The 57,671-nt window shown below is 50.2% G+C and carries 48 protein-coding genes and 3 pseudogenes (2 of these 51 running past the window's edge); 31 read left to right on the plus strand and 20 right to left on the minus strand.

What is annotated here, in order from left to right:
* Positions 1–424, plus strand: the 3' portion of a protein-coding gene (locus tag ACM1PF_RS06670; protein ID WP_416673391.1) for a peptidoglycan-binding protein. 422 nt of this gene lie to the left of the window's left edge; the window shows 424 of its 846 coding nt (coding positions 423–846); its start codon lies off the left edge, out of view; its stop codon occupies positions 422–424.
* A gap of 772 nt (positions 425–1,196) precedes the next feature.
* Here the strand turns inward: ACM1PF_RS06670 and ACM1PF_RS06675 are convergent.
* The 4 genes from ACM1PF_RS06675 to sufU all read right to left on the minus strand — a co-directional run bounded on the left by ACM1PF_RS06675 (position 1,197) and on the right by sufU (position 4,833).
* On the minus strand, positions 1,197–2,399 hold the full coding sequence (locus ACM1PF_RS06675) for an aspartate aminotransferase (RefSeq protein ID WP_416673394.1): 1,203 nt from the start codon (positions 2,397–2,399) through the stop codon (positions 1,197–1,199).
* 110 nt (positions 2,400–2,509) lie between these two features.
* On the minus strand, positions 2,510–3,703 hold the full coding sequence (locus tag ACM1PF_RS06680; protein ID WP_416673396.1) for an iron-containing alcohol dehydrogenase family protein: 1,194 nt from the start codon (positions 3,701–3,703) through the stop codon (positions 2,510–2,512).
* A gap of 127 nt (positions 3,704–3,830) precedes the next feature.
* On the minus strand, positions 3,831–4,355 hold the full coding sequence (locus ACM1PF_RS06685; RefSeq protein ID WP_416673398.1) for a Ycf51 family protein: 525 nt from the start codon (positions 4,353–4,355) through the stop codon (positions 3,831–3,833).
* 10 nt (positions 4,356–4,365) lie between these two features.
* Complete coding sequence (gene sufU / locus ACM1PF_RS06690) at positions 4,366–4,833, minus strand: Fe-S cluster assembly sulfur transfer protein SufU (RefSeq protein WP_416673401.1); 468 nt, start codon at positions 4,831–4,833, stop codon at positions 4,366–4,368.
* A 453-nt stretch (positions 4,834–5,286) separates the two neighbouring features.
* On the opposite strand from sufU, the gene ACM1PF_RS06695 reads away from it, so the two are divergent.
* Positions 5,287–7,917, plus strand: coding sequence for a GAF domain-containing protein (locus ACM1PF_RS06695; RefSeq protein WP_416676586.1), 2,631 nt, complete (start codon positions 5,287–5,289; stop codon positions 7,915–7,917).
* Between the two features lie 13 nt (positions 7,918–7,930).
* Here ACM1PF_RS06695 and ACM1PF_RS06700 read toward each other — a convergent pair whose 3' ends face one another.
* Positions 7,931–8,374 (minus strand): hypothetical protein, encoded by a 444-nt coding sequence (locus ACM1PF_RS06700; protein WP_416673403.1) that lies wholly within the window; start codon positions 8,372–8,374, stop codon positions 7,931–7,933.
* A gap of 533 nt (positions 8,375–8,907) precedes the next feature.
* On the opposite strand from ACM1PF_RS06700, the gene ACM1PF_RS06705 reads away from it, so the two are divergent.
* From ACM1PF_RS06705 to hsdR, 8 genes are all read left to right on the plus strand, one after another.
* Positions 8,908–10,365, plus strand: a complete 1,458-nt coding sequence (locus tag ACM1PF_RS06705; RefSeq protein ID WP_416673405.1) for a class I SAM-dependent DNA methyltransferase — start codon at positions 8,908–8,910, stop codon at positions 10,363–10,365.
* Between the two features lie 52 nt (positions 10,366–10,417).
* Entirely contained in the window at positions 10,418–10,636 is a 219-nt protein-coding gene (locus tag ACM1PF_RS06710) for a type II toxin-antitoxin system HicB family antitoxin (RefSeq protein ID WP_416673407.1), read from the plus strand.
* Positions 10,636–10,875, plus strand: a complete 240-nt coding sequence (locus tag ACM1PF_RS06715; RefSeq protein WP_416673410.1) for a type II toxin-antitoxin system HicA family toxin — start codon at positions 10,636–10,638, stop codon at positions 10,873–10,875. The genes ACM1PF_RS06710 and ACM1PF_RS06715 overlap by 1 nt, the downstream gene beginning before the upstream one ends.
* Positions 10,876–10,947: 72 nt before the next feature.
* Complete coding sequence (locus ACM1PF_RS06720; protein ID WP_416673413.1) at positions 10,948–12,210, plus strand: restriction endonuclease subunit S; 1,263 nt, start codon at positions 10,948–10,950, stop codon at positions 12,208–12,210.
* Complete coding sequence (locus ACM1PF_RS06725; RefSeq protein ID WP_416673415.1) at positions 12,207–13,016, plus strand: PDDEXK nuclease domain-containing protein; 810 nt, start codon at positions 12,207–12,209, stop codon at positions 13,014–13,016. Before ACM1PF_RS06720 ends, ACM1PF_RS06725 begins: the two co-directional genes overlap by 4 nt.
* Before the next feature lie 145 nt (positions 13,017–13,161).
* On the plus strand, positions 13,162–13,425 hold the full coding sequence (locus ACM1PF_RS06730; protein WP_416673418.1) for a BrnT family toxin: 264 nt from the start codon (positions 13,162–13,164) through the stop codon (positions 13,423–13,425).
* The gene (gene brnA, locus ACM1PF_RS06735) at positions 13,415–13,645 is read left to right on the plus strand and encodes a type II toxin-antitoxin system BrnA family antitoxin (RefSeq protein ID WP_416673420.1); all 231 of its coding nucleotides are present in this window, start codon (positions 13,415–13,417) and stop codon (positions 13,643–13,645) included. Before ACM1PF_RS06730 ends, brnA begins: the two co-directional genes overlap by 11 nt.
* Positions 13,642–15,978, plus strand: a complete 2,337-nt coding sequence (hsdR, locus tag ACM1PF_RS06740) for an EcoAI/FtnUII family type I restriction enzme subunit R (protein WP_416673422.1) — start codon at positions 13,642–13,644, stop codon at positions 15,976–15,978. The genes brnA and hsdR overlap by 4 nt, the downstream gene beginning before the upstream one ends.
* 52 nt (positions 15,979–16,030) lie before the next feature.
* Here the strand turns inward: hsdR and ACM1PF_RS06745 are convergent, their stop codons facing one another.
* The 3 genes from ACM1PF_RS06745 to ACM1PF_RS06755 form a co-directional block, all read right to left on the minus strand.
* Positions 16,031–16,660, minus strand: a complete 630-nt coding sequence (locus ACM1PF_RS06745) for a cytochrome C (RefSeq protein ID WP_416673425.1) — start codon at positions 16,658–16,660, stop codon at positions 16,031–16,033.
* A gap of 101 nt (positions 16,661–16,761) precedes the next feature.
* A complete protein-coding gene (locus tag ACM1PF_RS06750) occupies positions 16,762–17,940 on the minus strand; it encodes a response regulator (RefSeq protein ID WP_416673427.1) in 1,179 nt (392 codons plus the stop codon).
* Between the two features lie 95 nt (positions 17,941–18,035).
* Positions 18,036–19,196 (minus strand): ISH3 family transposase, encoded by a 1,161-nt coding sequence (locus tag ACM1PF_RS06755; protein WP_416666610.1) that lies wholly within the window; start codon positions 19,194–19,196, stop codon positions 18,036–18,038.
* Positions 19,197–19,418: 222 nt separating this feature from the next.
* On the opposite strand from ACM1PF_RS06755, the gene ACM1PF_RS06760 reads away from it, so the two are divergent.
* From ACM1PF_RS06760 to ACM1PF_RS06775, 4 genes are all read left to right on the plus strand, one after another.
* Positions 19,419–21,938, plus strand: a complete 2,520-nt coding sequence (locus tag ACM1PF_RS06760) for a dynamin family protein (RefSeq protein ID WP_416673429.1) — start codon at positions 19,419–19,421, stop codon at positions 21,936–21,938.
* A 69-nt stretch (positions 21,939–22,007) separates the two neighbouring features.
* Positions 22,008–22,388, plus strand: coding sequence for a KGK domain-containing protein (locus ACM1PF_RS06765; protein WP_416673431.1), 381 nt, complete (start codon positions 22,008–22,010; stop codon positions 22,386–22,388).
* A 507-nt stretch (positions 22,389–22,895) separates the two neighbouring features.
* Positions 22,896–23,144 carry a hypothetical protein gene (locus ACM1PF_RS06770; protein WP_416673434.1) on the plus strand — a complete coding sequence of 83 codons (249 nt, stop codon included), beginning with the start codon at positions 22,896–22,898 and terminating at the stop codon, positions 23,142–23,144.
* 604 nt (positions 23,145–23,748) lie between these two features.
* Positions 23,749–24,588 carry a hypothetical protein gene (locus ACM1PF_RS06775; RefSeq protein ID WP_416673437.1) on the plus strand — a complete coding sequence of 280 codons (840 nt, stop codon included), beginning with the start codon at positions 23,749–23,751 and terminating at the stop codon, positions 24,586–24,588.
* Positions 24,589–24,807: 219 nt separating this feature from the next.
* Here the strand turns inward: ACM1PF_RS06775 and dnaA are convergent, their stop codons facing one another.
* Together dnaA and rnhA are read right to left on the minus strand one after the other, a co-directional pair.
* Complete coding sequence (gene dnaA / locus ACM1PF_RS06780) at positions 24,808–26,199, minus strand: chromosomal replication initiator protein DnaA (protein WP_416673440.1); 1,392 nt, start codon at positions 26,197–26,199, stop codon at positions 24,808–24,810.
* A 175-nt stretch (positions 26,200–26,374) separates the two neighbouring features.
* Positions 26,375–27,280, minus strand: a complete 906-nt coding sequence (rnhA, locus tag ACM1PF_RS06785; RefSeq protein WP_416673443.1) for a ribonuclease HI — start codon at positions 27,278–27,280, stop codon at positions 26,375–26,377.
* Between the two features lie 492 nt (positions 27,281–27,772).
* Here rnhA and ACM1PF_RS06790 point away from each other — a divergent pair, with 492 nt between their 5' ends.
* Positions 27,773–28,045 (plus strand): hypothetical protein, encoded by a 273-nt coding sequence (locus ACM1PF_RS06790; protein ID WP_416673446.1) that lies wholly within the window; start codon positions 27,773–27,775, stop codon positions 28,043–28,045.
* 115 nt (positions 28,046–28,160) lie between these two features.
* On the opposite strand, the gene ACM1PF_RS06795 is transcribed toward ACM1PF_RS06790, so the two are convergent.
* Together ACM1PF_RS06795 and ACM1PF_RS06800 are read right to left on the minus strand one after the other, a co-directional pair.
* Positions 28,161–29,735 (minus strand): metallophosphoesterase family protein, encoded by a 1,575-nt coding sequence (locus ACM1PF_RS06795; protein WP_416673449.1) that lies wholly within the window; start codon positions 29,733–29,735, stop codon positions 28,161–28,163.
* Between the two features lie 40 nt (positions 29,736–29,775).
* Positions 29,776–30,993 (minus strand): acetate kinase, encoded by a 1,218-nt coding sequence (locus tag ACM1PF_RS06800; protein WP_416673451.1) that lies wholly within the window; start codon positions 30,991–30,993, stop codon positions 29,776–29,778.
* 206 nt (positions 30,994–31,199) lie between these two features.
* Here ACM1PF_RS06800 and ACM1PF_RS06805 point away from each other — a divergent pair.
* Positions 31,200–32,056: pseudogene (locus ACM1PF_RS06805) on the plus strand (Rpn family recombination-promoting nuclease/putative transposase).
* Positions 32,057–32,121: 65 nt separating this feature from the next.
* Here ACM1PF_RS06805 and ACM1PF_RS06810 read toward each other — a convergent pair.
* Positions 32,122–33,060 (minus strand): alpha/beta fold hydrolase, encoded by a 939-nt coding sequence (locus tag ACM1PF_RS06810; protein ID WP_416673454.1) that lies wholly within the window; start codon positions 33,058–33,060, stop codon positions 32,122–32,124.
* Between the two features lie 438 nt (positions 33,061–33,498).
* Here ACM1PF_RS06810 and ACM1PF_RS06815 point away from each other — a divergent pair, with 438 nt between their 5' ends.
* The 3 genes from ACM1PF_RS06815 to ACM1PF_RS06825 are packed head-to-tail and all read left to right on the plus strand — an operon-like array spanning position 33,499 to position 37,895.
* Positions 33,499–35,289 (plus strand): sedoheptulose 7-phosphate cyclase, encoded by a 1,791-nt coding sequence (locus tag ACM1PF_RS06815; RefSeq protein WP_416673457.1) that lies wholly within the window; start codon positions 33,499–33,501, stop codon positions 35,287–35,289.
* Positions 35,290–35,306: 17 nt separating this feature from the next.
* A complete protein-coding gene (locus tag ACM1PF_RS06820) occupies positions 35,307–36,314 on the plus strand; it encodes a DUF6492 family protein (RefSeq protein ID WP_416673459.1) in 1,008 nt (335 codons plus the stop codon).
* Between the two features lie 60 nt (positions 36,315–36,374).
* A complete protein-coding gene (locus ACM1PF_RS06825) occupies positions 36,375–37,895 on the plus strand; it encodes a thioredoxin-like domain-containing protein (RefSeq protein WP_416673462.1) in 1,521 nt (506 codons plus the stop codon).
* Between the two features lie 63 nt (positions 37,896–37,958).
* Here the strand turns inward: ACM1PF_RS06825 and ACM1PF_RS06830 are convergent, their stop codons facing one another.
* The 3 genes and pseudogenes from ACM1PF_RS06830 to ACM1PF_RS06840 all read right to left on the minus strand — a co-directional run bounded on the left by ACM1PF_RS06830 (position 37,959) and on the right by ACM1PF_RS06840 (position 39,856).
* On the minus strand, positions 37,959–38,666 hold the full coding sequence (locus ACM1PF_RS06830; protein ID WP_416673465.1) for a rhomboid family intramembrane serine protease: 708 nt from the start codon (positions 38,664–38,666) through the stop codon (positions 37,959–37,961).
* 61 nt (positions 38,667–38,727) lie between these two features.
* Positions 38,728–38,925, minus strand: a complete 198-nt coding sequence (locus tag ACM1PF_RS06835) for a hypothetical protein (protein ID WP_416673467.1) — start codon at positions 38,923–38,925, stop codon at positions 38,728–38,730.
* Positions 38,926–38,948: 23 nt separating this feature from the next.
* Positions 38,949–39,856, minus strand: a pseudogene (locus ACM1PF_RS06840) (alpha/beta fold hydrolase).
* A gap of 383 nt (positions 39,857–40,239) precedes the next feature.
* Between ACM1PF_RS06840 and rimP the strand changes: the two are divergent.
* The 10 genes and pseudogenes from rimP (at position 40,240) to ACM1PF_RS06890 (ending at position 52,936) form a co-directional block, all read left to right on the plus strand.
* The gene (gene rimP, locus ACM1PF_RS06845; RefSeq protein WP_416673469.1) at positions 40,240–40,704 is read left to right on the plus strand and encodes a ribosome maturation factor RimP; all 465 of its coding nucleotides are present in this window, start codon (positions 40,240–40,242) and stop codon (positions 40,702–40,704) included.
* A gap of 204 nt (positions 40,705–40,908) precedes the next feature.
* Positions 40,909–42,267 (plus strand): transcription termination factor NusA, encoded by a 1,359-nt coding sequence (gene nusA, locus ACM1PF_RS06850; RefSeq protein ID WP_416673471.1) that lies wholly within the window; start codon positions 40,909–40,911, stop codon positions 42,265–42,267.
* 296 nt (positions 42,268–42,563) lie between these two features.
* Positions 42,564–42,820, plus strand: a pseudogene (locus ACM1PF_RS06855) (YlxR family protein).
* A 468-nt stretch (positions 42,821–43,288) separates the two neighbouring features.
* Complete coding sequence (infB, locus tag ACM1PF_RS06860) at positions 43,289–46,495, plus strand: translation initiation factor IF-2 (RefSeq protein ID WP_416673474.1); 3,207 nt, start codon at positions 43,289–43,291, stop codon at positions 46,493–46,495.
* A gap of 279 nt (positions 46,496–46,774) precedes the next feature.
* Positions 46,775–47,449: a response regulator transcription factor gene (locus ACM1PF_RS06865; RefSeq protein ID WP_416673477.1), complete on the plus strand. Its 675-nt coding sequence runs from the start codon at positions 46,775–46,777 to the stop codon at positions 47,447–47,449.
* A gap of 514 nt (positions 47,450–47,963) precedes the next feature.
* Positions 47,964–49,088: a phosphate ABC transporter substrate-binding protein PstS gene (gene pstS / locus ACM1PF_RS06870; RefSeq protein WP_416673480.1), complete on the plus strand. Its 1,125-nt coding sequence runs from the start codon at positions 47,964–47,966 to the stop codon at positions 49,086–49,088.
* A gap of 110 nt (positions 49,089–49,198) precedes the next feature.
* Positions 49,199–50,164, plus strand: a complete 966-nt coding sequence (pstC, locus tag ACM1PF_RS06875) for a phosphate ABC transporter permease subunit PstC (RefSeq protein WP_416673483.1) — start codon at positions 49,199–49,201, stop codon at positions 50,162–50,164.
* Between the two features lie 73 nt (positions 50,165–50,237).
* Positions 50,238–51,128 (plus strand): phosphate ABC transporter permease PstA, encoded by an 891-nt coding sequence (gene pstA / locus ACM1PF_RS06880; protein WP_416673486.1) that lies wholly within the window; start codon positions 50,238–50,240, stop codon positions 51,126–51,128.
* A 57-nt stretch (positions 51,129–51,185) separates the two neighbouring features.
* Positions 51,186–51,995: a phosphate ABC transporter ATP-binding protein PstB gene (gene pstB, locus ACM1PF_RS06885; RefSeq protein WP_416673489.1), complete on the plus strand. Its 810-nt coding sequence runs from the start codon at positions 51,186–51,188 to the stop codon at positions 51,993–51,995.
* 203 nt (positions 51,996–52,198) lie between these two features.
* Positions 52,199–52,936 carry a response regulator transcription factor gene (locus ACM1PF_RS06890; RefSeq protein WP_416673491.1) on the plus strand — a complete coding sequence of 246 codons (738 nt, stop codon included), beginning with the start codon at positions 52,199–52,201 and terminating at the stop codon, positions 52,934–52,936.
* 468 nt (positions 52,937–53,404) lie between these two features.
* On the opposite strand, the gene ACM1PF_RS06895 is transcribed toward ACM1PF_RS06890, so the two are convergent.
* From ACM1PF_RS06895 to trmD, 4 genes are all read right to left on the minus strand, one after another.
* Positions 53,405–53,947 (minus strand): NAD(P)H-quinone oxidoreductase subunit J, encoded by a 543-nt coding sequence (locus tag ACM1PF_RS06895; RefSeq protein ID WP_416673494.1) that lies wholly within the window; start codon positions 53,945–53,947, stop codon positions 53,405–53,407.
* Positions 53,940–54,671: an NADH dehydrogenase subunit K gene (locus ACM1PF_RS06900; protein ID WP_416673496.1), complete on the minus strand. Its 732-nt coding sequence runs from the start codon at positions 54,669–54,671 to the stop codon at positions 53,940–53,942. The genes ACM1PF_RS06895 and ACM1PF_RS06900 overlap by 8 nt, the downstream gene beginning before the upstream one ends.
* A complete protein-coding gene (gene ndhC / locus ACM1PF_RS06905; RefSeq protein ID WP_416673498.1) occupies positions 54,668–55,030 on the minus strand; it encodes an NADH-quinone oxidoreductase subunit A in 363 nt (120 codons plus the stop codon). Before ndhC ends, ACM1PF_RS06900 begins: the two co-directional genes overlap by 4 nt.
* 186 nt (positions 55,031–55,216) lie before the next feature.
* Entirely contained in the window at positions 55,217–55,912 is a 696-nt protein-coding gene (gene trmD, locus ACM1PF_RS06910; protein WP_416676587.1) for a tRNA (guanosine(37)-N1)-methyltransferase TrmD, read from the minus strand.
* Positions 55,913–56,112: 200 nt separating this feature from the next.
* Here trmD and ACM1PF_RS06915 point away from each other — a divergent pair, with 200 nt between their 5' ends.
* Positions 56,113–57,501, plus strand: coding sequence for a GspE/PulE/PilB domain-containing protein (locus ACM1PF_RS06915; RefSeq protein ID WP_416673501.1), 1,389 nt, complete (start codon positions 56,113–56,115; stop codon positions 57,499–57,501).
* Positions 57,502–57,612: 111 nt separating this feature from the next.
* On the plus strand, positions 57,613–57,671 hold the start of the coding sequence (locus ACM1PF_RS06920) for a dienelactone hydrolase family protein (RefSeq protein WP_416673503.1). The gene runs 856 nt beyond the window's last position; 59 of the gene's 915 nt are visible here — the first part of the coding sequence; the start codon lies at positions 57,613–57,615; its stop codon lies beyond the right edge, outside the window.

Below are 57,671 nucleotides of genomic sequence, written 5' to 3' on the forward strand. Positions count from 1 at the left end.
GACCTTTCCTTCACCCACGATCGCACCTGGATCCGTCCCTACGAGTTCTACCCCCAGTCCCAGTCCGGTTCCGCCTGCGAGCCCTACTCCACTTCCTGCCGCGAGCCCCACTCCTGTTGCTCCGGCACCTACCGAACCGTCTCCTCCCGCCACCCCAGATAGCCCAGCTCAACCAGAACAAAGGGCGGACGAACAAGCTGCTCTCGTGGACATTGATTTACCCATTTTGCGGGTTGGGATGCAGGGGCCAGCAGTGGCTCGCTTACAGGATCGGCTGACGGCATTGGGCTTTTTTAACGGCATCATTGACGGCATTTTTGGATCAGAAACCCTGGCGGCGGTTCAGTTGGCGCAACGGAATTATGATCTGGAACCAGATGGAGTCGTTGGCCCAGCCACCTGGACTGTTCTACTACAGCAATAATCCAGCCACCACAGTTCTAATGCGGCAAACCTATCAGCGACACAGAGACAGCGATCGCACCTGGTTGCGGCAACCTTTGGTACGGAAAATTCCCTGACTGTGATGATTGCGGTTTTTTACTCAAAGATAAACTTCAGTTAATGATGAGCAAGTTTTGTTAATAGGGCTTTAACCGGTTGGGGGAGGGTGTTATCTTAAATTCATGGCACAGAAATCAATACATCAACAACCCAAAACCAGCTAGATTAAAGCCCTGTGTCTCCCGCTCTTAGTCTAGGCGTAGCACTCCTCGCTACAGCGAAATGCACCCTTAATGAACGTGAGATTGCGTCTAGCCAAATGCAAAAGTTACCTCCTGAGGCATGCAAGGCACGCACCACTGTAGCTCTATAGTCTCCTAAGAGACGGGGCATTCTGAGCTGTAGGCAATTGAAGCTACGATTTTTGTTCACCAACTAGTAACTATTTTGCTCACGTCCACTCGTAACCTTAAGTTTAGTAGATTCGATCGTTTCAATCGTTTCAATCAACATCTACAATGGGGCTGACACTGGGTTAGCCTCATTTGACGTTTTTAGGAGTCAATTTTTAGGAGTAAATTCTTCCCAAACTTCAGGAAGGGGATATCGCTTCATTTCCTGCTCCCTTCCCTGATTGCAAAATTTTCAGGCGCGATGCCTGCGCTACGGATTCTCTTTCCCGTTTCCTGGCAGACAAGATGCCCGGGCTACGGATTCTCTTTCCACTCCCTACTCCCTACTCCCCACTCCTCCTACTGCGAAACCAATTCCGTCTGATAGCGAATTCCTGCCTGCCGGAACCGATCGAGTGCCTGTTGCAGGCGATCGCACTCCGCAATCAAGCTGATCCGCACATACCCTTCTCCTCCCGTTCCGAACGCATTACCCGGAGTCACAACAACCCCCGTTTGCTGGAGGACAGAAAGCGCGAAATCCGTTGAGCTAGTATTGGGTGGGCAGGGAACCCAGAGATACATGGTGGCTTTAGTCTTGGGAACCGTCCATCCCAGTTCGGCCAGTCCTTGAATCAGAAAGTCGCGGCGGCTGCGGTAGCGGGCCTGAACTTCGTGGAGGTAAACATCGGGCAGTTGCAGGGCCGTTTCAGCGGCAGCCTGGAGAGCCGTAAAAATGCCGTAGTCCAGATTGGTTTTGAGGGTACGTAACCCCTGGATGATATGGCGATTACCGACGACAAAGCCAACCCGCCATCCGGCCATATTGTAGGTTTTGGATAGGGTGTGGAACTCTACGCCGATTTCCTTCGCCCCAGGAATCTCTAGCAGGCTGGTGGGCTGATAGTGATCGAAGGCTAATTCTGCATAGCACAGGTCGTGAACCAGCAAGATTTCGTGCTTCCGAGCAAAGGCCACAATGTCCTCGAAAAATTCACGGGGAGCAGTGGCGGCCGTTGGGTTGTTGGGATAGTTGAAGTAGAGCACCTTCGCCTGTTGGGCAACGGAATCGGGAATGGCTGCCAGATCAATCAACCAGTCATTTTCTGGCTTGAGGATCAGAGGATGAATCTGTCCGCCTGCAATCAATGGCCCACGAAAATGCGCTGGATAGGCCGGGCTGGGCACCAAAACCAAATCCCCAGGGTTAATATAGGCGATCGCCAGATGGGTTAACCCCTCCTTTGATCCCAGCAGGGGCAGCGCCTCACCATCCGGATCCAGCTTCACCCCATACCGCCGAAAGTACCAGTCGGTAATTGCCCCCCGAAAGTTAGCCGTTCCCTCAAACGGAGGATACCCGTGGTTGGCTGGATTCTGTAACGCAGCGATCGCAGCTTCCACTACGGGTTGAGGCGTGGCCCCATCCGGATTGCCCATTCCCAGGTCAATCAGATCTAAGCCTTGCTCTCTGGCTCTGGCCTTTAACTCATCCAGGCGAGCAAATACGTAGGGCGGCAGGGTATTCAGGCGATCGGCAGGTGTAATCCAGTCGAGAGTCATAGTTTGGTTAGGGAGTAGGGAGTAGGGAGTGGGAATAGGGAGTAGGGTAGAGGCAAGGCACGTTCGTTGAACAACTCCGAGGAACCGATCGCCCATACAGGGAGTAGGGTTTAATCCAAAGGAGCGGGTTGAGGCTGGGATCTGAAACTGGATTCCTGGGAACGGATATCTGTGGTGGGGGCTGTAGTGGAAACCATTGCGGCCATGAGTTGGGTGGGGGTGACTTCAAAGGGCAGATGGTGGAGATCGGAACCGGGACGGCAGGCCACTTCGGCCGATCGTTGCAAATCGGCCAGGGTGACATCCAGCAAACCCAAGTCCGCCAAACTCTGGGGCAGACCAATCTCCTCATAGAACTTGAGCAGTTGTTGCCGGGCGGTAGTAGCCAATAGATTACCCTGAATCATTTCCTCTAGCCGTAACTGCACCAAGATCCCGTAGGCCACCTTTTCGCCGTGCAGGGTGTGGTGGCTCTGGAGCAGGTGGGTGAGTCCATTGTGAACCGCATGGGCCGCCACGGTACGGCATTGCGCGCCGCCCAATCCACCAATCACTCCCGCCATTAACACAGAGGCATCTACTACATCTCGCCAAACCTGGCTACCGGGAGACTGGAGGGCAGCCGTAGACTTCTGGAACAGTAAATCTCGCAGGACTCTGGCTTGCTGAACGGCCGCAACGATCAGGCTTTGCTCAGAATGCCCACTGCTGATAGAGGCTTCATACCACTTGGCCAGGGCATCCCCAATTCCTGATACCAGGGTGCGTCGGGGAGCTGTCTGAATCAGGTCGTAGTCCAGGATCAACAAATCGGGGCACTTCGCCAATCCCACATCATATAAAAATGAACCCTGTTCAGAATAGACATTAGAAAGGGCTGTCCATGCAGCACAGGTGGCAGCCGAAGTGGGGATAGTCACGATGGGTAAGTGACCCTGGTGAGCTACCAGTTTCGCTGCATCTAGTGCTTTGCCTCCTCCCACACCAATCAATAGATCGGCTTGATGGTGAGAAACCGCTTGACGCAACTGATTAAGGCTGGTTTCACTACAGTCTTCGCCGTAGGAAGCTTGAGCCACCTGAAGGGACTGTTGGGCTAACGCAGGTTCCAGAAACGGTTGCACAACGGACAGGGTTCGATCGCCCCCCACTACAAGAGGACGCTGACCCAGCCGCGCGATCGCTTCTCCCATTTGAGACAGAATACCAGCCCCCCGAACCACCTGAGCTGGAGCGATGCTCAGGGTCAGGAAAGCAGGCGAAGGGGCAGTTGAAGGTGGAACGGAAAGAGAAATGTCTGTCATGGCGAAAACATAAATCCCCACCTAAAGGGATTAAGGCAGGGTAAAGATTACTTTACTACACTCATCTGGATCGATCCTAATTTGTTCCACCCCAAATCGTCTTTTCGACATGAGCCGTCCCAGGAAGCTAGGATTCGGCAGATTTGGGTAATTTGGCTAAATTATTCTGAAAAATCTCAATGTCCATCTGCTCATCCTCTCGATTCACCAGCGATCGCTTGACCTGGCCCAGGTAGAGCGGTTGAGATAGACCGGGTTCTGGATGAATAATTGTTCTGGCGCGAATTGTCAGCATTTCATTACTTTGCCCCCCCAAACGGCCGTAGGAGTACAGATCGCTGGCCGCTTGCTTCAGGGTGGCGGTTAGCTCAGATTCAGTAATGGCAGGAGGAACCACAATCACTGCCTGGGTTGCGCCCGAATCAAACACCGTTGTAAACCGTACGGCTCCGGGAATGACGGTTCGGGTAAACGGAACAATCCCCAGGGCAAACAATCCTGCCGTGAGGACGAGCAAAAATCCGGTTGCGCCCACTAAACGAAAACGTATTCCCCACTTGAAGAGAAACCCCAGGACAGCAATCAGTCCAAAGGCGATCGTGGTGATCCCTGCCCACTGGGCATAGGTTAGAAAAGCATCAGTCGTTAGCATAGGTTCCTTTTCACTCGTTGCTGACAAATCCGGCGGGTTCGGCTCCTTGGCGTTCCAGGGCCGCCTTCAGGGTATGCCAGGACAGATTGGCGCATTTAATTCTAACGGGAAATTGGGCCACACCCTGCATCACGTTGAGTTTGCGTAGCTCCTGGGGAAATTCTGCTTCTCCCCGCATCATGGACTGAAACGTTTGCACCATTTCCAGGGCTTCGGTGACGCTCTTACCCTTGAGCGCGTCTGCCATCAGATCCACCGAGGCCATCGCAATGGCACAGCCTTCACCCTCAAACCTGACATCTTCAATGGAATCGCCCTCGGCGTTCAGCTTCAGTGTTAGCTCGATCGTGTCCCCACAGGAGGGATTGTGCCCTTTCTGCTGGCGATCGATGGGAGTTGTACGTCCCCGATTTCGGGGTTTCTTGTATCGTTCTAGAATGACCTGTTGGTAGAGGTCACGTAAGTTATTTAAGGACATGACCAAACGCTAAGATTCACCATTCCTCCTTGATCCTAGCAGCGAGCGGTCAGAGAAAGAATAAAGCTGCTACTCTTCTTTTGGTTTTGGGCACTATGGGTTTGGGTTTGTACTTGTGTTTTCCGTTCAGTGCCGCTCTTTGTGCTGCATTTTGTATGGACTGTTGCTCATGTAGTTTGGAATAACCAGATATAGTTATGGTCAGGTCGGTTAATTAACCTGCCTGAATTGACTGAACGGTTAGCGATGCTGGCTTCTGGTTATTGCTCTAAGAGCACATTCCTAAATGTGTCTACTCCTATCCTGGAAGCTCTTTGAGCTGAAGCAACTATGAAAGCCGCTCCCTTTCCGTCTCCCTTTCCCCAGGACTCTACTGGTAATCTAGCACCGAGCGATCGGGCATCTGTGACTGAAGTAGCCACTCAAAAACTGGCGTTGGGGGTTGCTGCGGCCATGGGACAGGTGATTGATGTAACTGTGCATTTAGATAACGTGACACACCCTACAGCATCTACATCGCAAGTACAATCGTCGGACGAAGCGGCTGTTTCGTCCCCTAATCAGAACCGTCAGACAGGTTCCAATTCAGGTGGGGCGTTAGCAACGGGCGGGGGATCGTTTTCGACCTTCCTGGCTCCGCTGACTCAGGAAACCTTTAAGCAGGTCGTCAGCGATGTGGAGCAGAAGCTGATCGTGATGAACCAAACCCTGTCGATGTTGGATAATGTCCTCAGTTCTAAAGGGTTTGATGCCATCCTGAATGAAATGCTGCGATCGATCACCCTGAAAATTGGTGAGCTGCTCAATGCCGATCGAACAACGATTTTTTTGCTGGATGAAGAGAAGGACGAGCTGTGGTCGATCGTTGCCAAGGATGAGAGCGGTCATAATTTGGAACTGCGTGTACCCAAAACCCTGGGCATTGCTGGAGAGGTTGCCACGACGAAATCGGTTGTTAATATTCCCTACGATTTTTACAACGATCCCCGCTCCAAAACGGCCCAGGTGATTGATAAGAAAAATCATTACCGCACCTACACGATGCTGGCGATGCCCCTGTTGGATGAGCAGGGAGATTTAGTGGCAGTGGTGCAGTTAATCAACAAGCTGAAGGGGACTCACGATCGCCAGGATCCCCTGGATGAAAAGATTGATTTAGCTGGGTTCACTGCAACTGATGAGCAAGTGTTCCGCGACTTTGCGCCGTCGATTCGGCTGATTCTGGAGTCCTCTCGATCGTTCTACAAGGCTTCCCAGCAGCAACGGGCCGCCTCGGCCCTGATGAAGGCCACCAAGGCCCTGAGCCAGAGCAGCCTGGATCTGGAGGAAACCCTGAAGAAGGTCATGGATGAGGCCAAAGAGCTACTCCAGGCCGATCGCAGTACGTTGTGGTTGTTAGATCGGCAGCAGCATCAGCTCTGGACGAAAATTCCAATTAACGATCATCTGGAAGAAATTCGGATTCCTATGGATGCGGGTTTTGCTGGGCAGGTGGCCATGTCGGGCGAACCCCTGCTGATTCCCTTTGATCTGTACGAGCATCCCAACTCTGATACGGCCAAGGAAACCGATCGCAAAACGGGATACCGGACGTGCAGTATGTTGTGTATGCCAGTGTTTAATGCCGACGGGGAACTGATTGGCGTGACTCAACTGGTCAATAAGCAAAAGCAGGGAGAATATCCCCCCTACAATCCTGAAAACTACCCGGAAGCGCCGGACTGTTGGAGAGCCAGCTTCAACCGCAATGATCAGGAGTTCATGAAGGCGTTCAATATTCAAGCCGGGGTAGCCCTACAAAACGCCAAACTGTTCGCCACGGTGAAGCAGCAGGAACAAATGCAGCGGGACATTTTGCGATCGCTCTCCAATGGCGTAATTTCAACGGATAAAGAGGGCAGAATCATTGCTGCCAACGAGAGTGCCAGGGAAATCCTGGGACTGGAACCCTTCGATCCCCTGGAGGGACAGAAAGTTTCTGAACTCATCCACATCGAAAAGGGCGATTTTGCTAAATGGTTTAACGTTGCCCTGGATGCGCCGGATGATAAGAGCCGCCAGCAATACTATCCGGATCAAACGCTGCAAACCGTCAAGGGAGAGGAACAGCACAGCGTCAACCTGTCGATTAACACGATCGCCGATGCCAATGACAGTACTCAGGTGTCGGGGGTGCTGGTGGTGATGGATGATATCAGTGATGAAAAGCGGCTGAAGAGTACGATGTATCGCTACATGACTCAGGAACTGGCGGAACAGCTGATTAGCAGTGGCGCGAATTTGGGTGGCGAACGCAAGGAAGTATCGGTGCTGTTCTCCGACATCCGTAGTTATACGACGCTGACGGAAAGCATGGAGGCGGAGGAAGTCGTCACGATGCTGAATGAATACTTTGAGACGATGGTGGATGCGGTGTTCCAGTATAAAGGCACGCTGGACAAATACATTGGCGATGCGATTATGGCGGTGTATGGTGCGCCGTTGAACATGGACACCCATGCCTGGATGGCAGTGCAGACTGCGATCGAAATGCGCCATCGTCTAGTCGATTTTAATTCCCGGCGGATAGAAACACAGAAAATTAAAATTGGCATTGGTATCAACTCGGATTATGTGATTAGCGGCAATATTGGCTCAAACCGCCGGATGGAGTTTACGGCGATCGGGGATGGGGTGAACCTTGGCTCTCGGCTGGAAGGGGCCACGAAGCAATACGGCACAGACATCGTGATTAGTGAAAGCACCTATGAACCCTGCCGCGATCGAATTTGGGCTAGGGAGCTGGATTTGATTCAGGTGAAGGGGAAAAATAAGCCAGTCCGAATTTATGAATTATTGGGTTTTCGCTCTGACCCACTACCGAATGAAAAGAAGCGGGTGATCGAACTCTATGATCAGGGACGGGAATTTTATCTGGAACGGAAATTCAGCAAAGCGATGATGGCTTTTGGCACCATTCTGGAAGAGATTGATCAGGAGGAGAAATCTGCAAAGCTTTACCTCAAGCGTTGCCAGCATTGGTTGGATCATCCCCCTACGGATGAGACATGGAAGGATGGAGTCTGGAAACTGGAGGAGAAATAGGGGCAGTTTTGCGTCAGTCAGTCGTTAAGGGTGGCAATATAGTGGGGCAAAAGCTCTTACAGAATTCATCAGGAATTTCTACCTGAGTAAAGTAGGTTACTCCTTTGTGAAAAAGCATCAGAGCAGCCCAATAACCTCCATGCTCAGACTGGAATACAGAAGCACTACTCATTTCTCTAATTCGCATCCTAGAAGGGATCGTTGCTGTTAGGTGCTCAATTCTCCCATCGGCAAACACAGTTAAAATTTCTTCCGCTTGATACTCATCTCCCTTCTGCAAAAAGTGCATTGTCATTGCAGGGTGCAAGGAGTAATTGTGGGGGTCTGAAAATATAGAGGTTGACTCAAGATTGGTAATCTCATCAGCATTATTTGCCAGCACCTCTTTGGCAAGAGCGATAATCTCGTTAGCTGGAACACTATTAACCTTGTTTGGCACGAAGTCAAATAACGGCATTGCGTGTACTTCAATCACTGTTTACAACTACTGATTATGGATAACCAATAAGAATTTGGTGAAGCAGTTTTCCACCTTACCATTTCTCCCAGACTACGACTTAGCTTTCACCAGATTTGTAAGCGATCGGGTCAGCACCATGATACCGAAGTGATGAGAATCGCCTCTGCCGAGGATCCAATCTCCCCACCAGTTCCATGCTCCCGCTGCCCAAACTCCTTATCAGTGCTGTCTTGGTGGTGATAGGTCGTAGAGTTGGCGAACTGGAAAAACTCACCGGCGTTGGCAGTTGCCGAGCGATCGCGGTTTTGAGGGCTTTGAACCTGACATAGGAACCGGCTAGACAGTTGATGATCACCCCATCCCCGGTGCTGGTCTTAGAGTTGGCATTGCGGGTTTCCTGGTTTCGCCCCTTAGACTTTTCATCCCAGAGCGGTGGATGCCAAAATAGTGGGAGCTTTCAAACTATGGGGGTGACGCTATAATTTAGCCGACTTTGACCCTCCTGACTGAACTTTTATTCACAGATCTAAATGTTCGAGCAAACCTTCAAAAATATTGATGATGTTCTCTGGAAGGAGGCAGGCTGCACGACGGAGTTGGACTATACGGAGCAAACTTCGTGGCTACTGTTTCTGAAGTATTTGGATGATCTGGAGCATGAGAAGGCTTTGGCAGCGGAGCTATTGGGCAAGCCGTATACGTTCATTTTGGATGAGGAGTATCGCTGGTCGTCTTGGGCTGCGCCGAAGAAGGCAGATGGCAGTCTGGATCATGACCATGCTTTGATTGGGGATGATTTGATTGATTATGTGAACCAAAAGCTGTTTCCCTACCTCCAGGGGTTCAAGCAGCGAGCCAGCAGCCCAAACACGATCGAGTACAAGATCGGGGAGATTTTTAGCGAGATTAAGAATCGGTTCCAGAGTGGCTATAGCCTGCGGGATGCGCTGGAATATATTGATGAGTTGCGGTTTCGATCGCAGCAGGAGAAGCACGAGCTATCGCACCTGTATGAAGCCAAGATTCGGAATATGGGCAATGCGGGGCGAAATGGGGGTGAGTATTACACGCCGCGTCCGTTGATTCGCGCCATGATTCGGGTGGTGAAGCCGCAGATTGGGGAACGCATTTACGATGGAGCCTGCGGGTCTGCCGGGTTCTTGTGCGAGAGCTATGACTATTTGCGCCAGGGGAAGCTGACGACGAAGCAGCTTGAGCAACTTCAGACGAATACGTTTGTGGGCAAGGAGAAGAAAAGCCTGGCTTATGTGATTGCCATCATGAATATGATTTTGCATGGGATTGATGCGCCGAATATTATCCACACCAACACGCTGACGGAAAACCTCAGCGACATCCAGGATAAAAACCGCTTCGATGTGATCCTGGCGAATCCACCCTTTGGCGGTAAGGAACGAAAGGAGATTCAGCAAAACTTTCCCATCAAAACCGGGGAAACGGCGTTTCTGTTTTTGCAGCACTTCATCAAAATGCTGAAGGTGGGCGGCAGAGCGGCAGTGGTGATCAAAAATACGTTCCTGTCGAACTCAGATAATGCCTCCCGTGCTTTACGTCAGGAACTTCTGAGCAGTTGTAATCTCCACACGATTTTGGATTGTCCTGGTGGTACGTTCATCGGAGCTGGAGTTAAAACTGTAGTGCTTTTCTTTGAGAAAGGCACACCCACTCAAAAAATCTGGTACTACCAACTCGACCCAGGGCGAAATATGGGCAAAACCAATGCCCTGAATGATGAGGATTTGCGCGAGTTTGTAGAGCTACAGGCGACGTTTGCCGAGGCTGAAAAATCCTGGCTGGTGGATATTGTCGATGTGGAGCAGCACTCCTTTGATCTGTCGGTAAAGAACCCCAATAAGGCAGAAGAATCGGCACTTCGAGAGCCGCAGGAAATTATGGACGAGATCACGGCTTTGGACTCAGAGAGTGCAGAGATTTTGGCTGGGATTGGAGGGATGTTGCGCGGTTGATAGACTGTATTAGCTCGCCCTGGGTTTTCAAAGCAATTTGGGAGAAACAACCATGAAAAACATCAAAATCATTGTCGAAAAGCATCCTGAGGGCTATGTTGCCTATCCATTAGGAATTCAGGGGATTGTCGTAGGGGAAGGGGATACCTATGAAGCAGCCTTAAATGATGTGCGATCGGCAATCTTATTTCACATTGAAACGTTTGGAGAGTCGGTTCTGGAGTCTGAATCTTCGATCCTCGAAGCCTTTGTGGCAGAGGCAAGCGTGTAATGGCAAAGTTTCCCGTCGATGCACCCAAAGCAAAGGTCATTAAAGTGCTTGAGGGGTTTGGTTTTGTGATTGTCAGAGAAAAGGAGCATATTTCTATGGTTCGACAAAACCCTGATGGCAGCAAAACTCCTTTAACACTGCCAAACCATAATCGCATCAAGGGTTCTACGCTCAGAAGTATCTGCACTCAATCTGGTATTTCACGAGATGATTTTATTGCCGCTTATGAGCAAGTGTAGAAATGTACTGACTCTGATTGCAGCACTGGATGTAAAGAGTGCAGAGATCTTAGCTGGAATTGGGAGAATGCTATGAAAGATAGATGGACAAGTAAAACTCTTGGCGAAGTGTGCATTGTTGAAAGGGGAAGTTCACCACGCCCGATTGAAAAATATTTAACTGATAGCTCTGATGGTGTTAATTGGGTAAAAATTGGTGATACTAAAAATGTCGATAAGTACATATATTCAACAAAGCAAAAAATAACAAGAGAGGGAGCAGAGAAATCAAGACGAGTTGAGCCAGGAGACTTCATCCTCTCGAATTCTATGTCTTTTGGTAAGCCTTACGTAATGGCAACTAGTGGATATGTACACGACGGCTGGTTTATTCTGCGGTTGTCAGACAATATTGATACAAATTTCTTCCATTACCTTCTATCTTCTGAGCTAGTTCAGACTCAGTTTATTTCCCTAGCCGCAGGGTCAGTCGTCAAAAACATAAGTAAGGATCTCGTAAAAAGAGCAATACTTCCGATTCCACCACTTCCTGAACAAAAGCAAATCGTAACGATTCTGGATGAGGCGTTGGAGGGGATCGATCGCGCGATCGCCAACACCGAAAAGAACCTCACCAACACCCGCGAACTATTTGAAAGCTATCTAAATGCCGTTTTGTCTGGAAAAGGCAGGCAATGGAAAGAAACAACGTTGGGTAAAGAAATTAATTTGTTGACCGGATTTGCATTTAAAAGTAGCGGTTACACCGATTCAGATAAAAGCATTCGACTGCTGAGAGGTGACAATATCATCCCAGGTTCACTGCGTTGGGATGGTGTCAAGAGATGGCCAGAATCTAAGGTCAATGAATATCTCCGCTATCAATTACAAGAAGGTGATGTAGTTCTTGCAATGGATCGTCCCTGGATAAAAACGGGTTTGAGACGTGCACAAATTTCTAAAGATGACCTCCCATGTTTGCTAGTTCAACGAACTGCATGTCTTCGTGGAGGTGACAATCTTGAGAACCGCTTTCTTTTGTACTTGATTAGTGGGCGTGCGTTTACACAACACGTATTAGGTAGTCAGACAGGGCTTAGTGTCCCCCATATCAGTGGGAAACAAATTCAAAGTTTTAAGTTTAGTAAGCCTTCTCTTAGGGAACAGTACAGCATTATTGATTCTCTTGATGAACTAAAGTCAGAGACCAAACGCCTCGAAGCCATTTACCAACAAAAACTTGCCGCTCTCAACGAACTCAAACAATCCATTCTGCAAAAAGCCTTCACAGGTGAACTCACCGCAGACACCACCAACCAGATAACAAAAGCCGCCAAAGAGGTTGTTGCCGCATGAGCAATGACCTGGCTCAACCGGGAGATCTGCTGTTTCAAGAGATTGGACAGCTCATTGATGCCGCCAAACAGCGAGCCGCTGCTGCCATCAATGCCGAGATCACCCTGTTGTACTGGCAGGTCGGCCACCGCATCCAAACCGAAGTGCTGCAAGGTCAGCGAGCCGAATACGGCAAACAGGTCATTGGCACCCTCTCTCGCCGCCTTACCCAGGCATACGGCAAAGGCTGGGGCGAACGACAACTCCACTACTGCGTCATGCTGGCAAGCGTTTTCCCCGATCGGGAGATTCTGCACACAGTGTGTTCAAAATTGAGCTGGTCGCATCTCCGGCTGCTCATCAGCATCGACGACCCCCTCAAACGCGACTTCCTGCGAGAAATCGAGCAATTCTTGCTGGAACTGGGGGCAGGTTTCACCTTTGTTGCTCGTCAAAAGCGGCTACAAATCGACAACGACGATTTTTACATCAATCTTCTCTTCTACAACCGCAAACTAAAACGCCTGGTCGCTATTGAGCTAAAACTGGGTGCTTTCCGTCCCGAACACAAAAGCCAGATGGAACTGTATCTCCGCTGGCTTGCTAAATATGAACAAGAGCGCGATGAACTCCCCCCGCTGGGAATAATTTTATGTGCAGGCAAAAAGCAAGAACAGATCGAACTCCTGGAACTCGATAAAAGCGGCATTCATGTCACCGAATACCTGACTGTGCTACCCCCCAAAGAAGTGCTGCAAAACAAACTGCATGAGGCGATCGTCTCAGCCCGCCGTCGTCTCCTACCCTCCCAGAATGAGCCATCATGAACAAAAGAGACAGCCCAGTCGCGTACCCCCGGACTCCTCGTAGGACAGCTTGGCGATGCCTTCTTTGAACCCCTGCCCGAAGAGGAACTCCAACAATGGGAATGAGCTGATAACCGTTGCTGAAATCAATTTGCAGTCCTAAACAATGCCCGTTTTTGAATACGACAACAACAAGAGCCAGACTAACCTCCTCAAACATGGGATTGATTTTGTAGAAGCACAGCAACTGTGGAACGACCCTAATCTGCTCGAAATTCCCGCTAGAACAAAAGATGAGGCAAGGTTTTTAGTCGTGGGTAAAATAGAAAACAAGCATTGGTCAGGAGTCATCACCTACCGGGGTCAAAACATTCGGATTATTTCCGTCCGTCGATCGCGCATAGAAGAGGTTGCCCTGTATGAAAGCTGAAGAATTTGACCGAAAATTTGACGCGGGTGAAGATATTACCTCAGCCCTTGACCTATCCCAAGCCAAGCGTTACCACTCCGAGCAAAAAACCATCAGCATCGACCTCCCCGTGTGGATGCTGGAATGGATTGAGCAAGAAGCCGATCGCTTGGGAATAACGCCCCAGTCCATCATTCAAACCTCCTTAGCCGAACATTTAGCCATCCACAAACCAACGTGAACGAAGCCGACACCCGCGCCGAACTGATCGATCCTGCCCTCCGAGAAGCCGGTTGGGGCGTTGTCGAAGGTAGCAGAATTCGGCGAGAAGTGATCGCCCCCGGTCGCTTGGTCGGTAACGGTAGGCGCGCTCAACCCGACATTGCAGATTATGTGCTGGTGTATCGCGGCGAAAAATTGGCTGTCATTGAAGCCAAAAAGCGCAGCGCACGCGACACAGAAGGCGTGGGCCAGGCCAAAAAGTATGCCGAAAAACTCGAAACCCGGTTTGCCTACTCCACCAATGGCGACGGCATCTACCAGATCGATATGCGGACTGGAACAGAAGGCTACATCAGCCACTATCCCAGTCCAGATGAGCTATGGAAAGCTACCTTCAGCACAGACAATGAATGGCGCGACCGCTTCGCCGATATTCCCTTTGAAACCCGCAGTGGCACCTGGGAAGCCCGCTACTATCAACACAACGCCATCAAGCATGTATTGGAAGCAATCGCAGAAGGGCGCGATCGAATTCTAATCACAATGGCAACCGGCACCGGCAAAACCCTCGTTGCTTTTCAGATTACCTGGAAACTGTTTCAAAGCCGCTGGAACCTCAGTCGCCAACCCACTCGCCGCCCCCGCATCCTGTTCCTCGCCGATCGCAATATTCTTGCCAACCAAGCCTACAACGCCTTCTCTGCCTTCCCCGATGATGCCCTGGTGCGAATTGATCCTGAAACCATTAAAAAACGAGGCAGAGTTCCTAAAAATGGCAGCGTCTTCTTCACCATTTTTCAAACCTTCATGGCTGGACGAGACGAGGCTGGCAACCCCACCCCCAACTTTGGCGACTATCCTCCCGACTTCTTCGACTTGATCATCATTGATGAATGCCACCGGGGCGGCTCCAACGACGAAAGCACCTGGCGCGGCATCCTGGAATACTTCTCACCTGCCGTACAGCTAGGGCTTACCGCCACTCCCAGACGAGAAAACAACGCCGACACCTACGCCTATTTTGGTGATCCAGTCTACACCTATGCCCTCAAAGACGGCATCAACGACGGGTTTCTGACCCCCTTCAAAGTTCGGCAGATTGATACCACCCTGGACGAATACATCTACAGTGCTGATGATGAACTGATTGAAGGAGCGATAGACGAGGACAGAACTTACACTGAAGCTGACTTTAACCGCATCATTGAGATTGCCGAACGGGAACGCTACCGAGTTCAACTGTTCATGGAAGCGATCGATCAGAACCAGAAAACTCTGGTGTTTTGCGCCACTCAGGATCATGCCCTGGCAGTGCGCGATCTGATCAATCAAATGAAAATCAGCACTGAGCCAAACTACTGCGTTCGGGTCACTGCCGACGATGGCAAATTAGGCGAACAGCACCTCAGCACCTTTCAAGACAACGAGAAAAATATCCCTACCATCCTCACCACCTCCCAAAAGCTCTCCACGGGAGTCGATGCCCGCAACGTTCGCAATATTGTGCTGATGCGCCCGATTAACTCAATGATCGAGTTCAAACAAATTATCGGTCGCGGCACCCGCCTCTTCGATGGCAAAGACTACTTCACCATCTATGATTTTGTCGAAGCCTACGAACACTTCAACGATCCAGAATGGGATGGTGAACCACAAGAGCCAGTGCGAGTCACATCCGATCGGGTACGCGAACCCCAAGGCGAATATACAGTATCCCCAGACACCAGCCATCAAAGCCGCGAAGGAACATCCCGCCGCCCTCAGACCATCAAAATTAAGCTGGCTGACGGCAAAGAACGCACTCTTCAACACCGAATGTCTACCAGCTTTTGGAGTCCCGACGGTAAGCCCATGACGGCTACTGAATTTGTGGAACGGTTATTTGGAGAAATTCCAGAGCTGTTCAAAAACGAAAGCGAACTCCGGGAACTCTGGAGCCACCCAGGCACCCGCAAAGCCCTCCTGGAAGGACTATCTGAAAAGGGCTATGGCAACGAACAACTGACCGAAATTAGCCGCCTAATTGACGCTGAGAAAAGCGATCTATATGACGTGCTGGCATACATTGCCTACGCATCTGAACCCATCAGCCGACGCGATCGAGTCATCGCCCGCAAATCGCTGATCTTCTCCCGTTACAGCGGCAAACAGCAAGAGTTTCTCGACTTTGTGCTTGAGCAGTACATTAAAGCCGGTGTTGGAGAACTTGATCAGGACAAACTCCCTCAATTGTTGGAACTGAAATATCACGACCTGAGAGATGCCCTTGCCGATTTAGGTAGCGTTTCCGAAATTCGAGGAGCGTTCATTGGATTTCAGGAGTATTTGTACTCCCAGGAAGGAGCCGCATAAATTACAGGCGTTGATTCAGCTTTGATCCAATTTTCATGCTCTGGGGTACTGCTCAGGGTGCATCTTCCCATTCCGGTGTCAGGCTGCGATAGTCGTACTGTTCGGCTCCGGGATGGCAGGCCACACAGCTTCGGACGGTTACTCGATCGCTCCCAAATTCGACATTGGGATGAAGAACGCGGAAATAGCGAGAGCTTCGCAGGCGGTAGGGCGTGGCTTCGTTGCTGCGGAGGGGACGCGAGTAAAAAGAAATATAGTTCCAGACGACGTAGATGCTGGGTTCTGAGATGGGCGTGATTTGTACCCCATAGTGGGTGGGATTGGTTAAGACCGTCCGCCAGGTTTCCGTAGGCATGGTCGCAGGCGGTAAACCGACATGGCAAGAGGCACAGTTTTCTAGATACAGTTCTTGGCCCAACTGAAATTCTGGCAGCACTGGATCCACGAGTCCCTCAGGGGCAGGAGAGATGACCTGAGCGATCGCGCCTGCCGTTGAATTGGAACGTTCGCCTGAATTAGCCCCGTTTCCCGATCGCGCCTGTGCCAGTCCCAGTCCGCCCAGCACACTCCACAGCAAAACCAGCCCAAACAGCAACAGGAGCCGTCCGCGCTTCCAGAGGGAGGAATGGGGCGATCGAGGGGGAGGGGGCGTTGGTGGGAAAAGGGGTTGAACGGGAGGCATACACAGTGGAGCAGTGAAACGTATGATGGGCTGAATTCAGGGGATGGGCATGGCCGATCCTATTGCCTGACTTGCAGGAATCCTTCATCAGTTTAATCAGCTTAAGCGACAACCGACAGGGTTGCAGCAGGAAAGTGTTTCTGAATCACCTGTTGGAGTTTCGCGGAGTCGAGGGGTTTACTCAGAAATTCAGATGCTCCAGCCATCTTAGCTCTGACGCGATCGACCACGGAATCATGTTTGGTCAGGATAATGATGGGAGTGGTTTGAAAGTCAGGGGTTTTACGGAGAAAGGCACATAAATCATAACCGTTGGCGTTGGAGGTGGCGGGATCCAGGAAAATCAGCCTGGGTTTGCGTTCTTGCAGTAAAGCCATACCTCGCAGCGGGTTGAGAATGATCAGCACCTCATACCCTAATGGTTTAAGGGCTTGGGCAATGGCATGACCGACACCAGGATTTTCATCAATGCAGGCCACCAGGATTTTAGGGGTGACAGGTGCAGAAACCAGAGTATGGGCTGGCTTGGAGGAGAGGGAAGGTAGATCAGGGATTTCTTTAAGTTGAATCATGCCCCGGCGGATCCAGGGGATCAGGGAGCGCACGACGATCGGCAGGGGTTGCTGCATTTCCAGGGCAATATCCCAGAGGGTGTGCTGTCCCCGCATCAGGCGCAGCATACTTTTATAGGATTGAGAGGTCTGCGATTCTAACAAAGCCCGATTTTGTAAGACTGGAGAGAGATCGGGGGAAAATTGCACCATCAATTCCTGCAAAAAGCCCAGCCCGCAGTCGCGCCATTGCTCTCGAAACGTTTGGGCATCTCGAATCAGTTGCTCCACGGATAGGAAAGTGAACTGTTGCGGAATTTGCTGACCGGGGAGCCACTGAGTCGTGAAAAACTTTTGCCCCAGCACTACAAATACGACCTCCTGCACCACATTTTGAATCACAGCTTTATACTGGCTGGGACTGATGCACCCCTGGCCGATCGCCTGATTCAGCAGATCAATTTCCCACAAATCTGCGTCAGACTGAGCCTGGATCAGCCAGTTGGTACCAAAGCACTCTGGACAACAGTGTTTGAACGATCGATACCAGCGGCGCACTGGATGGACACCCCCCGTGGCATAGACAATCCGACCCAGGTAGAAGTAAATATGCCATTGCAGTGAGGACTGCTTCCCGTGGGTGATGACGAGTTTTCCCGTTGCCACCTGTTGATGTAGCAAGAGTAGATTTTGGGCAATTTTCGTAATCCCTTCCAATTCCATCGCCATAGGTCTTTTTCCGCAATACTACGCTCCACCCTGAATCCCGCAGATCCTAATCCCATCATGCGGGTTAAGCAAAACAGACTCAGTAGATCGCAAATTCATTCTAGAGAGGGTAAATAGATGGCTGTGATGACTGGGAAATGTCGCTCGACAGCCTGAGAGAGAAACTCCAACATGGTCTTGAGACTAAAGAGTTCTCGGTAAACGACCCGTCCTCCTCGTTGAGTACGGCTCACAAAGAACCAGAGCAAATACACCCAGAGATTGACCAAAATAAACGCCAGAGCCACAAACAGCAAACGGGTGACTGGATTCTTGCTCGTGGTGCGGATACGGCACCCATTTTTCATCCTGTAGCTGGTCTCGATACCGAAACGGTCTTTGTAATGCTGATGCATCTGCTCCAAAGCAACCCTCACACGATGCACCACGTATAGGGTGTATTGGATACCATGTTTCCCTTTGAACCCTTTGTAATAGCTGCAAATCACCCGCATCTGACAGGTAACTGAACCATATTGAGGGCTGTTGAGGGTATAACGGGTGGCATAACTTTTGCGCCCAATCAACAACTGGCGAGTACCTCCACGTTTGCCTCGAATTACCGCAGGCATGAGAAACGGAATATTGAGAGCTTTGAGCCAACGAATGACTGGTACACTATAGAACCCACGGTCAAGATAAAGCCGTTTGACGCGGACTCGTAAGGGAGTCAGCATGGCTAATAAATAAGTGATGGTTGCAACCAATGTTTCATGCCGATGCACGGCATGAATACCCAAAGTAACCCGTTTGTTACGACAAATCACATAGACGGTGGCATAGGCAAAGAACGAAGTCGTGCCTGCCTTAGCTTGAGAGCGGTAGATGTAAGGCTCAGTGGCGACGTTCACACTGCCGTAATAGGGAATCAGATGGAGGTCAATGGCAATACGATGCTTGCCCTTACGAATTTTTGGGGGGATGCGGCTTTGCAGAGCGGCATTGAGTTGAGATTCCAGAGTTGTGATATCGTCTAACTTATCGAGATGATAGCGAATGCCATTGCCACTGGGTACGCCCTCCAATCGTTGTGTTGTGTGTTCAATGCTATCGCTGCGACTGGCGGCCCGTAGCAAAATCTCAAACAGATCTTGGAGTGTGTATCCACCTTGCATGTCCAGGGATAAGTGTTCCAATAGGCAGTCGAGGGCTACCTCCAACGTCGCTTCATCCGTCAAAGCTGGAGCAGGCGATAATGAACTTGGGTAGATCGTCATGGCTTTGTTTTAATGCGTTTAGCCTGACCCTACCCCTTTCCTAGAGAATTTGCGATCTACTGAGACTGTATCCCGATAAATACGGAATCTTATGTGAATTTAGGGAGGAGGAGTGAGGAGTGAGGAGTGAGGAGTGAGGAGTGGATCTGGGAAGTGGTGTGGGAACTCTAGGAAGGAGGTTATGTCTCGCTGCTCATAAGGTTGTTTCAAGGATTTTTTCTCATGTCCCATGCTTCACCCTGCCAGGAATTGCAAGATCAGGTCAATCGCTTACTGCAACTGCATCAACAGGAACCACTGCTACGCGCACAATTAGACACTACTGCAATTCAAAATTCCCTCCGAAAAGCCCTTTCACCGACCTTTGAAATTGTGTTTGCGGGGGCATTCAGTGCTGGAAAGTCGATGCTGATTAATGCCCTGCTGGAACGAGAGTTGCTGTACAGTGCGGAAGGTCATGCCACCGGCACGGAATGTCAGATTGCCTATGCCGAACCAGCCGAGGAGCGCGTGGTTCTCACCTTTATGAGTGAAATCGAGATTCGAGAACAGGCCAATGCCCTGTGCCAACGCCTGGGACTCTCGATCGCCATTAACATCAATCAGCCCGAAGTGGTGGATGTGTTGCAGCAGAAATGTCAGCAGGTGATTCAGGAGGAAGGGGGCGAAAGTAAGTCCGATCGCGCTAAACAGGCAAGCGCATTACACTTATTATTGGATGGATTTGTGGCGAATCGGGAACACATTCATACCACTCAAAACAACACCTTTTCGATGGAGCGGTTTCACTTCAGCAATTTGCAGGAAGCGGCAAACTATGCCCGTCGGGGAGCCAATAGTGCGGTGCTGAAGCGAGTCGAATATTACTGTCATCATGACTTGTTGCGAGATGGCAATATTCTGGTGGATACACCCGGAATTGACGCTCCAGTGAAAAAGGATGCGGAACTGACCTATCACAAAATTGAAGATCCAGATACATCCGCCGTTGTCTGCGTTTTAAAGCCTGCTTCCGCCGGAGATATGACCACGGAGGAGACAGAACTGTTAGAGAAAACCCGATCGAATCCTGGAATCCGCGATCGTGTGTTTTATGTCTTCAACCGAGTCGATGAAACCTGGTACAACACGCAGTTACGCCAGCGGTTGGAACGCCTGATTCAAGACCAGTTTCGGGAATCGCAGCGAGTCTATAAAACCAGTGGTTTGCTGGGGTTCTATGGCAGCCAGATCCGTCAGGCGGGACGGGACGATCGCTTTGGGTTGGATACGCTGTTTGCTGAAAGTGTGAAAGGGGTTGGTGGACAGGAAGAAACTCCACAGTTTGTCAATGAATTTAATCGCTACTGCATTTCTGGGAAACTACCGGGCGATCGATTTCGGATTGATGTGAGGGGTTATGAGTCGCCGAATGAGAACTATGTGCGGATTCTGAGTGAACAGGGCAATCCTCTGATTGAGCAATTAATTAAAGATAGCGGCATTGAAGCCTTTCGGGTTGCGGTGACGCGCTACCTGATGGAGGAAAAACGTCCGTTACTCCTGGCTAATTTAGCGGATGATTTGCAGCCCCTTTGCATTAGCCTGAAGAAGACTTATCTAGACCAATGGCAGGCGTTAGAAAGTCAGCCTCAGGACATTAACGCCATTAAGGAGCAAAAGCTGCGGCAACTGAATCGGGAACTGAAGCAACTTGGCGATGATTTCCGGCAGGACATTGAGCGGGAAGTGAATGAGGCAGTGGCGACAAATGGGAATGCCTCCTTTGAGGGCAGTTTCATGAAGCTGAAAGCCCGTATGGTTAGCCGACTGGATGAATTGCTCAACACTCTATCCATCAGCGAAATTCACAAACGGGCCCAGGCTAGCCACAAGCGGCATTCTGTCGTTCCCCTGCTCTCGATTCTGGGGGAAGCCTTTTACTATCTGGCGGACGGTCTGGAAGCGGTGCTGGTGGATGCCTCCAGGGAAGTGGTTGCAACCTTCTTCCACACCCTGATCGATCGCGTCCGACAGCAGGATTATTACCGCGATCTCTATCGGTTACTGGGAAATGACGGTGGAATTGAACAGCGTTTACTACGACTGCAACATCAAGCCACAGAGGCTTTGGTGAATGAAGCCCGAACTGAATGCGATCGCTACGTGCGAGAACGTCCTGAATTCTATACGGAAGGAACCGTATCCCTCTGGCAACTGCGCCAAACCTTACAGCAAGCCTGCCGTGGTTATGACTATCAGAACATGATAGAGGCAGAACCCGCGATTCGGCAGTTACTCAAGCTCGACTTTGAGCAAAAGGTGAAGGAAACCGTGATGCGAACCTTCCGTCAGACCATTAACCAAACCTTGAATGTGCATTTATTGCAGAATGCTGCTGAACAAGCCGATGTGATTTTACAACAGTACGATCAGGCACGGACTTATCTGGCGCAAGTGTTGGATAAGGAAGCAGAAGAGAAAATTCGCACGAATCAGCGAGAACAGGCGGAGGTTGATCAAAAAATTGCCATCTACAATCAAGCGATTTCTGGGGTGAATGCCTGCCTGGAAACCCTACAACTCGATCGCAAAAAGTTACCCGCAATCAGCGAAGCAGACCTGGCGATCGTTCCAACGGTTTCAGAGGATTCAAATCTGGAATTGGCGGTGCAGAATCAACCTGAAAGTGTTGAAGAGGCAGCGATCGAAGGGGTGTTTGTGGAAGGGTTAGCGACAGAAGGATTAGCGACAGAAGGCTAGAACAAATTTCCCCATCCGATCGACAAACCGTAGGGCAGGCATCTTGCCTGCCTACCCAACTAAAACATTTTGCCTACCCAACCCAAATATTTAGGAGAAATTCAAATGAGCGATCGGTTTTATTCGTTGGAAAGTGATGCAGTGATTTCGGTAAATGATCTCAAATGGAATTTAATTTCCCACCCTACATTCACAATCAATGAGATGATGCAATCTATCAAAAAACAGATTGGAATTTGGAAAGGGGAAGAAGAAAAGTGGGCAACTGAAGGCGTGGAATGTAAAGTGCTTCGACCCAATGGTAAAGGATGGCAAACCGGAAAGGTTCGGATTCAGGTTGAGTTTCGTCCTGATGAAATCCCTGATGAGAATCATCAATCGAATGGTTCAACGAATGAGTTGGAATTTCCCCTTGATGAGGTAAGACAGACGCTAGTAGGAGAAGAATAAAAGAGGTTTGGGGAGCATCTTAGTTTTGCAGCCTCACCCTCCATTCCCTTCTCAGGTAGGGCGATCGGACATACAAAGGTCTGGTGGTATCAGACAGTGGAACCCACCCCTGCCCCTCCCAAGAGGGGATTTTATGGACATTCTCCTTTTGAGTAGGAATTCTCCAGAGTGCTACAAATTCGGATGCGGGTGAAGGCTCAAACGATGTAATCGAACTGTAACATTTCTGACTTGATTTGCCCGATCGATTGATGGTACGCTCATCAGCTATAGCTGCCTTTTGGGTTGCACAGACCTGGGGGCAGTTGGACGACCTGGAGGCGAATTCTCTAGCGGAGGTCAAGCGCGCGTGGCAAGCAAAACGCTTAACCTCCTGACCCAGACTACCAAGGCTAGTCCAGGCTAGGGTGTATGATAACATCCCGATGCCTGCGGTCTGCCCTGTCTGAACGAGGGCTAGTCTCTGGGGTTTCTTCAAACCCTGGAACACAAGGAGATTCATCAACTATGTCTGCTAAATTTTTCGGTCAGCCTCCTATGGGCGATCGTTCCTTTTCCGCTGCCCGTCGATCGGTGAAAATCCTGATGATTGGTCAGCCTGATGATGTGGAATTAACCATTGCTCGTCTGTATCAGTGCGATTTTTGCCGCGTCGAAGACTGGTCAAGACCCTTACCCTTCTCGCAGATTCAACAAGCAACGAGCAAAGAACCGGGTGAAATCATGCGAATTTACGTGCGATCGATGACGCTCTAATTCGTTAATTTTTTCGTCAACTTAATTCGACAACCCATTTCACCAATTGATTCCAAATCAGTTCTCGAATCCGATCGTTTCTGGAGATTTCAGGGGCGATCGGGTTTGCAGGGGAATGAGTCATTTGTGATTGAAAATTGAATCTGAATGGAAGTCAGAAGAAAAATCATCCTTCAGATAGTTAAACCGTGATTTAGCGTTTCTCCTCAATGTAGCGTAGCAAACGTCAGCAAAATAGGAAGCATGACAAAAGCTATCTACTGGTAGAGGTATTCCTGGGAAAAAACCGTTAGGCTGATCATCAGTTAGGGTTTAGCAGTAGTTGAGGTTTATAATTCGCTACTGATCATTTAGCCCAATATTTACGTGATGAGCTTACGGTTCTATTTTGTGATGATTAGGCCTTTCGAGTGCTTGAAATAACCATCACACATTTTTGTGAGTTTGTGAGTTACTTAGATAGGTATCGGGAATCGATCACGAAGTAAATCACCGCATAGGCGGCTGACTGCGATCGCCACAACGCAAAACAGGTTAGAGGTTGAGTCAGCTCTCTCAGAAGAATTTATGTTCTTCACGATAAATAGATGTTCTGAAGGAGAAAATGATGAGACATCAATCCAGTGAAAAAGCAAAGACGATTTTTGGACTATCTAGAAGAGCCGTATCTTCTCTAGGAGTCATTACTTTAGGGTTAAGTGTTTCTTTGTTAAGTGCTTGTCAACCGCCAACTCAGGAGGATCAAACCGTTGGCAATGGTACAGTCACCACAGAGGATGTGACTGACGCAACTCCTGGTGATCCGGCGATCGGAGAATTAGTCACAATCCGTAGTGGCGTTACCGATATCCTCAGCCAGAATGGATTCGTCGTTGAATCTGAAGGGGGGGATCCTGTGGTGATTGTGAGCGAAACACCCTTCCAGCTCCCTGATCAGGAAGTGCCGCTTCAGGTGACAGGAGAATTGCAAACCCTGGATACGACTCAGGCTCAACAGTATGGCATCGAACCTAACGTTGCCCAGCAGTACGATCAGCAGCCTGCTATTATTGCCCAAAGTGTTGCCCTTGCTCCCAGACCCCAGGATTTTTGGGATGCACCTGAAGGAACCTTCATCAATCAGCCCGTTGCGGTGGAAGGGGATCTCAGACGATTAGAAGAAACCAATAATGCCTTTGCTCTGTTCGAGGAAGGATGGGCTAACGATGTGGGTGTCCTGGTAATCGGCGTTGATCAATTTGTTGACACGGCTCAACTGGAAGACGGTGAAAATATTGTGGTAACGGGACAGGCACAGCCTATCAGTGAGCAACTGCTGCGGGATGCAAATCTGGATTGGACAGATGCTCAAATGCAAGAGTTCATTGCACGCTATACGAACCGACCCGTGATTGTTGCAGATCAGGTCTATCCTTCTGCCGTTCCTCCCCATCCAACGCTCTAGTAGAGGTGGGCGTGAATTTAGGCGTGCACATTCAATAACCTGAAACCTGAAATTCTTGTGGGGTGGGCATCCTGCCCGCCCAGTCAGCGAAGTAAAACGTTGCACAGGTTATTTAATCCCTGATCCTTAGCAATCGTAGAACGGGCATCCTGTCCGCCTAGGATGGAAGCCTGCACTACGAAAGGTGGGTGGATTGCTGCCGAGTATTAGCTGTACTCCTTACTTCCGAGCCGAATTTACCTGGCTCGATACACTAATTCGCTCACTCAATTGACGCAAATCCCGCGCTAAATCAGGATCATTGTCCTTCTGCTGCGTAATTTTGTCACAGCTATACAGTACCGTCGTGTGATCCTTGCCGCCAAACACCTCACCAATCTTGGGCAAGCTTAAATCTGTGTGTTGGCGCATTAAGTACATGCCGATTTGCCGCGCCACGCTAATTTCCCGTCGTCGTGAACTGCCCTTCAGATCTTCCACCGGGACTCCGTACATTTCCGCCACAATGTTAATCACCGTTTCGGGAGAAGCTTCCACCTGATCAATGGGAGGATTCAGCACTGGAGCGATGTTCTCCACGGTCATGGGTAAGCCCGAAATAGACACATACGCCACCGCCCGAATTAAGGCTCCTTCCAATTCCCGAATGTTGGAGGTGTAGCTGGAAGCAATATATTCGATCACCTCGCGGGGCAGCCGCATATTTTCGTATTCTGATTTTTTTTGCAGAATGGCCATCCGAGTTTCCAGGTCAGGAGCCTGAATGTCGGCAATCAGCCCCATCGAAAAGCGGGAGCAAAGACGCTCTTGAAGCCGAGGAATATGATTCGGTGGGCGATCGGAAGCCAGCACCACCTGCTTTCCCGCCTCGTGCAGGGTGTTGAAGGTATGGAAAAACTCTTCCTGGGTGTATTCCTTGCCCTCAATGAACTGAATATCATCCACCAGCAGCACATCCACCGCCCGATAATGCTCCCGAAAGCTCTGCATACTGTCTTTGCGGATAGCGGAGATCAGGTCATTGGTGAATTGCTCTGTGGAAACGTAGAAAATCTTAGCCGCTGGATTGATCTCTAGCCGATAATGCCCGATCGCCTGCATCAGATGGGTTTTGCCCAACCCGACTCCACCGCAGAGAAACAGAGGGTTAAACTCCCGTCCAGGAGATTCAGCCACCGCCAGGGAAGCAGCATGGGCCATGCGATTGTTTGCACCGACGACAAACCGGGAGAAGACATACTTCGGGTTAAGGTCAGTGTGGCGGAGGCGTTTGCTGGGGGCAGCCTGTTCCGGAGGTGGAGCCTCAGCGGGGAGCGGCCAGAGCATTTCGTTTGCTTCAGACCCATTCTCGGCTTCTGACCCTGGCTTGACAATAATTTGAATCTCGACCGATCGCCCAACAATTTCCTCAACCACAGCGGCGATCGTTTTGACATAGTACTTCTGGAGCCAATTTCGAGCAAACGGGTTAGGCGTACAAATGACCAGACAGTCTCCCTCCATCCGTTCAGCAGTGGCAGGTTTAATCCAGGTTTCAAATGTTGGACGGCTCAGTTGAAGCTGTAACCGCTCCAACACTTGATTCCACAGGTTTTCCAGGATAATTTCCACTGCTTACTCTTGTCCTTTGGGGTGATTACAGCATCCAATTGACTCTAGATGTTGCGTATAGAATGCCATAGATTTCTAGATATGGTTATTTTCTCTGAACAAAGTGATTAGAGAAATGTGAATCAGGCGGTTTCAGTACTGCTCCTGAACTTCTATAAGTTTTGTACAGCGATCACTAATCAACCCGCTCCAACTGCCAGAGAATCTGATTTCCTTCCCGCCGCACCCGCGACACTACCCAGTTACGCCAGACCCAGTTATCCCCCCGACTAGTGACAGCACTGGCATTGACATCCATCAGATCCGCCAGTTCAGAGCTGGTGATTAAATAACCCAATCGAGCAATTTCATCTGCCATGTGCAAGGTTTCCACCAAGTTTCGGAGTTGAGCAACCCTGACTTCACGCGGCAAATCGGAACCGTCGGTAATTGAAGATGTAGTGGAATCTACCATGACTAAATTAGAAGTTGGAAGAGAATTATCCTGCTGAGAATTGTCGTCAGAGGATTGTATCGTTTCTGACTGGGTCTCGTCGGTGGCGTGGGCTTCAAATTGGGGGAGTGGGGAGGGGGAAGTGGAAAGTGGAGGGTGGGAAAGGGTAGTGAGGCTGGGGGTTTGTCCGAGGGAGAAGGTGCGGGCGATCGTATCACAGCGATCGTTGCCCGTATTGCCAGAATGCCCCTTGACGTATTGCCATTGCAGGGCCGGGATCTGGCGCATTGCTTTTTGATTGAGCTGATCCAGGGTTTCCCAAAGATCCTGGTTAAGCACGGGTTTTCCGGCTGAGGTTTTCCAGCCCTTCGCTTTCCAGCCTTTCACCCATTTGGTGATGCCGTTTTTGACGTACTCGCTGTCTGTATAAAGGGTAATGGGTTCAGTTTGTTGGCTAGACAGCAGATATTCCAGTGCGCCGATCGCCGCCTGTAGCTCCATGCGGTTGTTGGTAGTTTGGCTTGCCGATCCGCCCAGTTCATGGACTGAACCATCTGCGAAGTAAATGACTGTTCCCCAACCACCGGGCCCCGGATTTCCAGAGCAGGCGCCATCGGTGTAAATGTTTTTGATTTGTTTAACTGTCATGGGATTGTGCTAAACCACCCGTGTGTCATTGATAGAAACTTGGCAAATTGGGCAGACTGAGGACTTTGGCTTGGGTAAGATCAGCCTGATCGGGTCAGTGTCTCAACGCTGCCAACCTGAATTAGGATATCTCTTCTTTCATTTTTTCCGGCTCTGTATTCTTAGGGTGCGTATTAACTGAAAGCAATCTAATATAGCAATCTCTGTGAAAAGGCTGTGATCAAGGTTAATTCTTTTCTGACAATTAATAAATTAATCTGATCTGACCTAGCCAAATCATTAGTAGAAAGTTATATTTTTAGATAGCTACTCACCAAATTAGACGTTTTTATCGTTTCAGAGTCGATTTATGACTTTGTGGTGCTGAAAACGGCTGGTTTACTAGCTCTGTATTTAATTGAATCAGGATGTATGAGAATTCCTGGATATCTACATAGTGATATTCGGCTACCAGTGTTGTTGAGTTCACCAAAGATTGAGGAAGACATACCTATGAATACGTGTGACACCCTGCACAACGCATCGGAAAAGCAACAAGGCTTCCGCAAGCTGAAAGGGGTTATGACAACGGCTCTGTTAGGAGCGACTGTGGCTGCTGCTGGAGTTCTGAGTTCGGCTGAACCTGCTCAAGCGGGTGGCCGGTATCACTCTTACCGCTCTCATCGCCCCCATTATTCCAGAGTTTCCTATGGGCCACGCTACTATGCTCCGCGCAGCTATAGACGGTGTGCACGCCCTGTTCGTTCCAACTACTACTACTACTAAGGTTCTGGATTAAGCTCCTGATCGAACCTTCGGAGGAATCCTGGTTTTACTGAGACCGATTCCTCCGATCGCAATTATCTTTCAGCAGGTGTAACAGCCTGCTTTTTTCATGGCGTTAGCTCATTTCAAAGGAAGGGAGAGACTTACTCGACCATTCAGAGCGATGGCGTTCTGCAATGATGGGACGCACCACAAATTTCGGCGGAGTGCCGGACTTCACATCAATGCGGGCAAAGGAGTAGGGGCGATGCTTATCCGACCCGCTGCCAGTCCGACCCAGGAATAGGTGAGATTCAGCCACTAAATGAGTTTTTCCAGTTTCCTCTGGAACGACTTCCGAGAGTTGGTTTCCTTCGTCCCGCTGTCGTCGTAAGCTGTAGCCACTCCCGCCGCAAACTAACCAATTAATATGAGAATCTGCATGGCCGGTATTGACGGTGCGGAGGTACTCTAAGCAATGGGCATGACCGTTTAAAACCAGATCAACGATCGCCCGATTTTCAGCCTGTGAGCCAACGGCTTTGGCCACATTGTCCAGCACCTGACGCAATCGATACCGCACCGCTAAGGTTTGTGCCTGATCCCACTTGGTGGCCTCAGTAACATAGGGCGGGTGGTGGAAGTAGATGATTCGACCCCGCACGGACTCAGTGTTCCAGGACTCGACCAGCCGGTGTTCCAACCAGTCCAGTTGTTCCTGATCAACCGCAGGCTCATGGGACGTATCAAGCTGTTTGTCAATATCATGTTCACTTTCTTCTAGTTGCTCTAGCCGAGTGCGGAGATCGTCGAGTTGATCGGATTGTTCCGGATCATCTGGATTCAGCTCCGTAAATCGTTCAGAAATCTCTGCTTTTTCCCGTTCGATCGCCACTCGTCGCTTTTCCAGTTGTTGACGATATTTAACGCTTTCCTTGTCTTTGCCGAGGGGAGCCGGATCGTTGAAAGTATTGGAATCCACTGCAAAAAAATCAATGCCACCATAACGAAAGGTGTAGTAGCGGTTCGGTAAACGGGTGAACTGGGAAGGCTTATAGCACAAACAGCGTCCCTGAGTACCCTGAGCAGTGTAATGGCGATCGAGGTGCCGAATTAGTTCCTCTGGATTGCTAATGCCCTCCAGGTAATCCAAAAATGCTTTAGCGTAGGCTTTTCCCTGCCAAGAACCATGCCAACCCACATCCAGATCAACGCGGGATCGAGCCAGACGGCGGATTGGCAGCGACAGAATAGACAATGCTCCGAATACAACCGGCAGATCATAATAATCGTGATTACCGGGAACGGGCAGAAATGGCTGGTTGAACGTCATGCGATCGTAACGAATTTTGTTCGGTTCACTGCCGCCGACTAAAAACTCTCGATAGGGCTTAATGAAATTACTGAGGTAATATTCGCTGGAGCCAACCAGATAAATCACATCTCCCGTGTGCAAAACGAAGCGGCATTCCTCCCGGTGTTCCAGCATCAGCTCGGCAATTTGTCGCTGGGGACTTTCACCCCGGTGCTTGCCGGTACCGCTGTCGCCTACCACCATAAAGGAAAATTCGGGTTCTTCCGTCTGCTCATCATCAATGACAACGGCAGTCTGGTCTATACCCCGCTCCCGAATGACCGGATCTTGCCATCGGACACGCTGCTTCATTTTTTGCATTTTGACCGTGGTGGATGGCTCAGAAACAAATTTCATGGCAGGTGTGAGTTAAATATTTAAACTTCAGTTAGCTGTGCTACTCGTTCTTTAATAGTTTCCAACAGTCACGGACGATCGCCCAATCCTCCTGGGTATGAATTACTAGCACATGAACTCGGGAATCGGGGGTAGAAATAATTTGATTCCGGGGACGATTTACATTTTTTTCTAGATCAAGCTCCAGTCCTAAAAACTCGAAGGCTTCACAGGCTGCGGCCCGAATCTGAGCCGCATTTTCGCCCACCCCAGCGGTAAACACTAGCGCATCCCATCCCCCTAAACTGGCCAGCATGGAGCCGATGCCCGATCGCAGCCGATGAATGTAAATCTCTAACGCTAACTGAGCGCGGGGATTGCCTTGATCACTGGCTGTCTGCACCTGTCGCAGATCGTTGGACACCCCAGAGATTCCCAGTAATCCAGACGCTTTGTTGAGCAAGTGATCCAACTTATCGGCATCATAACCATCATGGCGTATCAAGTGAATCAAGATACTAGGATCAACTGCACCCGATCGACTGCCCATCATCAATCCATCTAAAGGAGTAAATCCCATCGTGGTATCGATGCTGAGTCCATTCCGAATGGCAGCGAGGGAGGCTCCATTCCCCAGATGGCAGGTAATGATTTTTAATTCCGACAAATCCCGTCCCAGTAATTCAGCCGCTTGCTCTGCACAGTATTGATGGCTGGTTCCATGAAACCCATAACGTCTTAGCCCTCTCTCCACCCATTCATAGGTTCCGGGATAAATGGCCGCTGCATCCGGCATCTGAGCATGGAAGGCCGTATCAAACACTGCAACTTGCGGCACTTCCCCCAAAATCGCTTCTACGACTTCAATTCCCTGAAGGTTTGCTGGATTGTGGACTGGAGCCAGTTCAGAAAGTTGGGCGATCGTTTCTTTGACTTCTGGTGTTATGCGCGTGCTGTTGTGATACTTGCGCCCGCCATGTACGACTCGATGCCCCACGATATCAATTTCGCCAGGACTGTTAATCACCTGAGTTTCGCCCGTCCAGCTCATTGCCAGCAGCGATTTCAAAACAGACGATCGATCGTCAAAGGGAATTTCCTGCTCTACGGTTTTCTGTGCAGTTTCTACCGCTATTTCTGCCACACCCGCTTGGTGAGTCCAATCAATCATTCCTTGCCAAATGGGCTTTGGAGGATGATCTGGCAAAGTGGCATCAGTAATGTCGTATAGACAAGTTTTCTGGCTGCTCGATCCGGCATTGAGTACCAGGATTTTCATAGTGAACACACTCCGCATGAGGTTTGGTGTTGTTCAGCCGCCACCCAGGGTGACTCGCTTCCTCAGTTTGCCGGAAACCCCCTAAGAAATAAAGTTAGCAGGACAGCAAAGTCACTAAATACAAGCTTCTCTTAAGAAATCGGCAGCGATCGGGCTGATAGAGTCAATTGAATGGATAAAGACAATTGGATAGATAGAATCTGGGCATGTATGATAACGTCTGCAAGTTTCTTGCCGAAAGCTACAGCCAGGACTTTGCTCAATGGCTCCTGGGAGAATCGATCGGCTTAACCCAGCTTGATCCATCTGAGTTATCCGTTGCCCCGATTCGGCCGATGCCCTGATCCTGTTGGCTTCAGAACAGGTCGTGCTCCATCTGGAGTTTCAAACCCAACCCGATCCAGAGATTCCGTTTCGGATGGCGGATTACCGCCTGCGCCTCTACCGTCGCCACCCCCACAAAGCCATGCGTCAGGTAGTGATCTACCTCAAGCCGAGTGACTCAGAGTTAGTCCAGCAGACCGTGTTTACCATTCCTGGAACTCGTCATGAATTTGAAGTGATTCGGCTGTGGGAAGTGCCGATCGCCGACCTGCTGCAATATCCCGGATTGTTACCCCTGGCGATTCTGGGCTACACCGAGGACAAGACCCAAACCCTGCAACAGATTGTGCAACAGGTTGAAGCCCTGCCCAATTCAATTAGCAAAAGCAATGTCGCGGCAGCCACTTCTGTTCTGGCAGGATTAGTATTAGAGAAAACGGTGATTCGGCAAATTCTGCGGGAGGAGATTATGAAGGAGTCGGTGATTTATCAGGACATCCTGGAACAAGGGCTACAGGAAGGACGGCAACAAGGGCTACAACAAGGGCTACAACAAGGTTTCCATCGGGAGACATCTTTTGTTTTACGGCTGCTGAAACGTCGGTTTGGTGACTTGGAACCAGAGGTAGAATCTCAGATTCAATCGCTCTCGATCGACCAACTGGAAGCTTTGGGCGAAGCATCCCTGGATTTCACTCAGCCGTATGAAGTGACCACCTGGTTAGAACACAACCTGTAATCAGTTTTTCTGTGGACTCAAACAAACCACAAATTTGAGCGATCGGTGCCTTGAGGTGTCCCCATTCAAAGCACGGTCTCAACCTGTCGAGCGAAGGGGGTGATCGCCGTCACAAAGGTTGAGGTTGATTCGTAGGGCAAAACGTTTCGTCCGCTCAGCTCCATTCCCTGTCCCTGGGGCAGATGTTGGAGATAATCTCCCAATCGCTGTTCTGGCGGCTCCCCTTTTCCAGTCCGGCTGATGCTGGAGGCCTGTTCACCAATGACGACCAATACAGGCACATTCAGGTTAGCCATGTCGATCGCATAGTCCTTACGCCAGAATCCAGCCAGGAAGGAAAATACAGCATAGCGGCTATTCAAATCAGTCGCGCCAGCTTCCAGGGTATCCAACCACTGATGATCAACCGCCTCAGTTTCGGCAAACAGTTGGCGATCGGAAAAAGAGCGCAAAAATTTTCGTCGTCGTGCGTAGCGGTAGAAGGCTGTACCGGCAGGGGAAGAGAGAATTTTCCAGGTTAATTGCTGTTTCCAATTCTCGGTTGAAGTTGTCATAATTTTCCAGGCGGGTGGCCCAGCTAAAATCATGCCTTTAATCAGGTCTGGATCGATCGTTTGGAATAATGAGATTGCAACCGGAAATAATGCTCCCTGCACCACAATAATTACAGGTTTCTGAATAATCGTCTGAATGAAGTGTTGAAGCTGTTCTGCCCAGAATTCTGACCGATAGGCTTGCTGGGGCATATCACTCTCACCGCAGCCCAGAAGATCGGGGTTATAAATGGCATTCTCTTGATTCGCCATCATCCATTGCTGGCAAAACCGATCCCAAAATCGACGAGATAACCCTACTCCGATGGGATGAATCAGCAACAAAGGCGTTTTTTGCACGTCTGAATCAGGGGAAGACCATACTTCATAGGCGCAGCGATATTCCTGCCATTGATAAAACTGCGTTTCCGGCAAGTTAGATATCGTTTGCTGAGTAGTCTCAGATACCATAAAACTCCCTTCCCGACGATCGAATACTCCCTCAACCGTAGCAGAGGAAAGGGCAAACCACGATAAATCAAGAGGAATAAATTAGAATTGTTCCATGAGGATGAGAATCAAAGCGCAGTATAGGGTTCAGCCGTTGCGCTGCTGATTCAGACCGTAGTTTATGTTGCTCTGGCGATCGGGCTGACGATCTAAAAGCCAGATGTTTTTGCTTGAAGCAATTAGGTCGTTGTTGATCCAACATTTTATCAAGAAATTTTCAGTCAGACTGTGTTCTACATTTCAAAAAACCGCAAAATCTGAAATTTTTATCACAAAAAAGCTCAACGGTTTCTAATTTGTAATTTTTCTTATCTTTTTCGGAGAGTCGTGATAATTTACTTTTAGTAGGGGTTTTTATCCCCTGGCTGGATCACAGATAAGATTTTCCCAGAACTCATAATGACAAAGACTACCTCAGCGGTCAGGGATTTTATTGATACGTATGACGGTATGCCTTTGGCATATCAAGATGTCGCTCACGCGGTTGAAGTGGTTTGTTGTAGTTCACAGTTTCGGAGTTTGTTGCTTTCCCTTATTCATACCCCGTCCTTTTCAGAGGCACTGGGAGAAGAATTCGCAGCGGCGGGAGCAATTTCTGGTTTGTCAGCTTGCCGTCAGCTTCGGAGTGGTTTGAATCATTCATTAGGGCACTTTTTTGGTTTATTCGCTCAACTGATTGCTGCCTTCGATGCAGCGATCGGGATGCAGTGGACTGAGTTCGCGCATCAAATTCAACAGTCTGATTGGGGAACAATGAAGCTGTTGGATTATCTGCTACAAAGCCAGGAACGGCAGTTTTATCAAGAGCTTTCCGAGCAACTGGTTGAAGAGAATCCCCATGCGGTATATCCCACCTCCAGCTATCGAGAAAGCCAGGGACATATCGTGAGTAGTGCCGATGATCAAATCATTGAGGCAGTGGTTAGTTCTGCTACGTTTACTTCAATTCAGTTAGTAGATCACGCTCTTGATCCAGAACAGAATTTGCTGAGGGATATGTATATTTCCCTGGGGCGATGTGTCTGTCTAGTCGATCAAAATGTCGATCGCTTCTACAGTGAGCAGATTGAGCATTATTTTCAACACCACGGCATTCATTTAGAGAAGCTGGTCTATCGGGCAATGGAGGTCGATAAAGGCATCTATACCGTTGAACGGATGCTGGGCGACCTGAAGCGGTTAGGCGTGTCTCGGAATGAGCCAGTGCTGATCATGGGGGGTGGTGTGTTGGCGGATACGGCCGGACTTGCCTGCGCCCTGTATCACCGCAATACGCCCTACGTAATGCTATCTACCTCGATCGTAGCTGGGATTGATGCCGGGCCCTCTCCCCGAACCTGCTGTGATGGCTTTGGGTATAAGAACCTGTTTGGTGCCTATCATCCCCCTGTTCTCTCCATCACCGATCGCTTTTTCTTTAAGACGCTGCGGGAAGGATGGTTGCGGCACGGCATTATTGAAATTGTCAAAATGGCGGTGGTCAAAGATGCCGAGTTGTTTGGCTACCTGGAGCAGGCTGGAGCGCGGCTGATTACCACACGGTTTGGCACTATTCACTGTGAGCCTGAGGATGAGATCAATCTGCTCTCTCAAAAAATCCTGGGGGCAGCCCTGCGGAGTTATGTAGAGGCAGAATACGGCAATCTGTATGAAACCCATCAGTGTCGGCCCCATGCCTACGGTCATACCTGGTCGCCTGGGTTTGAAATTGCAGCCGGGTTACTGCATGGTCACGCGGTTTCGATCGGCATGGGTTTTGGAGCCTATTTGAGCTACCGAATGAACTGGATTTCGGCTGAAGCGTTTCACCGAATCTTGCGACTGATTAGCTCCTTTGGGTTAAGTCTCTGGCACGATATTTTAATTGACAAAGATCTGCTGTGGGCAGCTCAAGAAAAGATTGTCCAGAAACGGGGCGGTAATCTGGCGGCTCCCCTACCCAAGGGAGAAATTGGTCAATGTGGGTATCTCAATACCCTGAGCCGTGAACAACTGGATGATGCGATCGATGAATACTGCAAGATCTGCACCGACTATCCCCGACAGGGTTTGGGAATTGATCCACTCTGCCGAGATGTAGGGTTAGAAGATCCGTCTACGGTGGCTCATCCCATTCCAGTTGAACCCGCGCTGTATCATGGCGAAACCACGAATGGTGAAACCACTGAAGAAGCCCTATCAACCGTTTAAAGCGTTCATGTGCCATTATGTCCCAGGATTTTGACTTTGTTATTCCACTCTACCGAATGCGCTGGAACACTCGGGCTGTTTTGGAGGGAATCACGTTCCATTACTCACCCAGAGCCATCCACATCATCACACCAGAGCCAGGGGTGCGATCGCTCAAGGAACGGCTCAGGGAATGGCAGATTGCTCCAACTGACGTTCATGGGGAAGAGACGTTTTTCCAGAGGAGTCGTCTAACAAAGGAAAGAATTTGTGCGGAACTGGATCTGGCAGGATCGCTGTACACACCTGGCTGGTTCTATCAGCAGCTTCTCAAGCTTGGTGCGGCTGAGGGAATTGACGATCTGAGCGCATGGTATATGGTATGGGATAGTGATTTACTTCCTGTGAATACCTGGGAACTGATCCGACCGAATCAGGAAACTATTCAACACACCTTTGCCCTGCTGCAACACAATCAGTGGGGCAACGCTCAGATCGTATCAACCTGGGAACGGTGGATTCGATCGATTCTCAAGGTGGAACCGCTAACGGATGTTAAAGGAACCTTTATTCCACACCATATGTGGTTCAATCAATCCCATCTGGAAACCTTTAAACAGCAACTTAAAGATTACTTTCAGTCGGAGGATGACTGGACGCTGTTAATGATGCGATCGGCGGTTGAGTTCGGTACATTTAGCGAATACTGGTCGTACAGTTCGTGGGTGGCGGCAAATGCTCCAGAAGATGTAGCCTTTCATCCCTACGATCGCTATGGGGCGACAACGGAACGGTTTTTTGATGATGGAACGGGGCTGTTTTCCATCGGACTGAGACACTATCTCAATCTTGAAGCTGACGCAGAGAATTTCTCTCCTCCCTATGAAAAGGTGATGGCATTTATTCAGTCCGAGTATGGATCCGAGTTGCCGTCCTCTTTATCCTTTGAAAGTAGCCCCCGCCACCTGAAGAAGAACGAAGCCACCATGCATATTGAGGAACGGCGATCGCGCTGGAATCCTCGCTACACTGGAAACGTAGTTTGAATTTCAGTGTTTGAATTTCAGTGGCAATGTGGTTAGAAATTGGCTGGGTAGAACTTAACAATGGCTCGGATTCGCGCTCCTGAACTACCCCAATCTCCCTGGTTAAACACCGATCGCCCCCTGGCTTTGAAAGACTTGCGAGGGCGAATTGTCCTGCTCGATTTCTGGACGTACTGCTGCATTAACTGTTTGCATATCTTGCCTGATCTGAAATATTTAGAGCAAAAGTACAAAGATTGCCTGACCGTGATCGGGGTTCACTCTGCCAAATTTGATCACGAACAGGATATCGAAAATATTCGGCAGGCGATTTTACGCTACGACATTGAGCATCCAGTGTTGGTGGATAGGGACTTTCAGGTGTGGCAGCAGTACGCAGTTCGAGCCTGGCCGACGATCGCAGTAATTGATCCAGCAGGATATGTGGTGGGTCAGGTGGCAGGAGAAGGGAAGCGCGAAATGCTGGATCAGCTCATTGACAAGCTCAGGCAAGAGCAGGAGGCGCAGGGGACAGCGTTTCAGGCACTGGATTTCATCTTGGAAAAACAGCGGCAGCCAGTGTTATCTCCCTTAGCGTTTCCTGGAAAAGTGCTGGCCGATGCTGAGAGCCAGTTACTCTTTATTGCGGATACAGGGCATCATCGTTTAATCATCTCCTCCCTGGAGGGCGAAGTGCAGTCCATCATTGGTTCCGGTACGGCTGGATGGCGGGATGGTGAATTTGCCAACGCGCAGTTCTTTGCCCCTCAGGGCATGGCCTTCGATCGCCCCACCCAGTCCCTCTACGTGGCAGACACCGAAAATCATGGGATTCGCCGGGTGGATTTGCAGCAGCAATGGGTTGAGACGATCGCTGGCACCGGAAGTCAAAGCCGACAGCTTCAGCCCCACAATGGGATTGCCTTAGAAACCGCACTGAATTCCCCCTGGGATCTGGTCAAAATCGAGCAATTTCTGCTCATTGCAATGGCAGGTTCCCATCAAATTTGGGCCCTTGATCTGACGGATGGACTGCTGGGCACCTATGCCGGAACTGGAGCTGAAGCTTGTTTTAACAGTTCTCTGGCAGAAGCCACCTTTGCCCAACCCAGCGGACTGGCCACCGATGGTGAGGAACTATTTGTGGCAGACAGTGAGGGCAGTACGATTCGGGCCGTGGGTCTGGGCGATCGGGCAATCGTGCGATCGGTTTGCGGCAGTGGGGAACTGTTTGGCTTTGGCGATCAGGATGGGCAGGGGGAAGCCGTTCGGCTCCAGCACTGTTTAGGGGTTGCCCACGGTGGGGACAATCAGCTTTGGATTGCGGATACCTACAACCACAAAATTAAGCAGGCGAACCCCCACTCTGGTATATGCGAAACCTGGTTTGGCGATGGCCTTCCGGGGCAGAGAGATGGACAGGGAACACAAACGCGGTTTTATGAACCCTCTGGACTCAGCCTCGCTGGCGATCGGCTCTACGTTGCTGATACAAATAATCACGCCATCCGTCGGATTGACCTGAAGACCCTGACCGTCACGACGCTTTCCTTTCCTGGGTTATGCGCTCCAGATGTTTGCTTCCCCGATCGGGTTGACTGATGGAATTAACTGTCGGTTGCATAACCTATTCCCCACTCCCCATTCACCCCACATCAGCAACCCTTACTTAGCCGAGGGAGGTGGCGTAAACAATCCGAAAATTGGCCCTAAAACTGCCCCGAAGACAAATCCGCCTGCGTGGGCCCAGTAGGCAATCCCACCGTTTTGCATCCCAACATTCGTGTCCATCCCTAAACTTGCCACGCCGTAGAAAGCTTGCTGCACAAACCAGAGTCCCAGGAAAAAGTAAGCTGGAATCCGAATGACAGTAATAAAGATGAAAATGGGCAACAGCGTTAAAATTCTCGCTCGCGGGAAGCGGATAATATAGGCTCCCATGACTCCAGCGATCGCCCCACTGGCCCCCAGGGATGGAATATCCGAGTAGCGGGCAAAAAACCATTGTGCCAGAGCTGCCAGGATGCCGCACAGGAGATAGAACACGATGTATCGCCCCCGGCCCATCTGCTCTTCAACGTTGTTGCCAAAGATCCAGAGGTAAAGCATATTCCCGCCCAGGTGGAGCAGTCCGGCGTGCAAAAACTGTGAGGTAATCAGCGTCAAACCTTCTTGAAATAAGGAGACATTTGGATCACCCTCCAGGGCTGCCGTTAACTGACTGGGAACCACGGCCCAGGTTCGGAAAAAGCTCTCCAATTGAGGCCCTGAAAGACTGGCCTCATAAAGGAAGATGAGCACATTTAGCAGAATTAACCCATAGGTGACATACGGCGTAATCCGAGTGGGATTGTCGTCTTTTAGGGGAACCACCAGTGATACCTCAATAGAACTTATCAATAATGTAAAAGAAGACTACACCGTTTGAGGTAGTTTAAGCGTCCAACTTGAGGTGGAGATGGGGTGAGGGTGAGGAGTGAGGAGTGAGGGTGAGGAGTGAGGAGTGAGGAGTGAGGAGTGAGGAATGAGGAGTGAGGAGTGAGGAGAGTTTTTGAGCAGCGGGAATACCGACCGACCAGCAGTGCAGCGGCGATCGTCTGATTGCCGAGGGTAGATAGTAGGACAGTGGCAAAAGTAGCTATTCTGCCTTCCGCTCTATGAGTATTCTTCAGGTTGAACTATTGGTAAACCCAGCACCCACTGCTGGATCAGTGCATTGACCTGATCAGGAACTTCATCGTGGGGACAGTGCCCTGCCTGTAAATAGTATTCCGTCAGCTGCGGAGAATACTGGCGAAATTTTGCCCCTCGTTCCCTGGCCGAATCCACGGATCCCCTTCTCCCCACAGCATCAACAAAGGACACTGCATTTGGGTCAGCAGCACATCATTTCTTTCTCCCTGAGGTGATTTAAAGACCGATGCAAATACCCTGGCAGCTCCCTCATCACACGACGGACGGTAGATATCCTCCACCAGTTGATCCGTAACTGCCGTTTGATCAAGGTAAACCTTTTGTAGCGTTTTGCGAATCACCGACTTTTGCCGCACATACTGAAACAGTAAAAAGCTGGGAACAGGCTGGAGTAAAAACGATCGCATCACGGTAGAAATCGTCTTTTGAATAGGATTGGGTTCTGGAATACTCTCGGTCGGAGTGAAGGGGCCCGCACAGTTAAGCAAAATCAACCCCGCTGCCGATTCCGGACGCTGGGCCGCCACACAGAGCGAAGCATATCCTCCCAGGGAGTTGCCAGCCAGCACCGCTGGGCGACCCATCACATCAGTGATGAATTCGTGCAGCTGGTCGCGCCATAAATCACCGCTGTACTCAATATCTGGCTTGGCCGATCGCCCAAACCCCAGCAGATCGATCGCCCAGACTTCAAATTCGGCCTTCAATCCCTCAATATTTTTGCGCCAGTGATCAGTTGAAGCTCCAAACCCATGTACCAGGAGCAACGGCGGGCGATCGGGGCGAGGATTTCCGGCTTTGACGTAATGAATTGAATGTCCACGCCACTGCCAGGTAGATCCAGTTTGGAGGACAACGGTGGTTTGCATGACTCAATTAGTCAACCCAATCTGAGGGGTGAAATGTAACACAATGTTACGATCCTAGCGTACCAGAACTCTTTTTACTGCAAGATTGCTACAAATCTGCCTTTCAGCAGACACGATTTTAGTTGAATGCGCTACACTTGGGCATATCCAGAGCTAATTCTCTAATTAGCTGCACGGACATCTATTTCACTGAAAAGTGGGTTCTTGCCCACTTTTTTTAATTTTAGTCGTGCTGTTTCATCTGGCCCTGTACGGCAATTGCCAAGATGCACGATCGCATTGTGCGCAATTAGAACCAAGCCCCTAGTTATAGCGAATTAAAGCACCCGTTAAAGTCCCAGTAAGTCCCAGTTATAGCCCTAAGTAAAGTCTGTTCAAAGCTCATGTCGCATCCTTTGATTCCTCAGATAATTGATATTGCAAACCCCGTTGCAGCCGAGCTGGGATTGGAGGTTGTAGGAGCAGTTTTTCATACCAATCAGCATCCCCCAGTCCTACGAGTCGATGTCCGGAATCTGAAACAAGACACCAGCCTTGATGACTGTGAACGAATGAGCCGAGCTTTGGAAACTGCCCTGGACTTATCAGATCTGATTTTGGATGCCTACGTTTTGGAAATTTCTAGCCCTGGTATTTCTCGTTCTTTAACCACCGATCGAGAGTTTATTTCTTTTAAAGGATTCCCCGTCGAAGTTACAACAACTGAACCCATTCATGGCACTAAATCCCTGTCGGGACAATTAATTCGACGGGATGAAATATCCGTTTATATCAACCAAAAAGGTCGATCGATCGCTATCCCCCGCCAGTCTATTCATCAAGTTCTGCTGGTCGATCGCGCTGAATAAGGGAAGCATTGACCCATGAGGCTTGAGGTGAGGTGTTTTAAAGACCTTTAAGGAGAAAAAACCGGCATTGAGTGTCCCCTGTTCAGAAAAAATGCGGCATTCATTCACGTCTTCCAAGCCTCAAGCTCGAACTTTCAAACCCAGGCTCAGATTCTAAACATTTCTCTGACTTAACCAATTCATACACTTCAAGAGGTTGCCCTTATGTCAATGGTCACTTTACCTGGATTGCAAGAGATGATTGACAGTATCAGTCGTGAACGCAATTTACCGAAACATGCGGTTCAGGCTGCGCTGCGAGAAGCGTTGCTCAAAGGTTATGAACGCTACCGCCGTACCCACCGGCCCGACACCACGTTGTTTGACGAAGAATATTTCAGCAACTTTGAAGTCGAACTGGATGTAGAAGATGAAGGCTTTCGGGTTCTGGCTACCAAAACGATCGTAGAGGCGGTATCCAATCCAGATCATCAGATTGCCCTGGAAGAAGTTCAGGAAGTTGCAGCGGAAGCCCAGTTGGGGGATACCGTTGTCCTGGATGTCACTCCCGATCAGGGCGATTTTGGCCGAATGGCCGCCATTCAAACCAAGCAGGTGCTAGCCCAGAAGCTGCGAGATCAGCAACGAAAGCTGGTGCAGGAAGAATTCCAGGAGCTAGAAGGAACGGTGCTTCAGGCGCGCGTACTCCGGTTTGAGCGGCAGTCTGTTGTGATGGCGGTCAGCAGTGGCTTTGGTCAACCTGAAGTGGAAGCCGAACTCCCCAAACGCGATCAGTTACCCAATGATAACTATCGAGCGAATGCCACCTTTCGAGTATTTCTGAAGAAAGTGTTAGAGGGTTCTCATCGTGGGCCACAGCTTTTAGTGTCTCGTACTGATGCTGGACTGGTAGTGGATCTGTTTGCCACAGAAGTTCCGGAAATTGAAGATGAAATTGTTCGGATTGTGGCGGTTGCCCGCGAAGCCAACCCTCCCTCTCGATCGGTTGGCCCTCGCACCAAAATTGCTGTAGATACCCTGGAACGGGATGTGGATCCCGTCGGAGCCTGCATTGGAGCACGGGGTTCCCGCATTCAGGTTGTGGTGAATGAGCTACGGGGAGAAAAGATTGACGTAATTCGCTGGTCGCCTGACCCCGCAACCTACATTGCCAACGCCCTTAGCCCGGCCAGGGTGGATGAAGTTCGGTTGGTCAATCCCGACGAACGGCAAGCCCACGTTCTAGTTCCCGATGATCAACTTAGCCTGGCGATCGGTAAAGAAGGACAAAACGTGCGGCTCGCGGCCCGACTGACGGGCTGGAAAATTGACATCAAAGATTCAGCTAAATATGACTACGAAGCAGAAACCCGCAAAATGGAGGTATTGGCAGAAGAACGTCGTTTAGCTCAAGAAGCGGCTGAGGCAGAAGCCGAAGAATATTTAGACGAAATGGATGAAATGGATGAAATGGAGGCAGACGAAGATCTAGAGGATCAAGTTGATGAATCCGATGAAGAGGAAGAACAGAGGGATGGATTCGGCATTGAACTGGGTGAAGCCTTGCAGCGTCCAAAGTCTTAATGGAATAAGTCTTAGAACCTGGACGAACACCCATCAGGGGTTTTGAATTCAAAAACTCCAGTGAATTTTCGGATAGACCATCAAATGGTGACTCAAGCTCAGGGTGATGATGGTGAATGATGATGGTGAATAAAGTCGATCGCCCCCTCTACGGGAAATGAGCACCAATCAGCGATCGCTCCTGAAGGGTAGGAATCTTGCTCCCCCGTTCACTTCACCTTCGGCTGCTAAATTCACCCATCGCCCCCTCCCTGATCACCATGATCACCATTGGCCAAATTTTCCCTTCTAGACCTATGCCCCCCAACTATCGTCGCTGTGTTTCCTGCCGTAAAGTTGCTCCCAAAGAATCATTTTGGCGAACTGTGCGGGTCTATCCGTCTGGGACAGTACAATTAGATCAGGGGATGGGTCGATCGGCGTATCTTTGCCCAAATGCAGACTGTTTGCAGATGGCCCAAAGAAAAATCGACTCGGTCGTGCCCTTAAATGTCATGTTCCGCCAGACATTTATCAGGATCTTTGGCGGCGTTTACCCTTAAGTGTGGATTAAGATATCTACAGACAGATTCACAAACTAAACTAAAGCGATTAGACTTGCACAGTTTGGGAGGTTTATCAACGCAGCAAGACATCAGGTTCTACAGAAGACCCAATCAGGGCAGCTACAGGCATAGCCGTCATAACCTTGTGGATGGGAACGACCGATGACCTTGCGTGAGATCAGCTTGAGTAATTGAAACAACTGTGCTGAGTTAAAAGAAAACAAACATCGACAGAAAACAAGCCCAGAAGAGAAGCTGTTTTGCCCCAGCATTGCAGTGATACGTTAGCCTGGATCAGGAGGATGATCGACAAACAAGAGAAAAAGAGTACTTTAGAGCAAGATCCAGACTTTACTGGATCGGATCCGCTAGGCTTGAGGTTAGGTACTTTGGTTTGAGTCTAAAGTTCAAGTGTAGTTTTACTAAAGTAGCAGGTCACTATGTAAAAATCAGTTGGGACGCAGAGGGGATAGTGGATGAACACAGGCAAAGTGAGAATTTACGAGTTATCGAAGGAATTGAATTTGGACAATCGAGACATTTTGGCGGTTTGCGACAAGTTGAATATTTCAGTGAAAAGTCACAGCAGTACCATTACGGAGGATGAAGCTGCCCGTATCCGGTCTGCTGCTGAGAAGTATGCCCATAGCCCCTCGTCTTCTACTACCCGATCCCATGCCTCCAGTGCGGCATCCAGGCAAAGCGGTTCCCAGGCAGCCGTTAAGCAGCAAATTGTAGAAATTCGGCGGCATCAACCCTTGGCAGAGCCACCTAAGCGCCCTGCGGCTGAAGTCAAGCCATCGTCTGCACCGGCCAAACCTGCTTCTGCACCATCGTCTCGTCCTGCAATGAAGCTGAACGCACCCAGTCATCCATCCGACACCGAGGTGGCTGAAGTGGCTGAAATGGCTGAAATGGCTGAAGTGGCTGAGTTAACTGATTTGAACTCAAGTTCAGAGGTGGAGGATGGGGCTACCGCTGATTCTCCAGCTGTTGAAGAGAGTTCTCCCACGCCCGTTGAATCTCAATCTGATCAACCTGACGTGACTGACACTGACGAATCAAACGAAGAGGTTTCTGAACTGGTTCCTCCCCCCGCCAGACCTGTTGCTAAACCCGCAGCTGATCGGGAGGGAGCTGAACGGCCGGCTAGAGCTAATGCAGCACCGAGTCGGCAGCCCAGCACAGTCAATCGTCCCGTTCTAAAACGTTCCCGGGATGCCAACCAACCAGCGGTCAGCAAGGATGGCGATCGGGTTCCTGTTGGCAGTCGATCGCAACGCAATGGTGGTGACGTTTCCTCCAGGGGAGAAAGTCAACAAGCAACGCGGGAACCTCGGCGAGGAGATACAGACGGATCTGCTGCTGCACCCGTGGCTAAACCAAAGCCGCAACTTCCGGAGCTTCGTCGTAAGCCCATGCGTCCGAGTGCTGCGACCGAAGAAGAGGCAGTAGGTGTATCGGCACGAACGGGTACGGGTGAAGACGAGGCTGGAACGGAACGGCTTTTGGGCGATCCAGAATTACGTCGTCCCACTCCACCTCGACTTCCGAAGAAGCAAAAAGGCTGGGAAGAGGACGAAGAGGAAGATCAAGAGTCTGCAAAGGCTAATAAGGCGGGCACTAAGGTGAAACGCCGGGTTCAGCCTGTCATTGACGAAGATGAGGATCTCGACGAAATTCTGAGTGCAGAGGATCTCGATGAGGAACTGGATGATGAGGAAGCAGGCGAAGATTCGTCTGGGACTCCGGTTAACCTATCGCTCCTGCGTCCGCCGAAGCAAAAACGCTCTCCTCAAGGTCGTCCGTCTACGCCCGCTGCAACCCAGAAGCCAAAGCGTTCAGGTGAAGCTAAGCCAAGCTATCGGCGCGATCGCCGTCAGGAAGAAACGCGCAAGCGTCCAGAGGAAGTGACTTTAACGGGCAGTATGTCAGTCCATGATCTGGCTGATGTAATTGTGGTGCCTGAAACGGACATTATTAAAACCCTGTTCTTCAAGGGGATTGCCGCTAACATTAACCAGATTCTTGATCTACCCACCATCACGATGGTGGCAGAGGAATTTGATGTAGTGGTGAACACGGCGGAAGCGGAAGCGGAAGCGAAGAAAACCACTGAGATGCTGGATGCGACTGACTTGGATAGCCTCCAACGCCGTCCTCCCGTCGTCACTATCATGGGTCACGTCGATCACGGTAAAACGACTCTGCTGGATGCCATCCGTAAGACGAAGGTAGCCCAGGGTGAGGCAGGCGGAATCACCCAGCATATTGGTGCATACCACGTTGATGTGGGCAATGATGGTGAAGTGCAGCAGGTAGTGTTCTTAGACACGCCGGGTCACGAAGCCTTCACCGCCATGCGGGCCCGAGGTGCCAGGGTGACGGACATTGCCATTCTGGTGGTAGCAGCAGATGATGGGGTGCAGCCTCAGACGATCGAAGCCATCAGTCACGCCAAGGCGGCAGAAGTGCCGATCGTGGTTGCCGTCAACAAGATCGATAAGGAAGATGCATCCCCCGATCGCGTGAAGCAGGAGTTAACTGAGTACGGGTTAGTTCCTGAAGAGTGGGGTGGCGATACGATCGTCGTTCCGGTAAGCGCGATCAAGGGTGAAAACCTGGATGCGTTGCTGGAAATGATCCTGTTGGTAGCGGAAGTCGAAGATCTCCATGCCAACCCCGATCGTCTATCTAAGGGAACCGTCATTGAGGCCCATCTAGATAAGGCTAAAGGCCCCGTTGCAACGTTGCTAATCCAGAACGGCACCCTGAGAGTAGGAGATGTTCTGGTTGCTGGCTCTGTGCTAGGTAAAGTCCGGGCGATGGTGGACGATCGCGGCGATCGGGTTGAGGCGGCTGGCCCATCCTTTGCCGTGGAGGTTCTTGGTCTGAGTGACGTGCCCGCAGCGGGTGATGAGTTTGAGGTTTACAAAGAAGAGAAAGAGGCGCGATCGGTTGCCTCCAGCCGGACGGTTCAACAACGGCAGTCTCGTCTACAGCAGGCGATGGCTTCTCGTCGAGTTAGCCTCAACTCCTTGTCTGCCCAGGCTCAAGAAGGCGAACTGAAGGAACTCAACCTGATTCTGAAGGCGGATGTTCAGGGTTCGGTGGAAGCAATTCTGGGTTCCCTGCAACAGCTTCCCCAGAAGGAAGTTCAGGTGCGGGTACTGTTAGCGGCTCCGGGAGAAATCACGGAAACTGACGTTGACCTGGCAGCTGCCAGTAATGCGGTGATCATCGGCTTTAACACGACCTTTGCCAGTGGTGCACGTCATGCGGCGGATACGCTGGGGGTTGATGTCCGGGATTACAACATCATCTACAAGCTGCTGGAAGATGTTCAGGGCGCGATGGAAGGCTTACTTGAACCTGAATTGGTTGAGGAACCGTTAGGACAGGCTGAAGTCCGGGCTGTCTTCCAGATTGGTCGCGGTGTTGTAGCGGGTTGTTATATCCAGTCGGGTAAGATGATTCGCAATTGCCGGGTACGAGTTCAGCGGAACAAGCAGGTTATCCACGAAGGCAACCTCGATTCCCTGAAGCGGATGAAGGAAGATACGAAGGAAGTCAATGCAGGATATGAATGTGGTATCGGCGTGGATTCCTTCAAAGACTGGAATGAAGGTGACATTATTGAGTCCTTCCGTCTGGTGACCAAACGCCGCACCCTGTCGGCATAGGATTCTATCCCATTGGATTCGGTTCGATTGGATGCGATAGGAATCTGACCTTTTAACAGGAATATTTGCAAGGACGGGCAATGCCTGTCCTTTTTATTTATTCGCGTTTTATTTATTCACGCTTTATTTATTCGTGATGCTGATTCGATCGAGCTAGCCTGCTCCTCGCTCGACTTTTTATGTTCTGTGTTTTATCTCAACTTAAATCAGGCTTAACCTTCCCTTCATCAAAAGTTCCTACTATCAAGAAGTCCGGAGTGTTTGTAAAGCAAAGATTCGATGAGAATTCTCCTGGTAGAGGACGATCCTGCCCAGCTTGAACCCTTAAAAATGGCTTTGTCTAATGCAAAGCATGTTGTAGACGGGATCCAAGATGGTGCTGTGGCTCAGTGGCTGATTTCCCGTAAGGATTACGATCTGTTGATTTTGGATTTCGTTTTGCCCAAGGTTAGTGGGCTGGAGCTTTGCCGTCAGTACCGATCGATGGGTAAGGCATCGCCAATTCTAATGCTGATGGCGAAGGACACCCTGTATGACAAGGTGATGGGATTGGATGCCGGTGCAGATGACTGTTTAGTAAAACCCACCGATACTGTAGAGTTGCTGGCGCGAGTTCGGGCTTTGGCTCGACGACCACCGATCTGGCATGGCGATACGCTGAGTCTGGAGGATTTAAAGCTGCATTTAAATGAGCTAACGGCAGAACGAGGGGAAGAAGCAATCCAACTGACCCGGCGGGAATTCCAGCTTTTAGAATATTTCCTGCGCCATCCGCGGCAAGTGTTAACCCATGATCAGATTGAACAGGCACTCTGGGAGTGGGAAGTGGAGCCAGAAAGTAATGCGGTTACTCGGTTAGTCCGGCGGTTGCGTCAACGGCTGAAATCGTTGGGAGCATCGGACTGGGTAGAAACGATCTACGGGATGGGCTATCGGCTCATGCCCAGGATTTGATGGTTTCTCACAATTAGCAGGTTGCCCCCGATCGAAGTCAGGAATTATTACAGACTCATTACAGACTAAACAAACCAATCTATCGCACAGGCATTCTACCGGCCAGTGAGCTGCTTGTCATGGGAAAGCAACGGTAGTAGGATATGCCCCCTGTCAGAGAGTCGATCGCAGTCATTGGATCTATTGCAACTTTCAGATGGGTTGGCCTCTACCTTCACAAAATAGCACTACCAATCCTGCAACAAGGTATAGATATTTCAATCATCTCTCTTCATAATGCAAGAAGTTGTAGTGAGTGATACGATACCGCCCAGATTCGCCATCCATTTGTCCTATTTGTGTCATATTTGTCTGCTACTCTATACGGGGATATAGCTGAAATCTGTCTTCAGAAGGATTGTGCATGACTGAAAGGCACTTCAGCGTCTCCCGTTTGATGGCTCTAGTTATGTTGGCCCGTTACTCAAGTGAGTACGGTATGGTCAACAGTCCTGTTCAGCATTGTTGAGGTGATATGGTTTTCTCTAAGCGTTTATCTCGTCGGGCAACTTTCTTTGCGTCTGCGTTAGCTTTAACTGTTGGTGTCGCTGCTTGTGGCCCTGGCACGGCTCCTACGGCAACGGATGGAGATGGAGATGCGCCTCCGGTGGCAGCGGGTGGTGGCGGTGGTGATGTAGTAGCCCTAACGGGTGCAGGTGCAACCTTTCCTGCTCCGCTCTATCAGCGTTGGTTTGCGGAATATAACCAATCCGTTGATCCGAACGTTCAGGTCAGTTATCAGTCTGTGGGTAGTGGTGCTGGACTGGAACAGTACATCAATGGAACGGTAGATTTCGGAGCCAGCGATGCACCTATTGCGGGCGATCGTCTAGAGTCTTTCCGTGCGGCATTCAACGCAGAACCGATTCAGGTGCCGATGGCCGGTGGAGCCGTGGTTTTGGCTTACAACTTACCGGGATTTGATGTTGAGGATGAAATTAATCTTTCCCGTGATGCCTACTGCGGTATTGTGACGGGTGAAGTGACTCAATGGAACGATCCCCTGATTACCCAAGAAAATGAAGGGGTTGATTTCCCTGATCTGCCCATCACCTTCGCCCACCGTTCCGACGGTAGTGGTACGACCTTCATCTTTGTGAACCACATCAATGAAGTTTGTCCGGGTTGGGAAGCTGGAGTCGGAACTTCCGTAGACTGGCCAACGGGTGTGGGTGGTCAAGGAAATGAAGGGGTTGCTGCTCAGATTCAGCAAAACGAAGGGACGATCGGCTACGTTGAGTATGCCTACGCCAAGCTGAATGAAATTCCTAGAGCTGCCCTGGAAAATAGCTCTGGAAACTTTATCTACCCGGATGCGCAAGCTGCTTCTCTCGCCTTCGAGGATGAAGAAATTCCTGAAGACTTCGGACTGTTGGTTCCTGACCCCTCTAACCCAGACGCTTTCCCGATTGCTGGTTTGACCTGGATTTTGGTCTACCCAGAGTACAGTGATGCTCGCACATGGGAAGCACTCAGAGGTGTGCTGGAATGGGGGCTGACGGATGGTCGAAACATCACTGAAGAGCTAGACTACGTTCCGATGCCCGATACGATTGTTGAACGGGTTCGGGATACCCTGGATCAAGTTCAAGTAAACTAGCCCCCGTTGGCTGAAGTCCTATCCGAGAACACAAGGGTTTTCGGGTAGGGCTTATGATGGTTGAGTGAAATAAGAACATTAAAATTGAGTAGGTTGGTTGGAGAATCATTATGGCTTCATCCACTGGAGAATCAATTCGATTCGCCAAGCGATCGATTGAACGGAAGGTAACGACAGAAAGCATTTTTGATAGAGGGTTTTTCTGGCTGACGCTGGCGATGGCGATTGCGGTTGCCGCTCTGCTATTTTGGATTGTCTTACAAATGACTTCGTCTGCCTGGCCCGCCATTCAAACATTTGGAGTCTGGGACTTTATTTCCCGCACGACCTGGGATCCTGTGCAGAACATCTATGGAATTCTGCCTCAAATTTATGGAACCCTGGTCACGTCTTTTATTGCACTACTGATTGCAATTCCCGTCGGGATTGGAACTGCAATTTTCTTGACAGAAGATTTTGTTTCTGACAAAATTCGGACTCCGATCGCCTTTGCCATTGAGTTGATTGTGGCACTACCCAGTGTGGTCATTGGACTGTGGGGGATTTTCGTTTTAGTTCCCTTCCTGCGTCCCTTTTTTGCCTTTCTCAACAATACGTTGGGCTGGATTCCGCTGTTTGCTGGTAATGCCCGAGGCTTTAGTCTGTTGACGTTGGGACTTGTCCTATCAGTCATGATTGTTCCCATCATCATTTCCATCACTCGCGGGACACTGGCTGAGATTCCTCCAGAACTCCGTCAAGGTTCAATGGCCCTGGGGGCAACTCGCTGGGAAACCCTGCTGAAGGTGCTAATTCCCGCTGGATTGTCTGGGATTGTCAGTTCGATCATGCTGGCTCTGGGACGTGCTCTGGGAGAAACGATGGTCGCTGCAATGCTAGTAGGTAACTCGAACCGTTTGTCAGCATCTTTGCTTGATCCCGGTTCAACCATTGCATCTTTGATTGCCTCTCAGTTCGGGGAAGCCGGACGAACTCAGGTGGCGGCGTTGCTATACGCTGGGGTCATTTTGATGATTATGTCATTGATGGTCAACATTCTGGCTGAAATCATTATTCGTAAGTTCCAAAACGTCTAAGTGAGTGGCTTCATGCTGCCCTGATCATCGCTGGGCCGCGTAAGAGATGTAGAGAGTATTAGGAATTGAGATCATGACAACGATTCAAGGGCCAGTGGAAGGCAGTTCAAAGTATGATCTGGAGCGAAAGCAAGGCTCTGTCAAGAACCTGTTTGGCATCTTCATGACTGGTTTGACAGTAGTATTTACATTATTCATTCTGGTTCCCCTCTTTGCTCTTGTGTTTGATGTGGCTCGTCAAGGGCTACCCCGGCTTGGACTGGCTTCCTTCACCCAACTTCCTCCCCCTCCGGGTCTGACGGAAGGTGGGTTTGGTAATGCAATCCTGGGGACATTAATTGTGCTGGCAGTTGCTGCTGCTATTGCTGTGCCAATTGGTGTCTTGGCTGCAATTTACTTAAATGAGTTTGGTAAGGGGACCAAGATTGCCTACTGGGTTCGGTTTGGAGCCAACGTTTTGACTGGGGTGCCAGCGATTATTGCGGGTTTGTTTGCCTACACCGTTGTGGTGATTACAATGGGCCGATTTTCCGCTTTTTCCGGCGGCGTTGCACTAGCGGTGGTGATGTTGCCCATTGTGATGCGGACTGCGGAGGAAGGATTGCTGATTGTGCCGCAGGAGGTTCGTCAAGGTTCTTTGGCGGTAGGAGCAACCAACTTTCAAACCATCTCCAGAATTGTTGTTCCGGCTGCACTACCCACGATCGCCACTGCGATCACGCTGGGTTTGGCCCGGGCGGCGGGAGAGGCGGCTCCCCTGCTCTTTACGGCACTCAACAATAACTTTTGGTCTACTGATTTGTTTCGACCGATCGCCACTTTACCCGTCTTGATTTATTTCTTTTCAATCATTCCCTTCCGACCGCAGCAGGAACTTGCCTGGGCTGCTGCTCTGGTTCTATTAGGAATTGTGTTGTCGGTCAGTATTATTGCTCGGGTTGTCACAGCCAAAAAACAGTTTTGATCCTGATTCTCAATGGCTCATGCTGCCTGATCAGCTCGATTAAGGTTAGGCTGGGTTATGGCTCGTAGTATTTCTATTGCAATTACCCCTCGCACCGAAACGATCCTGGAAGCAGAAAACGTTTCGGTTCACTATGGTGCAGTTCCAGCCATTCAAAACGTTACCCTGGATATTCCCAAAAATCAGGTGACATCCTTTATTGGGCCATCCGGGAGCGGCAAAAGTACCCTGCTGCGCTGCTTCAACCGCATGAATGATTTCATTCCAGGGGTTCGGCTGTCAGGGAAACTGAAATTTGAAGGGGTCGATCTGTATGCCGGAGATGTCGATCCGGTTCAGGTGCGCCGCCGCATCGGCATGATTTTTCAAAGAGCGAATCCGCTCCCCAAATCAGTCTACGAAAACATCGCGTTTGGGGCCAGAGTGAATGGTTATCCAGGGGATATGGATGAACTGGTGGAACGCACCCTGCGCCGGGCGGATCTGTGGGATGAAGTGAAAGATAAACTCTGGCAGAGTGGTTTATCCCTCTCCGGTGGGCAACAACAGCGGCTGTGTTTGGCGCGCGTGATGGCGATCGAACCCAAAGTACTGCTCATGGATGAACCCTGTTCTGCCCTTGATCCCCACTCCACCCTACAGATTGAAAATCTGCTGACTGAACTCAAGCAGCAGTACACGATCGTCATCATCACCCACAACATACAGCAGGCTGGCCGCATCTCGGACTGGACTGCTTTTTTCAACTCTGAAGTCACCGATCGCGGCAGGCTTAATCATCTAGTTGAGTTCGCCCCCACTAAGATTCTCTTCAGCACACCCAGGGAACAGGCAACCCAGGATTATGTGAGCGGTCGATTTGGCTGATTTTCCTGCTGCGGTCTATGCCAAGCGGACTGATCTGCTCTCAAATTTGGTCTCAATTCTCAGTTTCGCATCTCGCCTGGCTTGTTAGCCTGATATCAGCTAATTCTGATTATTCTTAAATTCCGGATCCGATTTGCGCGTTTTGCTCATTCATTCACTGCCCCTTTTTTCAATTCATTCACTGCCCCTTTTTTCAAAGGTCGATGTCAAACCCCCACACCGAAACCTTTGGTGATGCTTATCAAGCCAAAAGCATTCTGGTTTTAGAAAGTGATGAGCGTCTACGAGAGGCGATCGTCCAACTCTTACAGAATGAACAATATCAGGTATTCACCGCTGTTGATGGCAGCGCGGGTTTAGACCTAGCTCTCCAGTCAACTCAATCCGAGCAGGAGCCAATGGATTTGATTGTTCTCGATCAGTCCATGCCGCTTGTGGATGGTTTGACGATTTGCCAGCGATTACGTCAGAGTGGCAGTAACGTACCAATTTTGATGATTAGCTCCAAAACGAGCGAAACCGATCGAGTCGTTGGGTTGGAACTTGGGGCTGATGATTACTTACCTAAGCCCTTTGGCATGAGAGAACTGCTCGCCCGATGTCGGGCCCTACTGCGCCGTTGGGACTCGCCGCCAGACAGTAACAGACGACTGGCGATCGGAGATATTTCGCTCGATCGCCGACTGATGGTCGCTCACGTCCGGGATAGGGAAGTCTCCCTTTCTCCCAGAGAATTTAAGCTACTGCAATTCTTTATGGAACATCCGCGCCAGGTGCTCTCACGGGATCTCCTGGTTCAGGAAGTGTGGGGCAGCGATTTTCTCAAAGATCCTAAAACCCTGGATGTTCATATCCGCTGGCTACGGGAAAAGCTGGAAGACGATCCCAGCCATCCCAAATATTTGATTACGATGCGGGGATTTGGTTATCGGTTTGGCTAGAAAATCGTGAAGATCAAAAGTTCCCCTGGGGAAGCTACGTGTACACACAAGTCATCTGCTCTAGCCACGACTGGGTTTGATCCTCCCTAACCCTCCTTAAAAAGGAGGGAACCGGATTAGAAGTCCCCCCTTTTTAAGGGGGATTTAGGGGGATCTATCAGGGTTTGAGCCGCTCAGTCAAGATCTGTGTACACGGTAGCCTGGGGAAGGGGGAGCTAAGGGGATCGGGTCAGATTTGTGGAAGAAGCCAAGATCGGTTATGAGGCAGGTGAGAAGCCCAGGGGCGATCGCCCGTTGATGCCAGGCGGAAACAGTTTGTCTGAATTGACCCGAAAGATACCCAGGAATGCAAATTGAATCATCTAAAATTCTTGTGGGGTGGGCATCTTGCCCGCCCAATCAAAGAGGCAGAAGGATTGACAAGTTACTCAATTCCCATTCCTTACTTGATAGTAGGCATCCTGCTTTCTAGTAGGCATCCTGGAGTTCGTAAAAATCGGGGGAAATGTAATCCTTCCGCAAAGGATAACCGACCCAATCCTCCGGCATCAGAATCCGCTTCAGATTCGGATGTCCTTCGTAGACAATGCCATACATATCGTAACTTTCCCGCTCCTGCCAATCGGCTCCCTTCCAGATCCAGTACACCGAAGGCACCCTGGCATCATCACGGGGTAAAAAGACCTTAATGCGAACTTCCTCTGGATCAGTGACGTTATCCGCCACCTTCGCCAGGTGATACATGCTAACCAACTCACCGCCCGGGCCAGTGTCATAGGCAGCCTGACATTGCAGGTAATTGAAGCCATAGGCATAGAGAGCCGTGCAGAAAGGAAGCAATACCTCACGATCGACCTTCAGCACCTCTACACCTAGATGATCCGGCTCCAGGCTGTCATGCTCAAACCCATTCTCGGTCAGCCATTTCGATACCTTACCGGCTTCAACAATCTGGGTTTCTTCTTGATTTCCTTCTTCCGGTGTGGGAGATTTAGATTCCTCTTCAGCCATCACTTTCCTCCTTTTCAACCTGCTGCTCCAGGGCAGGGGAAACGGGCATCCCCATTGCTTCCATCAGTTCTCTGGGGGGAGCTTGTCGTGTGTCTGCCTGTAAATACTGCCCAGTCAAAATATCGGGCACGGGCTTCAGATTGTGGCTCACGCTGTAGTAGCGATGGCTCTGAACAAAATTGCCTCGCTCTACCAGGGATTCATTAGCAATCTTCTTCCGTAGCTTGATGATGGCATCGATGATGGCTTCTGGACGAGGCGGACAACCAGGAATATAAACATCAACTGGAATCAGCTTGTCTACCCCTCTCACGGCGGTGGTAGAGTCCATACTGAACATCCCCCCCGTGATTGTGCAGGCTCCCATGGCAATCACGTACTTCGGATCGGGCATTTGCTCGTATAGCCGCACCAACGCCGGAGCCATCTTCATCGTGATAGTTCCCGCCGTGATAATCAGATCCGCCTGTCTGGGGCTGGAACGAGGCAGCAAACCGAAGCGATCGAAGTCAAACCGGGAGCCAATCAGTGCCGCAAACTCAATAAAGCAGCAGGCTGTGCCGTACAGCATTGGCCAGAGGCTAGAAAGCCGGGCCCAGTTATGTAGATCATCAACGGTGGTCAGAATCACGTTCTCGGAGAGATCCTGCGTCACCTCAGCCCGTCCAACCGGATTGAGCAGCTTTTCAGCCGGATTGTTGGGAGTAGAAGTTTGGGGAGTCATGACCATTCTAAGGCTCCTTTACGCCACGCATAAACGAGAGCAACAACTAAAATTCCGATAAAAATCAAGGCTTCAATAAAGGCCAAAAGCCCAAGCTGATTGAACGCCACTGCCCAGGGATAGAGGAACACCGTTTCAACGTCAAAGATCACAAAGATCAGCGCAAACATGTAGTAGCGAATGTTGAACTGAATCCAGGCTCCGCCGATCGGCTCCATCCCAGATTCATAGGTGGTGCGACGCTCAACCCCAGTCCGCCGAGGGGAAAACAGGGTGGACAGGACGATCGCTGCGGCAGAAACCAGGGCGCAGACGATGACAAATCCTAGAAAATACTCGTAGCCATTGAGGACAAACACGGTTAAATCTGGTGCCTTAGTATGGACGCTTTGATAATGTTACCTATTTTTTACACTATACCGGAATTTTATAGCGGAAGGAGGGGCAAGGGAAGGCGGAAAGTGGAAGGTCGAGGGTCGTGATCCCAATCTTCGTCCTCAGTTTCGTCCCTACTTTTGCCTGAGCCGCCCCCTGCCTACTCCTGCCTACTGCTGTTGTTGCTCCACCCACGCCTGCCACAGATCAGGACGACGATCGCGGGTGCGTTGAACCTGCTGTTCTTTGCGCCATTGAGCAATGCGCTGGTGGTTTCCTGATAGGAGAACCTCGGGAACTTTTAAGCCACGAAAATCTGCCGGACGGGTATATTGCGGGTAATCTAATAGACCCGCTTCAAAACTTTCTGCTTTCAGGGATTCCGCTTTGCCCACGGTACCCGGTAGGAGCCGAACCACACCATTGAGCAGGGTTAGGGCAGGAATTTCACCGCAGGTGAGAACGAAATCCCCCAACGACACCTCGCGGGAAACAAGATGAAGGACGCGATCGTCAATCCCTTCATAGTGACCACAGAGCAAAACTAGCTGATCACATTCCGTCGCCAATTCTTGAAACATGGGCTGATTCATGGTTTGCCCCTGGGGAGTCAGCAAAATCACCTCTCGTTTGGGGAGCTGAGGCAGGGACTCCACTGCTGCAAAAATTGGCTCCGGTTTAATCAACATTCCTACCCCCCCACCATAGGGTTCATCATCAACCTTGTGATGCTTGTCCGTTGTAAAGTCGCGCGGATTCACCAGATTCACCGTTGCAATTTGCCTGGCTAATGCTTTACCCAGCAAACCGGAATGGAGGGGAGAAGTAAAAAAATCGGGGAACAGCGTCACAATATCGAAGCGCATAGTCAGACCGTTACAATTCTTATGGCTGGGGTTGTCTTGCTGGAGTTGACCTGAAAGGAGTTCCACTTCTCAGGCTACTCCAGATTCGGCAAAATTTTGAGCAAAACCTTGGTTGTGCAGTATTCTCGTGAGTAGAACTGAGGCTGGGTTGGGAATCCTGGATCTGTGGAGTTCCCAAACAGGGAATGGAATAAAATCTTATGGTGTCTCCAGAAAATCTGAACGAGTCGAATCCTCCGAGTGACATTCACCAGCGTGTTCTGGCTCAGTTTCAGGGGGATTGGGCAAAGCGGCTCAACGTTGAGCAAATGTTCACCCTGATTCAGGGCGTACTACCGCTTGAAGCCTGTCTTTACTATCAAGTGTTACCGCTATTTTTAGAGGGAAATCGCCTGCATTTGGGCATGGTGACCCCCAATGACACCTCTGCTCTGGAGTATGTTCGCCGCATTGTCTCTTATTTAAACTATTCCCTGGTGCCCCGTGCAATTACCTACGACGCGCTTCAGGTGGCATTAACTGGATACTTAAACTGCACAGGGAGTCCTAGTGCGGACGGCAAAGTTGTACCCGAACGATTCAGCTACGGACATCATCGTCATTCCGCCCATAGCCAGCGCAGCGGGGTGGATCAAACGATGCGACCGACCCTGATTTTGGATGAGCCAGATGAGCTGCTGAATGAATTTGAAAGTACGCGGATGCCAGAGACGGTTTCTCCACCGCCAGTACCCGCTTCACCTGCTGCGATGCCAGTATCCAGTGCAGACTATTTAATTGAACAGATTACTATTCTGCAAGAGGATGAATCCTCCGACGATTCTGCCGCAGTCCAGTCTGTTCAGGAAAATTCGGTAGCTGAGGCTGCTATTTCTGAGGGGATGGATCGATCGCCGTCCGCTCCTTCTCTCCAGTCCCCTGAGCCTGAATCCGGTTCCCTGACTCAATCCAATGATGCTCAACATCCTCCCTTAATTGAACAGGTTCCTGTCCTCGATATTCAATCCAACTATTTATCCAGTCCGGTGGAAATTTTAGCCACGCTTCCGGCCGCAGAACTGTTGCAGGAGTTGCTGGCCCGAGTATTGCTGGGTGGAATTGGGCGATTGTATTTTGAATGCCATGCGCAATATGGGCGGGTATTGTGGAGCCAGGATGGGGTATTGCAGTCGGTGTTGGACAGTTTGCCGCTTCCCCTCTTCACAGAGCTGATTGTTGAACTCAAACGAGTTGCCCAGGTTTCTCCGATTCCCGTGAGCCAGGCGAAACACGCTGAAATTGAGCGTTTATACGATCGCCATCGGGTATTGCTGCGCTTCCGGTTTATGCCCAATCAGTACGGCGAAGAAGCCACCCTTCAGGTATTGCGTGGAGCTGCCCTGCGGTTCTACCAGCGGCAACAGATGACCAAACTGAAACGAGATGCCCTGGGCATTGCCAAACAGCTTCAGACCAAGCTGAATGAAATCCGCGATCGGGCCTATGCTGAACCGGGGTTGTCAGGAACTAAGTTTGACGCACTCCCTGCCCTGACCCAACTACTGCAATCCATTGAAGAACAATTCGACGACCTGGGGGATCAGGAATAGGAACTACCGAATCGTGTTGTTCAGAATGAAAAAAATCTTAACTTTTGATAGATTGCAGAGGGGATACCTCTAGTTATCCTCTCGAAAGACACTATTTAGGTGATGGTTGCCATGCGTAGATGGTTTGGACTCGCGCTGATTAGCTGCTTCATGGTGTTGATTGGAGCACT

The sequence above is a fragment of the Egbenema bharatensis FJBBOT/2019 genome, from assembly GCF_048077055.1.
Classification (GTDB): domain Bacteria; phylum Cyanobacteriota; class Cyanobacteriia; order Elainellales; family Elainellaceae; genus Egbenema; species Egbenema bharatensis.

Coding starts and splice junctions, on each gene's coding strand:
- ACM1PF_RS06675 (WP_416673394.1), bottom strand. CDS start 2,399: ATGACTCTCGACTGGATTACACCTGCCGATCGCCTGAATACCCTGCCG.
- ACM1PF_RS06680 (WP_416673396.1), bottom strand. CDS start 3,703: ATGACAGACATTTCTCTTTCCGTTCCACCTTCAACTGCCCCTTCGCCT.
- ACM1PF_RS06685 (WP_416673398.1), bottom strand. CDS start 4,355: ATGCTAACGACTGATGCTTTTCTAACCTATGCCCAGTGGGCAGGGATC.
- sufU (WP_416673401.1), bottom strand. CDS start 4,833: ATGTCCTTAAATAACTTACGTGACCTCTACCAACAGGTCATTCTAGAA.
- ACM1PF_RS06695 (WP_416676586.1), top strand. CDS start 5,287: ATGGGACAGGTGATTGATGTAACTGTGCATTTAGATAACGTGACACAC.
- ACM1PF_RS06700 (WP_416673403.1), bottom strand. CDS start 8,374: ATGCCGTTATTTGACTTCGTGCCAAACAAGGTTAATAGTGTTCCAGCT.
- ACM1PF_RS06705 (WP_416673405.1), top strand. CDS start 8,908: ATGTTCGAGCAAACCTTCAAAAATATTGATGATGTTCTCTGGAAGGAG.
- ACM1PF_RS06710 (WP_416673407.1), top strand. CDS start 10,418: ATGAAAAACATCAAAATCATTGTCGAAAAGCATCCTGAGGGCTATGTT.
- ACM1PF_RS06715 (WP_416673410.1), top strand. CDS start 10,636: ATGGCAAAGTTTCCCGTCGATGCACCCAAAGCAAAGGTCATTAAAGTG.
- ACM1PF_RS06720 (WP_416673413.1), top strand. CDS start 10,948: ATGAAAGATAGATGGACAAGTAAAACTCTTGGCGAAGTGTGCATTGTT.
- ACM1PF_RS06725 (WP_416673415.1), top strand. CDS start 12,207: ATGAGCAATGACCTGGCTCAACCGGGAGATCTGCTGTTTCAAGAGATT.
- ACM1PF_RS06730 (WP_416673418.1), top strand. CDS start 13,162: ATGCCCGTTTTTGAATACGACAACAACAAGAGCCAGACTAACCTCCTC.
- brnA (WP_416673420.1), top strand. CDS start 13,415: ATGAAAGCTGAAGAATTTGACCGAAAATTTGACGCGGGTGAAGATATT.
- ACM1PF_RS06745 (WP_416673425.1), bottom strand. CDS start 16,660: ATGCCTCCCGTTCAACCCCTTTTCCCACCAACGCCCCCTCCCCCTCGA.
- ACM1PF_RS06750 (WP_416673427.1), bottom strand. CDS start 17,940: ATGGCGATGGAATTGGAAGGGATTACGAAAATTGCCCAAAATCTACTC.
- ACM1PF_RS06755 (WP_416666610.1), bottom strand. CDS start 19,196: ATGACGATCTACCCAAGTTCATTATCGCCTGCTCCAGCTTTGACGGAT.
- ACM1PF_RS06760 (WP_416673429.1), top strand. CDS start 19,419: ATGTCCCATGCTTCACCCTGCCAGGAATTGCAAGATCAGGTCAATCGC.
- ACM1PF_RS06770 (WP_416673434.1), top strand. CDS start 22,896: ATGTCTGCTAAATTTTTCGGTCAGCCTCCTATGGGCGATCGTTCCTTT.
- ACM1PF_RS06775 (WP_416673437.1), top strand. CDS start 23,749: ATGATGAGACATCAATCCAGTGAAAAAGCAAAGACGATTTTTGGACTA.
- rnhA (WP_416673443.1), bottom strand. CDS start 27,280: ATGACAGTTAAACAAATCAAAAACATTTACACCGATGGCGCCTGCTCT.
- ACM1PF_RS06790 (WP_416673446.1), top strand. CDS start 27,773: ATGAATACGTGTGACACCCTGCACAACGCATCGGAAAAGCAACAAGGC.
- ACM1PF_RS06795 (WP_416673449.1), bottom strand. CDS start 29,735: ATGAAATTTGTTTCTGAGCCATCCACCACGGTCAAAATGCAAAAAATG.
- ACM1PF_RS06800 (WP_416673451.1), bottom strand. CDS start 30,993: ATGAAAATCCTGGTACTCAATGCCGGATCGAGCAGCCAGAAAACTTGT.
- ACM1PF_RS06810 (WP_416673454.1), bottom strand. CDS start 33,060: ATGGTATCTGAGACTACTCAGCAAACGATATCTAACTTGCCGGAAACG.
- ACM1PF_RS06815 (WP_416673457.1), top strand. CDS start 33,499: ATGACAAAGACTACCTCAGCGGTCAGGGATTTTATTGATACGTATGAC.
- ACM1PF_RS06820 (WP_416673459.1), top strand. CDS start 35,307: ATGTCCCAGGATTTTGACTTTGTTATTCCACTCTACCGAATGCGCTGG.
- ACM1PF_RS06825 (WP_416673462.1), top strand. CDS start 36,375: ATGGCTCGGATTCGCGCTCCTGAACTACCCCAATCTCCCTGGTTAAAC.
- rimP (WP_416673469.1), top strand. CDS start 40,240: ATGTCGCATCCTTTGATTCCTCAGATAATTGATATTGCAAACCCCGTT.
- nusA (WP_416673471.1), top strand. CDS start 40,909: ATGTCAATGGTCACTTTACCTGGATTGCAAGAGATGATTGACAGTATC.
- infB (WP_416673474.1), top strand. CDS start 43,289: ATGAACACAGGCAAAGTGAGAATTTACGAGTTATCGAAGGAATTGAAT.
- ACM1PF_RS06865 (WP_416673477.1), top strand. CDS start 46,775: ATGAGAATTCTCCTGGTAGAGGACGATCCTGCCCAGCTTGAACCCTTA.
- pstS (WP_416673480.1), top strand. CDS start 47,964: ATGGTTTTCTCTAAGCGTTTATCTCGTCGGGCAACTTTCTTTGCGTCT.
- pstC (WP_416673483.1), top strand. CDS start 49,199: ATGGCTTCATCCACTGGAGAATCAATTCGATTCGCCAAGCGATCGATT.
- pstA (WP_416673486.1), top strand. CDS start 50,238: ATGACAACGATTCAAGGGCCAGTGGAAGGCAGTTCAAAGTATGATCTG.
- pstB (WP_416673489.1), top strand. CDS start 51,186: ATGGCTCGTAGTATTTCTATTGCAATTACCCCTCGCACCGAAACGATC.
- ACM1PF_RS06890 (WP_416673491.1), top strand. CDS start 52,199: ATGTCAAACCCCCACACCGAAACCTTTGGTGATGCTTATCAAGCCAAA.
- ACM1PF_RS06895 (WP_416673494.1), bottom strand. CDS start 53,947: ATGGCTGAAGAGGAATCTAAATCTCCCACACCGGAAGAAGGAAATCAA.
- ACM1PF_RS06900 (WP_416673496.1), bottom strand. CDS start 54,671: ATGACTCCCCAAACTTCTACTCCCAACAATCCGGCTGAAAAGCTGCTC.
- trmD (WP_416676587.1), bottom strand. CDS start 55,912: ATGCGCTTCGATATTGTGACGCTGTTCCCCGATTTTTTTACTTCTCCC.
- ACM1PF_RS06915 (WP_416673501.1), top strand. CDS start 56,113: ATGGTGTCTCCAGAAAATCTGAACGAGTCGAATCCTCCGAGTGACATT.